The organism is Desulfatitalea alkaliphila (assembly GCF_022968795.1).
In the GTDB taxonomy this organism is placed as follows: Bacteria; Desulfobacterota; Desulfobacteria; order Desulfobacterales; family Desulfosarcinaceae; genus Desulfatitalea; species Desulfatitalea alkaliphila.
Genome location: NZ_JALJRB010000014.1, coordinates 1 through 57671 on the forward strand (window position 1 = coordinate 1; position 57671 = coordinate 57671).

Consider the following 57671-nt stretch of genomic DNA (forward strand, 5'->3'; position numbering starts at 1 on the left):
ACCCGGCCACCCCGACCCACCCGCCGGCGGTCGTTCAACGCACCAATCCCGCCTGTTCACTAACCGCACCACGCAATGGTTATCAGAATTACAAACGGAGAAGCGCCTCATCAAGATTCAGCTTATCTACCTTTCGTATATTCTTATATTCTACCATTCAACTGTTCACGAGTGAAGCACACATCTATATGCCGATATTGTCGAACCGGGTTTGTGATTCTTGACGGATGCGGGGATGACGTGGGATAGAAGAGAGACTTGCAGGATGTTGCCTTGTCGTTGCAACGTCTTGTCGTTCATGAAAAATGCAAACCATCGAGGGGGAACCATGGCCCACCCGCCTTCCGTTTCGACGCCGCCGGACGACGGCGTGACCATTGTCAATACCGGTTGCTGCCACGACTGCGGCGGTCGTTGCGTGCTCAAGGCCCATGTGAAAGACGGGCGCATTCTGCGAATCGAATCGGACACCGGGGCCGAGCCCCAGATTCGTGCCTGTGCCCGGGGGCGGGCCTACCGCCAGCGGCAGTATTCCCCCGAGCGACTGCGTTATCCGCTGCGGCGGGTGGGCGAGCGGGGGCAGGGGCGGTTCGAGCGCATCGGCTGGGACGAAGCCCTGGATACGGTGGCCGACCAGCTCAAACGGGTCAAGGCGACCTACGGCAATTCGGCCATTCTTTTTCTGCCGGGGGCCGGCAACCAGGGGATGCTCCACGGGCCCACGGCACCGGGAATGATGCTGCAAGCCTTCGGCGGGTTCACCCGTTACTGGGGCATCCCTTCCTATGAGGGGGCTTTGTTCGCCTCCATGGCCACCTACGGCACCATCCGCACCGGCCACTCGCGGGACGATCTGCTCAATTCCAAATTGATCCTCATGTGGGGTTGGAATCCGGCCAACACCGTCTGGGATCCGGAAACCAGCCTGGCGGTGGCCAAGGCCAGGGAGAACGGAGCGCGCATCGTGGCGGTGGACCCGCGTTTCACCGATTCGGTGGCCACCTTCGCCCACCAGTGGATCCCCATTCGTCCCGGCACGGACGCGGCCATGCTCATCGCCATGGCCCACGTGATCATCAGCGAGGGTTTGTTGGACAAGGCCTTCATCGAAAAATACACCGTGGGTTTCGATGCCTACCGGGACTATGTGTTGGGCAACAGCGACGGCGTTGCCAAGACGCCGGGCTGGGCCGCGCCCATCACCAAGGTGCCGGCCGACACCATCGCCGACCTGGCACGGGCCTATGCCGCCTGCAAGCCGGGGGCCCTCATCGCCGGCTGGGGACCGGCGCGCACGGCCATCGGCGAGCAGTACAGCCGGACGGCCAACGTGTTGTGCGCCATGACCGGCAACATCGGCATTCCCGGCGGTTATCCGGCCGGCTTCATGCGGGCCTACTCCAGCCGCGAGACCGGCCACCTGATGAAAAAGGATCCCGCGCAGCAGGTGGACAAATCCAAGGGCATTCCGTCGGCCAACCCGGTGGAAAACGGCGCCTTGCCCCGCCCCGACAGCCTTTACAGGCTCAGCGGCGGCACAAACGCCACCAGCGCCCGCATTCACCAGAGCCGGATCTGGGATGCCGTGCTGCGCGGGCGCGCCGGTGGTTATCCGGCCGATCTGAAAATGGCCTACATCGTGGCCAGCAACTGCCTCAACCAGTACCCCAACGCCAATCGCGGGGCCGAAGCCCTGCGCGCCCTGGAGTTCGTGGTGGTGCACGAACAATTTTTGACCCCCACGGCCCGCTTCGCCGACATCGTGCTGCCGGTCAACACCTTCATGGAGCGCAGTGATATCGCGCCCCCCTGGTTGGGATCACCCTACTTTCTTTACCTGAACAAGGCGGTGGACACCCTGCCGGAAACCAAGTCGGACCTGGAAATCTGCCGCGAACTGGCGCCCCGTCTGGGGGTGCCGGCCGATTTCTACACCCTGTCGGACGAGGAAATTCTGCGTTTGTTCACTTCCCGGCGCAAGGATGTCACCGATTTCGAGTCATTGCGGCGCGACGGAGTGCTCAAGATCCGGCTGCCCGAGCCCATTGTCGCCTTCCGGGAGCAGATCGCCGATCCGGCCAATCACCCCTTTCCCACCCTGTCCGGCAAGATCGAGATCGCCTGCGACCATCTGGCGGAGATGAACAACCCGCGCGTGCCCGCCGTGCCCCAATACCTGGGCCACCCGGAGCATTTTGATGCACCACTGGCGCAACAATATCCGCTGCAGCTGCTCACCACCCACAGCAAGGTGCGCACCCACTCCACCCTGGAACGTGTCCCCTGGCTGCAGGCATTGGAAGATCACGGCCTCTGGATCCATCCGCGGGACGCCCGCGAGCGGGGGATCGAAAATGGCGATCCCATCGAAATCTTTAACGACCGCGGCCGGGTACGCACCACCGCGCGGGTCACCGAGCGCATCATGCCGGGCGTGGTCAACCTGTGCCAGGGGGCCTGGTACACGCCGGATGAAACCGGGGTGGACACGGGCGCCTGCGCCAACACCCTGACCCGCGATGAACCCTCTCCCGGCGGCGCCTTTCCCATGAACAGCGCGTTGGTGCAAGTGGTGCGCGCCGACGGATCCCAGCGCAAGGAGGTGAAGTGATGGCGCAGATGGGCTTCTACTTCGACCAGAGCCGCTGCACCGGGTGCTACACCTGCGTGGTGGCCTGCAAAGACTGGTACGACATTGCCGCTGCCGAGGTGAACCTGATGCGGGTGCACTGCATCGAAAAGGGCGTCTTTCCGGACCTGTCCGCCGCTTACCTGGCTGCCCCCTGCTACCACTGCGCCCAGCCGCCCTGCATCCCGGCTTGCCCCGAGGGGGCCATCAGCAAGCGCGAAACGGACGGCATCGTGGTGGTGGACCCTGATCGTTGTGTAGGACAGGACCAATGCCCACGCAAGTGCCGCAAGGCGTGTCCCTGGGATGCCCCTCAATTCGGACCGGAACCCGACGCCAAAATGCAGAAGTGCCAATTGTGCCTGGAACGGTTGGAAGCGGGTCGGCAAACCATCTGCGTCGAGGCCTGCCCCATGTTCGCCCTGGATGCCGGCCCGCTGGAAGATTTGCACCGGAAGTACGGCGACATCCGCGAAGCCGAAGGGTTTCGCCAACGGGAGCGGATCGAGCCGTCCGTTACCTTCAAGCCGAAAGAATGAGAAGCGCAAGACGTAGAAAAGGGGCGGCGCCACCACGACATCGGCGAACACCGCTTGGTTATAAGTACTGGTTCAACTATTTTATGGTGAAACAAGTCGGAAGAGAAAAGGGAAAAGCATTGCAGTAACGCCGAAAGCGCTACGCCTACCGAGGATACTATTTAACAGATCTCAGAGACATCTGCAAAACCAATTTCCGGGAAGATTTGCATGGATTGCAGGGAGGCATTTCAATGCCCGACAGTGAAAAAATGATTCGGGATAACGAACCGGCGATTACCGTTTCAGGGAGGCATGACAATTTCGAATCCGCTCTCAAGGAGGCACACCGTCAATATCGCCAACTCATCGACGATTTGCCGGATGGATATGCGGAATACGACCTGGAAGGAAATCTCACCGCCTTTAATCAGGCCACCATCGATACGATTAAAGAGTCCAGAGAGGATTTGCTGAACCTTCCATTTAAAACCTTCATGGATGAGCAAACCGCGGCCCGCGTCTATCAGGTGTATAATGAAGTGTATCGAACAGGCATCCCTAAAAAAGGCGAGGTCTTTGATATCATACGCAAGGATGGAACGATAATGACCCTCGAGTGTTCCATCTCCCTGAAACGGGTCAATGGCAAGATTGTCGGATTCCGGGGGATTTGGCATGACATCACAGAGCGGAAAAAAGCGGAAACCGACCTTGCCAATCATCGCAAACGATTGCAAGCCATATTCGGAAGTGTGAAAGAAGGGATCATCGCGGTCAATGCCCGGGGCCATGTCACGGATGCCAATAGCGCCATTGAAACGATCTGTGGCGTGCCCATCGAAACCATCCTCACCACCCCTCATGCCGACGCCCAGACCCCATGTTGCAGATCATGTCACGCCGTCCTGCAAGAGACGCTGGCTCAAAAAACAGAAATCAAAGAGCGCCAAATCGGATGCCGGCGTAATGATCGGCCCCAGCAGGTCGTAGTGTTGAACAGCTCTCCTTTGGTAGGCGACAGCGGAGAAAATATGGGGGCCGTGCTTGTGATCAGGGACATCACGGAACTGCTCGGTTTGGAAAAAGAGCTAAGGGGAAGATACAAGTTCCAAAACCTGATTGGCAAGAGCAAGAAGATGCAGGAAATCTATGACCTTTTGGAAACGCTGGCCAGTCTTGAAACCACCATTTTAGTCACTGGCCAAAGCGGCACGGGAAAGGAACTGGTCGCCGGTGCCCTTCACTATGCCGGCGAGCGGGCCAATAAGCCCTTTGTGAAAGTCAATTGCTCCGCCCTGACCGAGAGTCTTTTGGAGAGCGAACTTTTTGGTCACGTCCAAGGCGCCTTTACCGGAGCCACAAAAGACCGGCAGGGGCGTTTCCAGATGGCCGAAGGCGGTACCATTTTGTTGGATGAGATCGGTGACATTTCGCCAACCTTACAACTCAAACTATTGCGAGTGTTGCAGGAGAAAGAGTTTGAACGGGTTGGTGAGTCCGTCACCCGAAAGGTGGATGTAAGAATCATTACATGCACCAACAAGGACCTGAAAGAGAAGGTGCGGCTGGGTGAGTTTCGCGAAGACCTTTATTACCGGCTCAAGGTAATGGAGATTGCCTTGCCCCCGTTAAGCGACCGGATGGAGGACCTGCCTTTGCTGGTCTCCCATTTCTGTTCATTGTTTAACGCGCGCTACAAAAAAAGTATCGATGGTGTCTCCAACGAGGCGCTCAACAGGTTCGCCAACTATGACTGGCCCGGAAATGTAAGGGAGTTGGAACACGTTTTGGAACATGCCTATGTGCTTTGCAGTGGGTCGGTCATCACGATGGAGGTCCTCCCGGCAGAAATGAGGAGCCCCGTCCCTATGGCCCGGTCTGCCAACCGTGGGCCTTCCAAAAAAACGAAATATTCCACCGCTGAGATTTTGGACGCCCTGGAAAAAACCCATTGGAACAAGACCAAGGCGGCCCGGCTGTTAGGGCTCCATCGGCACACCATCCATCGGAAAGTGAAAGCGTTGCAGTTGATCAATCCATAACGCGTGGATACCATCTCTTCGCTGAAAACAACCGAAATGGTGAATTATGGCTGTTTTCAAGATCATCATCATTGGCACGCTTCACTGATCGCCAGTGGAACATGTGCCAGTGTGGAATGTTCCAGACTGGCACATGTACCATCTTGTGGGCTACCCATCTCAACAGTTCACCCTATTCGAGCACGCCCCACTGTTGCAAAAGCCGGAGGGCGCCAGGGCAAGGCGTCCAAGGGTGAAGCCGTATTTGTCCTACTGTGTTTTTCGAGGTTCCCTTAGGGCAATCCGGTACTGGTATGGCCATTGCTACTGTAAATTGCAGGCACTACCAAACCAATTATGAGGGAGAGGAATTGATCATGAAAAAGAGGTTCACATCAAAGCTGGCCATATCATTAATCATCCTGTTGGCAATGTTGGCGTTCTATGTTGTCGCATGCGTGCCGCCTGATGCTGGCACTGGCCCTGCAAGAGGGAATCTGAAACTGAAAACGATCACCGTGGATCGTGGCACCTTCAGCTACCGGGAAGGTGGGAGCAGAAACGGATATCCTGTGGTCATGATTCATGGGTGGCCTGAAAACTCCTATTGCTGGGATGCCGTGGCAGGAGATTTGAATCCATCACTGCGCATCATTGCCCCTGACTTGCGCGGGCTTGGCGACAGTGAGCGCACCCTGGACCAATCGCTGTATCAGAAGGTCGAATTGGCAAAGGACATTGTTGCAATTGTGGATGCTTTGGGAATTTCGGATTTCTATCTGGTAGGACACGACTGGGGTGGTGTTGTCGCTCAAGAGGTTGCCCTTGCGCTTCCCGAGCGGGTAAAGAAACTGGCCATCTTGAATATTCACATTATCGTTAATCTGGTGAACAATCTTGCGGCACGCGATATCATCTACGATGCAGGTGCGGTTCCTTTCTGGTATCAATATTTTCAGCAACAACCCCATCTGCCCGAAGCCATGATCCCGGGCAATGAAGATGTTTGGGTCTCCCACTTTTTCGGGGACCGTCCCGTGCCCCAAAAATCCATCAACGAATATATCCGCGCCTACAGCATTGCCGACACCCCGACAACCGCCGCTTCGTTATACCGTACCATGGCCCAGGACGGGCAACGCTGGTACGAGTTGTTTCTTGCCGGTACCACGTTCAATATGCCTTTGTTGTATGTCTATGGCAATCTGGACACTGTCGTAATTCCGGAATACCTTGTCGGCATCGAAGCCTTTTTTCCATCCGCTCAGATTGTCGAGATCGAATCCGCCCACTTTGTACAAGAGGAAAAACCCGCCGAGGTTGCACAAGCGTTGAACGCGTTTTTTCAATAGTCGCGTATATCCGTGAAGTGTCAGCTTGCAAAACGCCACCGCCTGTTAACAGGCGGTGGCGTTGAAACATCCTGAAACCGTCGCTTGTACTTTGATTTTATCGAACTCTATCCACACGCTACCCCCTGGAATGCAACGCCCGGGTCGCATTCACCACCGCCGCCAGGGCCACCCCTACATCGGCGAACACCGCCTCCCACATGGAGGCCACTCCCATGGCGCCCAGCACCACGAACACGCCCTTGACCGCCAGGGCCATGACGATGTTCTGCCAGACGATGGTGCGGGTGCGGCGGGCGATGCGTACCGCCGTAACCATTTTCATGGGGCTGCCGGTCATCAGCACCACATCGGCGGTTTCGATGGCCGCTTCGGAACCCATGGCGCCCATGGCCACGCCCACGTCGGAGCGGGCGATCACCGGCGCGTCGTTGATGCCGTCGCCCACGAAGGCCACCTTGCCGCCGTCGCCCGCGCGGGCCATGATCTGCTCCAGCACGGCCACCTTTTCATCGGGTAGCAGTCCGGCATGAAAAGCGTCCAACTGCAACTGGTCGGCCACCGCCGCCGCGGCGCACTCGTTGTCGCCGGTGAGCATGACCAGTTGCTCGACCCCCTCTTTGCGCAGGCCGGCCAGGGCCTCGGCCGCTTCCGGTTTAACGGCGTCGCCCATGCGCAGATGGCCGGCATATTCACCGTCGATCACCACATGGACGGCTGTGCCGTCCACTTCACAGACATCGTGGGGGATGCCTTGCTCGTGCAGCAAGGCGTCGTTGCCCACCAGCACGGTGCGCCCGTGGACCGTGGCCCGGATGCCCCGGCCCGGCAGGGCGGTGTGGCCACTGACCGCATCGCCGTCCAGGGTGATGTCTTCCCGGCGCAGGGCGGCCAGAATGGATTGGGCGATGGGGTGGGTGGCGTGCATTTCCGCCAAGGCGGCATGGGTCAGCAACGCCTTGGGGTGGCGGCCGTTGCGGGGCACCACCTCCAGCAGCTCGAAGCGTCCGTGGGTGAGGGTGCCGGTTTTGTCGAAGACGACGGTCTTCAGGTGGGCCAGGGCGTCCAGGTAGTTGGACCCTTTGACCAGAATGCCGTTTTTGGAAGCCCGGCCGATACCGCCGAAGTAACCCAGCGGAATGCTGATCACCAGGGCGCAGGGGCAGGAGATCACCAGCAGCACCAGGGCGCGGTAGATCCAGGTGCGAAACAGGGCATCGGGCAGGACCAGGGGCGGGATCACGGCCACGGCGGCGGCGGCCGCCACCACCGCCGGAGTGTACCAGCGCGCGAAGGTGGTGATGAACTTTTCCGTGGGGGCTTTGCGGGCTGCGGCCGAAGTCACCAGCTCCAGCACCTTGGCGATGGCCGATTGGCCGAAGGGGCGGGTGACCCGCAGCGTAAGGGCCGCGTGCAGGTTGATCATTCCCGCCATGACCGCATCCCCCGGCCGCGCGTGCAAGGGCACCGGCTCACCGGTGAGGGCCGATGTGTCCAAGCGGGAGTCGCCGCTGAGCACCTTGCCGTCCAGGGGCACCTTCTCGCCGGGGCGCACCACCAGGGTGTCCCCCACCCGCACCTGTTCCGGCGCCACCGCTTCCAGGCCCGTGGTCGTTTGGCGGAATGCCTTGTCCGGTCGGGAGGCCAGTAGGGCCCGGATGGAGCGCCGGGAGCGTGAGACCGCCAGGTTTTGCAGCAGTTCTCCGGTTTTGAAGAAGAGCATCACCGTCACCGCTTCGGCCACGGCATCGATGGCCAAAGCGCCGATGGTGGCGATCACCATCAGCACGTTCTCGTCGAAGAGATCGCCCCGGCGCAGGGTGCGCCAGGCACCGCGGAACACATTGGCCCCCGCCAGCAGGTAGGCGGCCAGGGCCGGGAGCAGGTGCAGACCGGGCACCCCCAGCGATTGCAACCGTGCGCCAAAGAGCCAATGGGCGCCGAAAAGCAGCAGGGCGATGCCCAGCATCACCAATTCCCGGTTGAGACGGAAAACTTCGGTTTCGGGCTCGGCGGCACCACTGCCCTCAGGTAGTTCCTTGAGGGTCGCTTCCGGTTCGAGGCGGGCGATGGCGGCGCGCACCTGCTCCAGGTCCTCGGCCTCCAGGTGCAGCCGTTGATTGGTGAAATCCAACGCCGCGTAATGCACTCCGGGCAATCGATTGAGCGCCTCCTCGATCTTCAATGCGCACATGGCGCAATCGATATTCTCGATGGCATAACTGTTTTTCAAAGGTCTGCTCCTTGCTCCGCCAAAGCTTCCCGCAGGTGATCGTGCCCGAACTGCAGCACCGTGCGGATGTGGTCGTCATCCAGGCTGTAGAAAACCACTTTGCCCTCCCGCCGGCCGCGGATGATGCGCATCTGGCGCAGGGTTTTCAACTGTTGGGAGATGGCCGGTTGTTTCATTTGCAACAACATGCTCAAGTCGCAGACACACATCTCCGCAATGCTCAAGGCCCACAATATGCCCACCCGCGTCTTGTCGGCGAACAGCTTGTAGAAATCGGCCAGCTCCGAGAGTGCCTCTTCGGGCGGCATCCGGTTCGCAACACGGCGTACCGTCATCGGGTGCAGGACGTTGCAGGACCCGCTCTCCAGGCTTTTCCGGCCGGTGCCTTTAACAGCATTTTCCTTTTTGGTGGTCATGGGTTGCAACCTCCGGGTGAATAAACATATTAACAATTGCGCATATGATAAATTGAAGTGGGTCGGTTGTCAAGGCCGAAAACGTGGGCGCATAGGCTTGAATTTATCCTTGTTGCATCCATCGCTGTGCGGGTACAATGGACAGAATTCAATGCCCGGCAATGGCGCGGGTTTGCTGTCGCGGCAGGTCCGCGGTGGTGGCGTTGCCGGCTCATGGTAATCGGGCGCACAGAGCGGAGTAGTGATCAATATGAACGACAGCGTGGAAGTACAACGCCTGGCAGCCGAGAACGCCGAACTGCGGCGACGGTTGGAGGTGCTGGTGGCCAATTTGAACGGCATGGCCTATCGGTGCGATAATGACGCTGCCTGGACCATGCGCTATGTGAGCGCGGGGGCGGAAGCGTTGACCGGCTATCCGCCGGAGGCGTTGATCGCCAACCGGGAGCTGACCTACGGCGACCTGATCCATCCCGATGACCGGCAGCGGGTTTGGGAAGAGATCCAGGCGGCATTGCAGGAACAAAAACCCTTTCATTTGACCTACCGCATTCACCACGCATCCGGCAAACTGCGATGGGTATGGGAGCAAGGCAGCGGGCTGTTCGAAGAAGACGGTTCGGTGAACATCGTCGAGGGGGTGATCAGCGGGATCGACGCGCTGAAACAAACCGAGGCGAAGTTACAGGAAAGCGAGCAGAAATACCGCTTGTTGGCGGACAACACCTTGGATGCCATCTGGACCATGGACATGGATCTGATCTTCACCTACATCAATCCCGCCTGCCGACGCATCACCGGCCATTTGCCGGAAGCGTTCGTCGGCACCTGCCTGTCCGACCATTGCGATGCGGAAAATTTCGCCAGGATGGCCCAAGCCGTCGCGCGGGGAATCGAGGAGGGCCCGCAAGGTCACGGTGTCATTTTCGAGGCCGAAATGCTGCGCAAGAACGGCGAACCCTTTCCGGTGGAAATCCACGGCAAGGTGATCTTCGACGCGTCCGGCCGTCCTGTGGGTCTCCAGGGCATTACCCGCGATATCTCCGACCGCCTAAAAGCGCAAAGAGAGCACCGCAAATTGCAGGAGCAGCTCTATCAGGCCCAGAAGATGGAGTCCGTGGGCCGTCTGGCCGGCGGCGTGGCCCACGATTTCAACAACCTGCTGTCCGTGGTGCTGGGCTACGGCGAGATGTTGCTGGAGGATATCGGCACCGATCATCCCCACTATGAAGCCTTGCGGGCCATCGAGCACGCCGCTTCGCGGGCCAAGACCCTGACCCGGCAATTGCTGGCTTTCAGCCGCAAGCAGGTTCTGGATATGAAAACCGTGGACCTCAATGGCGTGCTGACCGGGTTCCAGAAGCTGCTGCGCCGCATCATCGGCGAGGACATCGCCCTGGACATGGTGTTGAGCGACGAACCGCTCCAGGTGCGGGCCGACACCGCGCAGTTGGAGCAGGTGCTGCTCAACCTGGCCGTCAACGCCCGGGACGCCATGCCCGATGGGGGTACAGTGACCATCGAGACCATCACAGTGGACTTGGATCGGGAATACGCCGAAAGCAAACCGGGGGTGCGTCCCGGCCGCTACGCCATGATCGCCTTCAGCGATACCGGGCCGGGCATGGACCGGGCCACCCTCGACCGTTTGTTTGAACCTTTTTTCACCACCAAGCCCAAGGATCAGGGCACCGGGCTGGGGCTGGCCACGTCCTACGGTATCGTCAAACAACATGACGGCAATATCTGGGTCTACAGCGAACCGGGCCATGGGACCACCTTCAAGATCTATCTGCCTTTGCACGCGGGTCGGCAAGCGGTTGCCCGGACCCCGGCCGAACCGCGGCCGGCGCCCGGAGCATCCGGGTCGGCAAGGATACTGGTAGTGGAGGACGACCCCGTTGTGCGCCGCCTGGCCTGCACCATGCTGATGCGCGGCGGGTTCGAGGTGATCGAGTCCCAAACCGCCGTCAACGCCGTGCAGCTCGCCCAAACCATGGAACAGCCCATCGATCTGGTGCTGACCGACGTGGTCATGCCGGTGATGAAAGGCACGGAAGTTTACGACCAGGTGCGCCACCACCATCCCGAGGCTCGCGTGCTGTACATTTCGGGCTACACCGACAGCATCATCGCCAAGCGGGGGGTCTTGGAAAAAGGGGTCGCTTTTTTGCAGAAGCCGTTCAGCATGGACACCTTGTTGGCCAAGATCAGGGAGGTGCTGAACCATGAACCGCCACCGTAGACTCAAGCCGCGGGTCAAAGCGGCCGATACATCGGGATAATGAAAAAAACCCAAGGAGCCATCGCACCGATGATCACCCAATCCCTCTATGAACGATACCTGGATCTCTTGTTGCAAGGGGATCGCGCCGGCTGCGGCCGGATCGTGCAGGCGTTGCTCGACCGGCAGATCGCCATCCGCGAGCTTTATACCGATCTGTTTCAGAAGAGTCTCTACGCCGTGGGCGAACTGTGGGAGAACAACCGTATTTCGGTGGCGCGGGAGCACCTGGCCACCGCCATCACCGAAGGCCTGCTGCACCTGGTCTATCCTCGCCTCTTCGGCGGAGAGCGGCGCTTGCGCAAGGCCGTCGTATCCTGCGCCGCCAACGAGTGGCACCAGGTGGGCGGCAAGATGGCGGCCGACATCTTCGAACTCAACGGTTGGGACGGTTACTTTCTGGGGGCCAACACACCGGTGGCCGATCTGGTGGCCTTGATCGACGAAATCCGGCCGGACCTGGTGGGTCTCTCCTTGAGCATCGCCGCCAACATGCCGTCCCTGGAGGCGGGTATCGATGCCGTGCGTGCCGATTTTCCCCGGCTGGATCTGCTGGTGGGCGGCCAGGCCTTTCGCATCACCGGCAGCGGCATGCTCAAACGGTTCGCCCAAGTGGCATATGTGCCGACCCTGGAAGCGCTGGAGATCACCATCGGGAGGCTTGACCCATGATCGACGACGGGGACTTTCCGCGGATGATAAGCCGCTACTGCGAGACGCGGGCACCCCTGATCGTGCTGGTGATGGCGCCGAACGGCACCATCGTCCGGGCCAATGCCTTTGCCCGCAGCCGCCTGGGGGAGGATGCGGTGGGCCGATCGTTCAGCGACCATTTGCTCGATTTCGCCGGCACCTTCGAGCTTTCCGCAGTCGTGGATGATCCCTCCATCGAACATCTTTTCAGCTTCGACCGACCCGGTGCAGCGCCCCGATCCTATCTTTTCACTTTTCAGCGCGTTGGTGAAAATCTTTTGGCCCTGGGCCGCCTGGACCCCGATGAACTGGAAACGGCCGGGGAACAGATTCATTTGCTCAACCAGGAGCTGAGCAATATGAGCCGACAACTGCACCAGCGCAATGCCCGGCTCGATCAACTCAACCGGGAGTTGCAGGCGGCCCTGATGCAGGTCAAGACCCTGCGCGGCCTGTTGCCCATCTGCTCCCATTGCAAGCAAATCCGGGATGACAAGGGATATTGGCAGCAGTTGGAAACATACTTGCAAAAACATTCGGACATTACCTTCAGCCACGGCATTTGCCGAACCTGCGCCGAGAAGTATTATCCGGATTACGACCTCTATGACGACGCGGACGACAGCCGGGAGTGATTCCGCAATGGGCGAGGCGACCACATCGGCGGGCACCGAGTTCCAGCGCTGGGCAGCCGCCGGCGCCCTGACGGCCGCCGCATTGGGCGTTGTCGCCTTGGCGGGCTGGTTGGCGGGGCAGCCGCGCCTGGCGGCCTTGGGCGAAGATCTGATACCCATGGCGCCGAGTACCGCGGTTTTCTTTCTGCTTTACGGTGGTGTTCTTTTCGCCCGCTCACGGTATCCGGAACAGGCCCGCCTGCGCGTTGTCGCCTTGCTCGTTTTCACTGGCGGCACCTTGGCGGCAATGGTTTTGGGTTTGCTGGCCTCGACCCGCACCTACTTGGCCGTCGAACGCCTGGGCCTCCCGATGGAGGGCACCGTGGCCGGCGCGCCGGTGGGCCACATGTCCCCCCTGACCGCCGGCTGTTTTCTGCTGGTGGGGGTGGTCTACTTCTTGTCCCGGGAGAAGCGCCAGGATCGTCCTCTCCTGAAAATGACGGCCTGGTGCCTGACGCTTTTGCTGGGACTGGTCAGCGGGGTTTTGCTGCTCGCCTATCTCTACGGCGCCCCACTGCTTTATCACAGCGGTTTCATTCCGCCGGCCGCCACCACCAGCTCCGCTTTCCTGGGGGTGACCATCGCATTGTCGGGTCGCGCGGCCCCTGCGTCCTGGCGCATCGTCCGCCTGAGCGCAACCTTTGCCCACACCCTCCATCTGCTCATCGGCGGCGTGATTGTTCTGGGAATGGTGATCGTTGTCGCCGGCTATCTCTATTTTCGCCAACATGCCGAGGCGCACCGCGCGGAAACGATCAATCATCTCACGGCGGTGGCCGAACTCAAGGCGGCCGAGTTGGCCCGCTGGCGTTCCGAGCGCCTGGGGGACGGATCGATTTTCTTCCACAATTCCGATTTCGCATCCCTCATGCGCCGTGCCCTGGACTCGGTTCCAGGTGCCGATCAGCAGGTGCTGTTTTGGCTGGACAGGGTGCGCACCGCCTACCATTACGACCGGGTCTTTTTTTTGGATTACGGTGAGCGAATTCGGTTTGCCGCTCCCGACGATCCCGAACCTCCCGGCCGCTACCTCCTTGATCGGTTCCAAACCCTGTTGGCCGCGGAGGGTCCGGTTTTGCTGGACCTGCATCAGCGCTATCCCGGCGGACCGGCGAACATGGCGGTGGCGGTGCCGGTGGCCGATCCCGATGAGGGACGCACACCCCTGGGGCTCATGGTCCTGCGCATCGACCCGGAAACCTATCTCTATCCCTTCCTGCAACAGTGGCCCATTTTCAGCAGGAGCGCCGAAACCCTGCTGGTGCGCCGGGAAAAGCAAGGCATCGTTTTTTTGAATCCCTTGCGGTTTCAGGATGCGCCTCCCTTGACCCTGAAGATCGATTTGGGCGGTGACATGGCCCGGCCGGCGGTTCTGGCCGCCGAAGGCCACCGAGGGGTTGTCCAGGGGCCGGACTATCGCGGCGTGCCGGTTGTCGCTGCAGTGGGCCAAGTGCCCGACGCCCCCTGGTTTCTGGTGGCGCGCATGGATCGGGCGGAGATCGAGGCCCCCTTGCGCGAATTGTTGTGGGTGTTGATCGTACTCGTGACGGCCCTGGTGTTGGTTTGCGGGGCCGGCGCCGGTCTGATCTGGCGGCGGCAGCGCACCCGCCATCTTCAGGAGCAATTGGATACGGCGCAACGCTTACGACAACTTTCCCTGCGCCAGGAGGCCATTCTCGCCGCCGTTCCCGATATCGTTCTGGAGACTGATCGCGACCGGGTGTGCACCTGGGTCAATGCACCCGGCCTCGCCTTCTTCGGGCAAGATATCGTGGGTGCCCGCGTGGATCTGCAGCATGCCGTTGCCGTCGGCCCGGAGGAAGTTTCCGACAATCACCGTGACGAAGTGGTGAGCGCCGAAGGGTGGCATCGGCGCCGGGATGGCGAGAAGCGGTTGCTGGCCTGGCGATCGCGCATGCTGGTCGACGACTCGGGGCGGCTCGGCGGCACGATTTCCAGCGCTCGCGACATCAGCGACCAGCGGCAGGTCGAGGAGCAGTTGCAGCAGAAGAACGACGAGCTGATGCGCTTCACCTACACCGTGTCCCATGACCTCAAAAGTCCTTTGGTCACCATCCGCACCTTTCTGGGCTATCTGGAAAGCGACATGCAGGCCGGCGACGCGGCGGCGGTGGCCGACGACCTCGCGTACATCCGGTCGGCCGCCGACAAAATGGCCCGCCTGCTGGACGAATTGCTGGCCCTGTCGCGGGTGGGCCGCATGGTCAATACATTTGAATCAGTGGCGCTTCGCAAGGTGGTCCAGGAGGCACTTTCCCTGACGGCCGGTCGCATCAAGGAGCGCGGCGTGCGGGTGACGGTGACCACCGATCCCGTTCTGCTTTACGGGGATCGCAGCCGTTTGGTGGAGCTGTTCCAGAACCTGGTAGACAACGCCGTCAAGTTCATGGGCGACCAATCCCGGCCGCACATCGAGATCGGGACGTTCCGTGACGGTGATGAAACCGTGTTGTATGTTAGGGACAACGGCGGCGGCATCGACCCGCGCCACCATGACAAGCTGTTCGGACTGTTCGAGAAGCTGGATCCCGACAGCGAGGGAACGGGCATCGGCCTGGCCCTGGTCAAACGGATCGTGGAGGTGCACCAGGGCCGTATCTGGGCCGAATCGGAGGGTAAGGGCCGGGGGGCGGCCTTCTATTTTACGTTGAACACGGAGGGAAGCGGTGACCCGAGGCAAGGCGGTTAAGATTCTGTTGGTGGAGGACGATGCGGCCCATGCCGAGATCGTGCGGCGCAATCTGCGCCAACATCGGGTGGCCAATCGCATCGATCATGTGGCCGACGGCCAGGCGGCCTTGGATTATCTGTTCGGCGCGGACGGTCAGACGGGTTGTATCGACGGATCGCCGCCCGACTTGATTTTGCTGGATCTGCGCTTGCCCAAGGTGGACGGCTTGGAGGTGTTGAATCGGATTAAAGCCGATCCGCGCGCCCGGCAGATCCCCACGGTGGTGCTCACCACCTCGGCGGCCGAATCGGACCTGGTGAGTGCCTACAGCAACGGTGCTTGCAGTTATCTGGTCAAACCCCTCGATTTCGAGAGTTTCGGCAGCCTGATGAAAACCTTCGGCTACTACTGGTTGGCTTGGAACGCTTTTCCGGATGGAGACGCTTCATGAGCATGGCATCGCCCGAAATGGGCCTGCCCGGCCGAACCGACCGGGCCGGATACATCCTGCTGGCCGAGGACGACCCGGCCCACGCCGCGGCCATCCGGCGGGCGCTGGTCGGCGCCGATCCCGACGTCGATGTGGCGGTCGCCGGCACCCTGGCCGATTTCCGTCGGCGGGTCGCCGCCGATCCGCCCCGACTGGCCATAGTCGATCTCAACCTGCCCGACGGCCGGGCCCTGGACATATTGACCGCACCACCGGAAGAGGGGGCGTTTCCGGTGTTGATCATGACCAGTTACGGCACAGAACAGATGGCGGTGGCCGCTTTGAAGGCCGGGGCCCTGGACTACATGGTCAAGACCCCCGAGGCCTTTGCCGATATGCCGCGCACGGTGGCGCGGGTGCTGCGCGAATGGGATTTGCGCCGGGAGCGCAAGGCCGCTGATATCCGCATACGGCACCTGAACGATGTGCTGCACACCTTGCGCGGCGTCGGGCAACTGATTTTGCAGGAGCACCATTCCGAACGGCTGATCCAACAGGCTTGCGAATTGATGGTGACGGGGCGCAGCTACGGCGGCGCCCTGATTGTGCTGATCGATGTCGATGGGCGGCCCGGGTTCATTGCCAAGGCGGGTTTCGATGCGGCCGGCGAGTTCCAGGCACAGGAGTTGGCGGCCGGACGATGGCCGGACCGATTTCGGCAGGTCCGCGATCAGGGAGATGTCCTGGTGGCGTTGATTCCCCAATCGGAGCGGACCCGGTGCACCATTGCCGGTGCCGTGCCTTGCACCCATCGGATGTATGTGCCGCTGGCGCACCAGGGGGACGTCCACGGCTTTCTGGCCGTGACAGCGGCCCATGCCGTCGCCGACGACCCGGAAGAACGCAGCCTTTTCGCCCAGATGGCCGGGGACCTGGGTTATGCCCTGCACAACCTCGGGGCCCGCGATACCATCGCGGCGGGCGAGGCGGCCCGCAAAGCCCTCGAAGCTCAGCTCCAGCAGGCCCAGAAAATGGAGGCCGTGGGGCGGGTGGTGGGCGGCGTGGCCCACGACTTCAACAATCTGCTGTCCATTATCCTGGGGTACACCGAAGTGGTGGTCGATGAGCTGACCGAGGAGCACCCTCACCGCGAGCCGCTGGAGGAGATCCGGGACGCGGCGGTGCGTGCCCGCAACCTGACCCGCCAGTTGCTGGCCTTCAGCCGCAAGCAAGTGCTGGAGATGGATGTGGTGGATCTGAATGACCTGGTGCGCGGTTTCGAGAAATTGTTGCGGCGGGTGATCGGCGAGGACATCGCACTGCTTTTGCACCTGTCCGAGACCCCCGTGATGGTCGAGGCCGATGCCTCCCAACTGGAGCAGGTGCTGATGAACCTGGCGGTCAACGCCCGGGACGCCATGCCCGACGGCGGCCGTCTGACCATCGAAACAGGACGGCAACGGTTGACGGAGCGCCATTCCGTGCTCAAGCCGGGGCTGCCCCCCGGCGAATACGCGCTCTTGCGGGTCGGCGACACCGGCAGCGGCATGGACCGCGAAACCCTGGAACGGCTGTTCGAGCCCTTTTTCACCACCAAGAGCCGGGACAAGGGCACCGGCCTGGGATTGGCCACCTGCTACGGTATCATCAAACAGCACGGCGGGCATATTCGGGTGTCCAGCGAACCCGGCAGGGGGGCCACCTTCACCGCACTGCTGCCCCTTGCCGGCAACGGTGCCCAACCGATCGCCACCGAGGCGAAGCAGGGAGCGCCGGCCGGGGGATCGGCCACCATCCTGGTGGTCGAGGACGATCCCAAAGTGCGCCAAATGGCCTGCACCCTGTTGGCCGAGCGGGGCGGCTACACGGTGCTGACGGCCGAAGATGCGGCCCGGGCCCTGGCCCTGGCCGCAAGCCATCCCCATCCCATCGACCTGCTGCTCACCGATGTGATCATGCCGGACCTGAAAGGCCCCGAGGTGTTCGAGGCCGTGCGCGCCCATCATCCCCGGATACGGGTGCTTTTCATGTCCGGTTACCCCGATGAGGTGATCACCCGCCAGGGGGTGCTGCAAGAAGGTGTGCGGTTCATCGCCAAACCCTTCGCCGTGGCCGATCTGTTGCACAAGGTGCAACAGGTGTTGCAATGAAAACGCCGGCCGGGAACGCCGTCCGCCGCCCTGACGGTCCGATCCACATCGGAGGCGCACGCATCCTGCTGGTGGACGACGATCCGGCCATCTGCCGTCTGGTCACCCGCATGCTGGCCGCCGCCGGTCATCACTGCAAAAGCGCCGCCGACGCCCGCGCCGCCGAAGCCTTGATGGCGCAAACCGCGTTTGATTTGATCCTTTGCGACATCACTTTGCCCGGCGACTCCGGACTTGACCTGCTGGATCGGATCAAGGCCGACGATCCGGACATGGCCATCGTCATGCTCACCGGTTTGGACAGCCTGCAAACCGCGCAACTGGCCTTCACCCTGGGCGCCGACGGCTACCTGCTCAAACCCTTCGACAAGAACGAGCTGCTGATCCAGGTGGCCGGGGCCCTCCAGCGGCGCGCCTTGACCACCGAGAACCGCCTCTACCGCGAGCAGTTGGAATCCCTTGTGGCGCAGCGCACCGCTCAACTGCAGGCGGCCAACGCCCGCTTGACCGAGAACGAGGCGGCCCTCAAGGCCAAAGCGGTGGAGCTGCAGGACATCAACACCGCCCTGGAAGTGCTGCTCAAGCGCAGCGAGGCGGTGAAAATCGAATTGGAGCAACATCTTTCGGCCAACACCCGCAAGGTGGTGCAGCCCTACCTGCGTAAGATCGCCGCCCTGGGGCTGACCCGTCAACAGCAGGCCTACATGGATTTGGTGCAGGATGCCCTGTCCCGCATGGTCTCGCCCCTGATCCGGCACTTGGATGGTCTGCAAGTTCCCCTGACGCCGGCCGAAATGGAAGTGGCCCACCTGATCCGCCAGGGACGCCGCACCAAGGAGATCGCCGAGCTGCTCCACCTTTCGGTCAACACCATCGTCACCCACCGCTATCGCATCCGCAAAAAATTGGGATTGCTCCGTAAAAAGACCAATCTCCACGTCGCCCTGCAAGGACTGGAAAAACAGTGATAAAATATCACTGATTATTCACTCTTTTATCAGCTATCGAAATCTACCCCCACCGCCGATGACGTCATTGGAAACCCGGACGCCGCCGGCGGCACACTGCATTTTGCCCGGCGAAGGCAGAACCCCGAATTCGAACCACCGCGACCCAGAGGCCCTATGCAGCAAAATATCGCCCAAGAGACCTTGATCACCACCGAAGCCCTGTACCAAGCCTTGGCGCAGGATGATTTCACGCTCCATTTTCAACCCAAGGTGGACCTGCGCACCGGCCGCATCGGCGGTGTCGAGGCGCTGATCCGCTGGCAGCATCCCCAACTGGGGTTCCTGGCGCCGGGGGTTTTCCTGCCGGTGGCCGAGCAGGCCGGCCTGATGCCGGAGATCGACCAGTGGGTGCTGCGGGCGGTGTGCGACCGGATTCGCCAGTGGCAGTCCGACGGCGTGCCCACGGTACCCGTGGCCGTCAATATCGGATCCGAGTATTTCGAGCAGGAGCGTTTCGTGCGCACCCTGGGCACCTTGTTGCAGCACAAGGACATTCCACCCCATCTGTTGGAGCTGGAGCTGACCGAAAGCACCCTGATGCAGGATCCCGAAGCCGCCGAGGCGATCTTCTTCAAGTTGCGCACCCTGGGGGTCAAGGTGGCCATGGACGATTTCGGTACCGGGTACTCGGGGTTGGCCTACCTGCGGCGGCTGCCCTTCGACACCCTCAAGATCGACCGCAGCTACGTGCAGAACGTGTCGGTCAGCCCGGCCAACGCCTCCATCGTTTCGGCCATCATCTCCCTGGCCCACACCCTGGGGTTGCAGGTGGTGGGGGAGGGGGCCGAAACATGGGATCAGGTGGCCTTCCTGGCCCGCTGCGGCTGCGACACCATCCAGGGGTTTCACTACAGTCGGCCCCGGCCGCCCGAGGAAATCGAAGCCATGTTGCGCGGGCGCAAACGCTTCGACGTGCCGCTATCCGGCAGCTGCACCGAGGAGCCGATCATCCTGGTGCTGGACGACGAAGTCAGCATCGTCAAAGCGCTGCAGCGGGTGCTCCAGTCCGGGGGCTTTCGGGTGGTGGGGGTCAACTCGGCCCACGAGGCCCTCAGCCTGATGGCCGCCGAACCGGCCCACGTGGTGATTTCCGATCACCGCATGCCGGAGATGCTGGGGGTCGATTTCCTGGATCGGATCAAAGGGCTCTATCCGGCGACCGTGCGGGTGCTGCTCTCCGGACAGGCGGATATGACCACGCTGTCCGATGCCATCAACCGGCGCTGTGTGGACCGTTTCATCCCCAAACCCTGGGATCGCAAGCAACTTCTGGACGAAGTGCGCCAGGCGGTGCAGACGGCGGTGGCCAAACGGTGCGCCGCCGAGGAGGCCGCCGAGGGGAGCGGTGCGACGGGTTGGGCCTTGCACACGGGACGGGTGTGATGCAGCAACAGGAAGGCGCGCACGGCGCGCCGCCATTTGAAGGAAGCGTCATGAACCATATTCTGATTGTGGATGACGAAACACCGATCCGTCGCCTGCTGGCAAAGATCCTGGAAGGGGACGGGCATGCCTGCGCCGTGGCCGCCGATGCGCGGCAGGCGCGGGAATTGTTGGCGCAAACGCCATTCGATCTATTGCTCACCGACATCAACATGCCGGGAGAGTCGGGGCTGGACCTGGCCCGATTCGTGAAGGAAACCCATCGCGACACCGCCATCGTCTTCGTGTCGGTCATGGACGATCCCGACGAGGCCCGCAGTGCTTTGAATATCGGGGCCTACGGCTACTTGATCAAGCCCTTCGATCGCAATCAGGCCCTGATCACCGTGGGCAACGCCCTGATCCGGCGGCAATTGGAAATCGAGGCGCGCGGCCATCGCCTGAACCTGGAGAACAAGGTGCGCGAGCGAACCGCCGAGCTGTCCGCGGCGGTGAACGCCCTGGAAAAAGCCAAGATTCGCGAGGCCGCCTTGGCCCGCTTTCACCAGGATCAGTCCCTCTTTCTACAGAGCCTGCTGGAGGCCATTCCCAGCCCCCTGTTCTACAAGGACGCGGCGGGTGTCTATCAAGGATGCAACCCCGCCTTCGAGCAGTATGTGGGCCGCGGCCGCGACCGGATCGTCGGCCGTCGACTGGACGATCTTTTCGACCCGGCAGTGGCGGACCACCATCACCGGGTGGACCAGGTGTTGCTCCAGGCGCCCGACAAAAAGCTCTATGAAGCGCCGGCGCCCTTTGCCGACGGCACTATGCGCGAGATGCTGGTCAGCAAGGCGAGCTATCAGGACATCGACGGCAAGGTCGCCGGCATGGTGGGGGTCCTGGTGGACATCACCGAACGCAAGCGGATGGAACAGGCCCTGCGCGTGTCGGAAGCCAAATACCGCACCATCCTGGAGAACATCGGCATCGGCGTGGCCCTGATCGACCCCGAAATGCGGATTCTGGAGTTGAACCACCGGATGCGTGAGTGGTTTCCCGAAATCGAAACGATGCAACAGCCGATCTGTTTTCAGTCACTGGTAACGCCTCCCGGCGAACACGTCTGTGGCGGTTGCCCGGTGGCCATGACCCTGGGCAACGGCGAAGTGCATGAAGCGGTTCTGCAAAGGAAAACCAAACGCGGCGAGCGCAGCTTGCGCATCGTCTCCTCGGCCATCCGGGATGATGCGGGGCGCATCGTGGCGGCCATCGAATTGGTGGATGACATCACGGAACATATGATCATGGAACGGGAGCTGCGGCAGGCGCAGAAACTCTCCTCCCTCGGGCAGTTGGCCGCCGGGGTGGCCCATGAAATCAACAACCCCACCGGCTTTGTCAGCAGCAATCTGAAGACGTTGGGCGACTACCAGCAGGACCTGGAGCGTCTGCTGGCCGATTATGCGGCCCTCAAGGGGGCGGTCCAGGTGGCGGGCGACGTGGCGGGTTTGAGCGATCTGATCGACCGGGTGTCCGCCACCGAAGAGGAGATCGATATCGATTACATCCGCCAGGATGCCCAAGCCCTGATTGCCGAGTGCCGGGAGGGCACCGACCGGATCCGGAAGATCGTCGACGATTTGAAACATTTCGCCCACCCAGGTCTGGATCAGGTGCAGGACACCGATATCAACCGGGAGCTGGAATCGACCCTCAGCGTGGTGCACAACGAGTTGAAATACAAGGCGGAGGTGGTCAAGGAGCTGGGAGACCTGCCCCTGATTCAGGCCAATCCGCAACAGCTCAACCAGGTGTTTGTCAACATCCTGGTCAACGCCGTGCAAGCCATCGAAAAGCAAGGTGAAATCCGGGTCGCCACCCGCCACCTGGACGACCGGGTGGAGATCCGCATCGCCGATACGGGCTGCGGTATCGCCGAGGAACATCTCAATCGCATCTTCGATCCCTTTTTTACGACCAAGGATGTGGGGCAAGGGACCGGTCTGGGTATGAACATCGTCTACAACATCATTCAGAAGCACCACGGCGACATTCGCGTGGAGAGCCGGGTGGGCCAAGGGACCACCTTCATCATCACCCTGCCCGTGGGGGCCGCCCCCGATGAGGAGACGGATCTTGATGCGACGGCAGCCCACGACGGCCCCCGCCTGGCGGCGGCCATGGCGCCCGGTGAGCCCATGGCGGCGGATGGGACGTCCGGTGATTGACCCATGGCAAGCACAAAACAAACGGCCCGCAATCGGACAAGGTTAAGGCGTCCAATGGGGAGTAAAAGATGAATCGTTCCGAAATGCTGCGCAAAATTCAGTCCATCGACAACCTGCCGACCTTGCCCCACATCGCCTTGACGGTCAACCGCATGCTGCAGGACGAAGAGTCCCCCATGGAACAGTTGGTGGCCGTGCTGGAAAAGGATCAGAGCCTTGTGGTCAAGCTGTTGCGTCTGGTCAACTCATCTTTCTTCGGTTTCAAGAGCAAGGTGCAGTCGGTGCGCCATGCGGTCACCCTGCTGGGCTTCAACACGGTTCAGAATGCGGTCATCACCATATCCGTGATGGACACCCTCAAACTCAAGCACGATCTCAAAGGGTTCGAGGTGGATCGGTTTTGGCAGCACGCCGTTCATGTGGCCGTGCTCAGCAAGCACCTGGCCGCCAAAACCCGGGCGGCCCCGGCCGAGGAGGTCTTCACCGCCGGTCTGCTGCACGACATCGGCAAGGTGGTGCTGGTCAACTTCTTTCCCGAGCAGCTGACAGCGGTATTGGAGAAGGTTCAAAAGGAAGGTGTGCGCTTCGCGGTGGCGGAACAGGGCCTGGAGATCGCTTCCCACAGCCAGGTGGGCAGCGTGTTGGCCCAGCGTTGGATGTTGCCCGAAGCGTTGGTCAACACCATCAAGTGGCACCACAGCGGCATCCAGCGGAGCGCACAATCGGTGCCGGCCGCCATCGTGGAGATCAGCGACACCATCGTGCAGATCATGGCCGGCGCGCCGGGTTATGCACTTAAGCTGGACGGCCTGGCCGATGCCATCAAGGCGCCTCTGGTGGCCTACTTCAAGTCCGATCCGCAATGGTATCAAACCGTCAAGGGCGAGATGAACCGCGCCTGCGATTTCTTCAAGCAAGCATGATGGTCGCCACCGGCGGCATGCAAAAATGGGTGCGGCCGTGGGTTTTTGCGGCTGGTTGCGGCAAGGCGTCATGCGGCGGCCGATCGGCAACCATGGCGGACCATACACGGAATCAGCAAGGATGGCATGATGAGCGATAAACAGTATACCGTGCTTTGCGTCGACGACGAACAGAACATCCTCAGCGCCCTCAAGCGGCTGCTGCGCAAGGAGCCCTACCGGCTGCTGACGGCCGGCAGCGGCTCGCAGGGGTTGACGATGATGGATGAGAACGAGGTGCACGTGGTGGTGTCGGACCAACGCATGCCGGGCATGAACGGCACCGAGTTTCTCAAGGAGGTCAAAACAAACCACCCTGATGTGCTGCGCATCATCCTGACCGGTTACACCGAAGTGGACTCCATCACCGCGGCCATCAATGAAGGCAGCGTTTACAAATTCTTTCTCAAACCGTGGAACGACCACAATTTGAAACTGGAGATCCGCCAGGCGGTGGAGCAATACGCCTTGATGGAAACCAACAAGCAACTGCACGAGACGGTGATTGCCCAAAACGATGAGTTGAAGCAAATCAACGAACGGTTGGAAGAGACCGTGGCCGAAAGGACCCAGTTTCTGGAGGTGCAAAATCAGGCGCTGCAAATTTCCCATGCCGTGCTCAACGATCTGCCCCTGCCCATCGTGGGCGTGAGTCGGGAAATGATCATCGCCCTGGTGAACAAGGCGGCCCGCGCCTTGGCGGTGGCCGACCAGCCCTTGAACGTCGGCGAACGGGTGAGCACCTATTTCGGCGACGGGATCGAAGCATCGCTGGAACGCGTTTGTAACAGCGTCGAAAGCGGTTGTATCGCCGCCCAAGGTGTTGGCGGCACACCGTTCCGTTTGGAAACAATACCCCTCAGCGGACGTTTCAAGGGCAAGGGGGTGATCGTGACGATTAAAGAAGGTGCCGCCGCCGAGGTTTGAGTGGACGGACCGGTATCGACCGTTATGGCGGATGTGTCAATCCGGCTGTTGCTTCTTCGTAAGCGGCGGCGAAATACCGGCGACCGGGGCGGCACGGGAAACGGCGGCATCATGGAGCACAGAGGGTTATGGCGGAGCTGATCGGTGAAGAGAACAAATTGGTGGTCAAGCTGGTCTATTATGGTCCCGCGCTCAGCGGCAAGACCACCAACCTGATGCGGCTGCACGACCTGTTGGACGAGGGACGCCGGGGGGAGCTGATGACCTTCGAAACCAAGGGGGATCGCACCCTCTTTTTCGACCTGCTGCCCTTGGTGGCCCGTTCCGAGAGCGGCTTCACCGTCAAGTTCAAGCTGTTCACCGTACCGGGCCAGGTGGCCCATGACGCCACGCGCAAGGCGGTGCTCTCGCGGGCCGACGGTATTGTGTTCGTGGCCGATTCCCGCAACGATCAGGCCATGCACAATTTCGAAAGCTTCGACAACCTGGAACGGAACGCCCGGCGGGTGGGGCTCGACCTGGATAAAACCCCCCTGGTGATCCAATTCAACAAAAGGGACCTGAACGATATTGTCAGCGAAACGGAAGTCTTGCAACGGTGGCAGCCCACGGGCCTGCCCATACACTTCGCATCGGCCCTGCGGGGCAACGGTGTGCGGGAGACCTTCGCCCAACTGCTGGTCCGCACCCACCGTGCGTTGGATGCGCCGTTTCAATTGGGGCGGCGGCACGGCATCGAGGTGGACCATTTTCTCCAAGTTTTGAACGCGGCGTGACGGAGGCGTCGGCCATGGCGGCCAACATGCATATTGAAAACGAGGATTTCGACCGGGAATACGGTTTGGAAGACCTGTTGCCCCGGCAACGCACCGCCGAGTGGCTGGACGCCTTGGGCGGCCGATGGACGGCGGGGGTGCTGCAGCGCGACGGCGCGCCCTATTGCGGGACGGTGCGCCGATCTGATGAATGGATGCCCGAAGCCCTTCGCGTGCTGGGCGCGACGGAGGCCTGTTTCCACACCCACAGCGGGCCGGCGGCGGAAACGGTGATCCACCCTCTGCGGCACGAGCTGGAAACCATCGGTTATCTGGTGCTGCAGGCCATCCAACCGGCGGATCAGGACGCAACGATCCGCTTGGGCGCCTTTGTGGCCCGGGCCGTCGAAGGTATGATGCAGTTGACCTACCGCACCCGCATGACAAGCGGGTTGCATGGGAGGGTGGTGGAGGACAGCTTCGCCCGGCTGACGGAGAAAACACGGCAGCTTCAATCTTCCGAAGAGAAATACCGCCATCTGGCCCAGCGCCTTGAGATGGAAGTGCAACGCCAGACCGAGGAGATCGAGGCGGCCCAACTGGTGATGTTCCAGCAAGAGAAGTTGGCCTCCATCGGCCGCCTCTCCGCGGGCGTGGCCCACGAAATCAACAACCCCATCGGTTTTGTGATCAGCAATCTGAACAGCTTGCACGGCATTTGTGAGGATCTGCTGCAACTGCTGGAACGACACGACCGGCTGGCGGCACTGGTGGCCTGTGACGGCGGCGCAGAGGAAGAAACGGGGCGGGGGGACATGGTTCGTTTGGCGGCCCTGGTGCGGGAAATCGCCGCGCTGCGGGAAGACCTGGATATCGACTACCTCAAGGCGGATCTGCAAGCCCTCATCGACGAGTCCCTTGAGGGCGCACAGCGGGTCCGGACCATCGTGCGCCAGTTGACCGATTTCGCCCACCCCTCCATCGAAACCGCCGAAAGCGCGGACATCCACCACTGCCTGGACACCACCCTGTCCATTCTGGCCGGCGAGGTGGGTCCCGAGGTGACCGTTCGCAAGGCGTACCAGCCCGTACCGGCCGTGCTGTGCCACCTGCGCGCCTTGAACCAGGTCTTTTTTCACCTGCTGCGCAACGCCCTGCAGGCCGTCGGGCGGCGGGGCACCATCACCCTGAGCACGCGCCTGACCGACGACAGCTGCGTGGAGGTGGACGTGGCGGACGACGGGCCCGGCATCCCGCCGGAGCAGTTGCCGCGCATTTTCGATCCCTTTTTCACCACCCGCGATGTGGGGCAGGGCGCCGGTCTGGGGCTCCACTTGGCCTACAACATCATGCAACAGCATGGCGGGGTGATCCACGCGGCCAACCGGCCCGAGGGCGGTTGCCGGTTCAGGGTCCACATTCCGGTGCATCGAGGAGCATAGCGTGTCCCGTCTGGCCTCTTTATTCCTGAACAAATCGCCGGCGCCGGCGTCGGACCTGCCGCAGGAAACGCCGCCTGCGGCCGCGGCCGAGCCGGGATACACCGTGCTTTTCGTGGATGACGAGCCCAACGTGCTCAAGGCCATGCTACGGGTCTTCCGCCAGGAAAACTATCGGCTGCTCACCGCCGGATCTGCGGACCAAGCCCTCGCCATGATGCAAACCCACTCACCGGTGCAGGTGGTGATCAGCGATCACCGCATGCCGGGCATGTCCGGCGCGGAGCTGCTCAAGCAAATCAAGGATGAATATCCGGCCACCATCCGCATCATGCTCACCGGCTATGCCGATGTGGATGCCGTGATGGGGGCGGTCAATGAAGGCGCGGTCTACAAATTCATCACCAAGCCGTGGAACGACCACGATTTGCGCCTGACCGTCGGCCTCGCCTTGGAGCAGTACGACCTGATCCACGAAAACAAACGCTTGAAAAAGAAGGCCGCCACCCAGCAAAAGGAGATCAAACGGCTGAGCCATTTCGTGGGCACCCACCGAAGCCAGTTGGGCCATCTGCTGGTGCGGCAGCAGTTGATCACCCCCGCGGTTCTGGAAAAGGCCCTGGCCATTCAAGCCCGCAGTCGGCAGGTGCTGCCCAAGACCCTGATTGAAATGGGCGTGGTGGACGAACCGACCCTGCTGGATATCATCACCCGCTTCACCGACGCCCAACGGGTGGACCTGAAGGATTACGAAGTCCACGAGGCCCTGGCACATCTGATTCCCCGGGAGATGTGCGAGAAGAATCTGCTGGTGCCCCTCAAGCCGGACGGGCAGCGGCTGATCGTGGCCATGGCCGACCCCACCGACCTGATGAAGATCGACGATCTCTCCTTCATCACCGGCATGCCCATTCATCCGGTGAGCGCCGGCCAGCAGGAGATCCTGGAGAAGATCGGCGAGCTGTACGGGGAGGTGGACCATCTGGAGGACACTCTCTCCGAGCTGGACCTGAGCGATCCCACCGAGCAGATCGAGATCGTGCTGGAGGAGGCGGACGAGGCCGAGGACGTCGAGGCGCTGATCCGCGCCAAGGATCAGCCGCCGGCCATCCGCATCGTCAATGCCATCATCTCCGACGCCCTGCGCCACGGCGCTTCGGACGTGCACATCGAGCCCAAGACCAAGTATGTGATGGTGCGCTACCGCATCGACGACCTGCTGACCGACAAACTGCACATTCCGCTGAACATGCACCCGGCCATCGTGTCGCGCATCAAGGTGATGAGCGAGCTGGACATCGCCGAGCGGCGGCGGCCCCAGGACGGGCGCATCACCGTAAAATCGGCCACCCGCATGGTGGACATGCGCATTTCCACCCTGCCCACCATCAACGGCGAAAAGATCGTGTTGCGCATCCTGGACAAGAACGCCGCCAGCAAGGATGTGGAGGAACTGGGTTTCGACCAACAGCAATTGGCGCTGGTGACCCAATTCGTCGAACTGCCACAGGGGATTATCCTGGCCACCGGCCCCACCGGCAGCGGCAAGACCACCTCCCTTTACGCCATGTTGCGCCGGGGCGCCCGGATCACCAAAAATTTTACCACCATCGAGGATCCGGTGGAGTATTACATGAACATGGCCGAGCAGGTGAACGTGCGGGACAAGATCGGCCTCACCTTCTCCAACGTGTTGCGTTCCATCCTGCGCCAGGACCCCAATGTGATCATGCTGGGGGAAATCCGTGACCACGAAACCGCCGAAGTGGCGTTCCACTCCGCCATGACCGGCCATCTGGTGCTCAGCACCTTGCACACCAACTCCAGCATCGGCGCCATCACCCGGCTGCGGGACATGGGCCTGGCTTCCTACGTGATCGCCGACGCCCTGGTGGGGGTGATCGCCCAGCGGTTGGTGCGTAAAATCTGTCCCCACTGCCGCGAGCCGGAGCGTCCCGCCCCCGGCATGTTGCGGTCCCTGAAGATCGCTGTCTCCGAGTTCCAGGCCTTCAAGGGTGCCGGCTGCCGGCACTGCCACAACAGCGGCTACCGGGGACGTATCGGCGTCTACGAGCTCTTTGTGGTGGACGGTGAGCTCAAGCGCATGATCCACCAGGACGCCACCGAACCCGAGCTGCTGCACGCCGCCCGGCTCACGGGGATGCGCACGTTGCTGGACGACGCCATCGGTAAAATCAGCGCCGGCGTGACCACTTGCGAGGAGGTGCTGCGGGTGCTGGGCCCCCAGAACGCTGCCGAGATTGCCTGCCCCTTCTGTCGATCCCCCATGGAGCAGCGCCACCCTTACTGCCCCTTTTGCGGGCGGGAACTGGTGCGCACCTGTCCACAATGCAATCAACTGCTGGCCAGGGACTGGCGGCACTGCGCCCGTTGCGGCGTTCCCCTGTCCCCCGTGTCGGAGACCCCCTGACGGAGCGACCCATGCAAAAACACAGCATACTGATCGTGGATGACGAAACCGCCGTGCTCAGGGCCTTTCAACGGGCTTTGCGCAAGGAACCCTACACCCTTTACACCTTGAACGACGCGGAAGAGGGGCTGACGCTACTGGAAGGGCGGGAGGTCAGTCTCGTGGTCAGCGATTACAACATGCCGGGAATGGACGGGCTGAATTTTCTCAAGGCGGTCAAGAACCGCCATCCCCACATCCTGACCATCATGCTCACCGGGCACACCGAGATTCAAATCGCCGTGCAGGCCATCAATGCGGCCGGGGTCTACAAGTTCATCCAGAAGCCCTGGGATGACGACGATCTGAAAATCACCCTGCGCCGTGCCCTGGAAGCCATCGACCTGGAGAGCGAGCGCGACCGACTGTTGCGCAAAGTGAAAAGCCGTGACGCCATCCTCAACGAATTGGAGCGCGAGTTCCCCGGCATCTCCAAGGTGCGCCGGGATCAAGACGGCTATATGGTATTGAAATAAGACCTGGAAACAATAAGCAGAACCCTGTGGCCCGGCGTCCTCCACCCTCCGGTCTGCCCGTGCGCCATCGCCGCCCTTTTCCCTTGGCACACCGCCATGTTATGGGTAAGATGGCATAATAATGGAGGGTTCGCGTGGCGACCATCGATATTTTCAACTGGATCGAGGGCCATACCCGATCGGTCAAACGCTGTATGGCGCCGCTGCTGTTGCTGATGGTGGCGGGTGTTTACACCCTGGTTTATGCGACCGGCGGGATCAAATATGTCTACTCCCACTCCATGTATCTTCCCATTCTATTGGCGGCCATCGTTTACGGCGCTTGGGGCGGCGTGGCGGCGGGACTGCTGGGCGGCTTCGCCCTGGGGCCCTACATGCCCATCGACGTGCAAACCGGTGAGATGCAGGAGACCCTCAACTGGCTCTACCGGACGGGCTTTTTCGTTCTGATCGGATTCCTGGGAGGGCTCTTCAGCGACCTGGTTTTCTCCCACCTGCGGCAGGTCAACTGGTCCCTGCGCCACGATACCCCCACCGGACGGCGCAACCGGTATGCCTTGCTGGAGTTTCTGGGCCGGGAGGATCGGCGCCGACATGGCGGTGACGGCCCTTACACACTGGTGCTCTTCTCCCTGGAAAACAGCCTGGAGCTGCACTCGGTCTACGGGCGCGCCGTGATCCATCAGGTGATGGCCCAACTGGCTGAGCGGATTGCGCCGCTGCTGGTGACGGGCAGTGGCGGCATCTATCGCACCAACCCCCATCAACTGGCGGTTGTGACCGATATCAGTGATCGTTTGGAGCGGGACGCCTTTATCGAGATGGCCAGCCTGCGGTCGCGCAAACCTTTTCAGCTCGGCGAAATCTCCCTGCATGGCGATGTGCGCGCCGCCCACACCACCTTTCAGCGGCCGTTGGCCGTTCCGGAAACCTTTTTGCAGGATGCCGAGGCGGCCTTTTTGGCAGCCGGCCACAAGGGACGAGCGGTGGTCGCCTTCACCGAAGAGATGGCCGCCACCGCCCGGGAGAATCTGCGCATCCTGGGGGAGCTCTATGAAGCACTGAACCGGGGGCAGCTCGATCTTCACTACCAGCCCAAGGTGGCCATTGCCGGTGGTGCCGTGCACGGGGTGGAAGGTTTGCTGCGCTGGCATCACCCGGAGCGCGGCCTGGTGCCTCTGGATAAGTTCATCTCCCGCGCCGAAACCAGCACCCTCATCGACCTGCTCACGGCCACTGCCTTGGAAAAGGCGCTTGTCCAATGGGTGCAATGGCAGCGGCAGGGCATCCATGTCACCGTGGCGGTCAATGTCTCCACGCGCAACCTCCTGCAACCCGGCTTCACCGAAATGGTGCTGGATCTGTTGGAACGCCACGGCGTGGACGGTGCGGCCCTGGAGCTGGAGATCACCGAGGGCGCGCTCATGGTGGATGCCCAACGCATTATCCAAAAGCTCGCCAATCTGGCCGCGGCAGGTATCGCCATCTCCGTGGACGACTTCGGCACCGGCTACTCCGCCCTGCAATATCTCAACGCCTTACCCATCACCGGCATAAAACTGGATCAGGCCTTCATACGCCACCTGCCCCAGGATACCCGCATGGCCGGTATCGTAAAGGCCATGGTGAACCTTGCCCACAACCTGGAGATCCAGGTGGTGGCCGAAGGGGTGGACAGCCAGGCGGCCTACGATTTTCTGGCCCGCGTCGGCTGCGACCTGGCCCAGGGGTACCACATCAGCCCGCCCTTGCCGGCGGACGATTTTACCGCCTGGTTCAACGACCCCCGGCGCCGCGCAGGTTCGATGCCTTCCATCGCGCAACCGGCCGAATAGCCTAATCCGCACATCGCGCTCTCGGAACCTTGAACACCCTGCGCTGCTCATCCGCCCCCGTCCGCCCGACCGTATTGTCGGCCGCGGCCCTATTGCAATTCCTGTGATCATGCCATAACGTTTGCATGGTGCAGCTGACGCATCGGCCAAAAGCGGCTCTTGCGATGATGATCACGCACTTCAGGCCGTCGGATGCAGGTCAAGTGGACGCTCAGCAGGCCTCCATGAAGCGGAACGTCTTCCCTCTCTGCTTCCTGCAGCAAATAACAATTTTTTGGACCGGAAACGGTTCGATACAGTGAAAGCGAGCGTAAGCAAATGGGTGTGAAGCGCATCAGCCTCATTTTGGTTTTTCTGCTATGCCTGGCGGTGGGCAACGCTGTGGCGGACGATTCGTTGACGGTGTTTGTCAGCATCCTGCCCCAGCAATACTTCGTGCACCAGATCGCCGGCGATCTGGTGCAGGTGCAGGTCATGGTGTCGCCGGGGGCCGGGCCCCACACCTATGAACCCAAGCCGGCGCAGATGGCCGCCTTGGCGGGCGCGCGCCTCTATTTCAGTGTGGGCGTGGCCTTCGAGCAGGCCTGGCTGCCGCGCTTCAAATCGGTGAATCCCAACATGCGGGTGGTGGCCATGGACCAGGGCATCGAAAAAATGGCGATGGACGCCCACGCCCATCACCACCACGACGACCACCCCCATCCCCATGCCCAGGTCCATGCGCACGCCCACGCCCATGACGACGCGGCAGCCCTCGATCCCCACATTTGGCTGGCCCCGCCCCTGGTCAAGATCATGGCGGGCCACACCCTGGCGGCGCTGCAAGAGGAACTACCGGAACACGCGGCCGTCTTCCAGGCCAACCACGAAGCCTTCGTCGATCGGCTGGACCGGTTGCACCGGCGCATCGCCGAGATGCTGACCGATCACCAGGGCATGCGATTCATGGTGTTTCATCCCTCCTGGGGGTACTTTGCGCATACTTATGGTCTGCTTCAGGTGCCCATCGAGGTGGAGGGCAAGGCGCCCAAACCGGCCCAGTTGCAACAATTGATTCTGGAAGCCCGGGCGGCGGATATCAAAGTCATTTTCGTCCAACCCCAGTTTTCGACCCGCAGCGCCCGCATGATCGCCGAGGCCATCGAAGGCGATGTGGTGGCCGCCGATCCCCTGGCCTATGAGTGGGAAGCGGGTTTGCTCGAGCAGGCAACTGCGTTGCAGCGGGCTTTGCGGTAAGCTGTGAACGCGAAGTTCGTATCCTATCGACCGATCTCTTAACGGTGCTGTTCCAATGCGGATGCTCCCGGGATTGTGCGGCTTATTTCGGTTGGTATCCCTCGGCGTGCATATGGGGCGAGTTTCAGGCGTATCTGCGGTGCTTCATTCAAACCGCCGGTATATGGATGCGAACACGGAACGGATCCGGGAAGCGGTTGCATCTGTTAGGACCGAATTGCAGAGACCTGTTTGTGGATCGACATAAAGATCCTGATTCATTTCGATCTGTATGGCGAACCCACCTTTCTTCAAAAGCTGCACGCCATAATGGCGGGTAATGAATCCACCCTTGTAGGGGGTGTTCAACGCCACGGAAAAGCCGAATTGCTCGAAGGCGGATTTGACGATTTGCATGATCACAGGCGGGCAGCTTGTTTGACCAAAGGAAGGTGTTTGTACTCCCATCGGGCCGCCGTTGTTGCTGAGGATCACATCTTGCCGTTTCTTGCCGGCATCCGGTGCATCCGCCGGGCCGATACCGTTCAAACTGTGGCAGTCGAACAATCCGATGATGTCCTTGCGCTGGACGGCCTTCGCCAGGGTTTCATGATACGGTCGGTAACCGATTTGAAGCCATCGCTGAAGCGTTTGCGCATCGGGATACATCCCCGGTTTGAATATCTCTCGCCCGTGGTAATCGGTTTTCGCGACGATGCCTTTGGGGCCTGTGTCGTCCGGATCGCGGTTCAAGTCGCAAAATAGACGGCTGTATTTTGCGCTCATTACGGTTGCGGCAGGCAATGCGCCAAAGAGTTCGGTGGTGCCATGATCGACGGCATCCATGATTTGGGTCGGCGAAAGGGCCATACGGGTTCGTACTTCTTCGGGAATTCGATGGGCACAGTGCGGCACGGAAACAACAAAAGGGTAGCTCATTTCTTGGCACTCTCCTTTCCAATATTTCTAAACGAAACGAACCGCGGCTGGGCGGCGATCAGGGCTTTGGTGTACGGCGCTTGCGGGTTGCCGATGATCTTCTCCGTGGCACCGGTCTCGATAATTTTGCCGCGGTGCATGACGGCAATGCGTTCACAAAAATGACGGGCTGCCGCTAAATCATGGGTGATGAAAAGAAATGTCACATTGTGGCGGCGCTTGATCGTGTGCAGCAGTTTAAAGACGGCGATTGATATGGACGCATCGAGCATTGACGTCGGTTCATCGGCAATGATGAATTGCGGCTCCAGTACCACGGCCCTTGCGATGGCCACGCGTTGCCGTTGCCCGCCGGACAGTTGGTGCGGATAGCGATCATAATAGTCCGCGGCCGGTGTCAGGCCCGACAAGACCATCGCATTTTCCACAATTCGTCTGCGCGCCTTGTCGTCTCCAATACGGTGAATGACAAGCGGCTCGGCAACGGTTTCGAAGATTGAAAAATAGGGATTCAGACTTTGGTAGGGGTCTTGTGGAATCATCTGGATTTTCCGGCGAAAAGACTTCAATGACGGACCCTTCAGTTTGCCCACATTCAAATCCTCAAAGTGGATAGCGCCGGCATCAAAACGCTCGAGCTTCAGAATCAATCGGGCCAGTGTGGTTTTACCGCTGCCGCTCCCTCCAACAAGGCCGAATGCTTCCCCTCTGTTGATTCGGATCGTTACATTGTCGACGGCCGGAGACGTTTTGTGCGACCCGCCGAACGAAAAATGCCGCATCTCGTATGCCTTAACGACATTCTCCACACGCAAGATGATATCTGCAGGTGATTGTATTCGGTCTTGGTCACTGATCATTTGTTACCACCTTCAGGCAGAGGACCCGATGTGTCGAAGAGAGATGGCGCCAGGCGGGTGTTTGGACGAAACATTGAACATCGGCATGGCGGCATTTTTCAGCGTATCCGCAGGCGCCCGGCAATACGGATGCCGCTGGGGCTTCCGTTATATTTTCAATATCCGCTTGGAAATCATAGGTGCTGTCGAGGGACAAATGCGAAGATAAAAGGGCCACCGTATAAGGATGGGCCGGCGACATAAATACTTCCTCGCACTTTCCATATTCGATCATCCGACCTTTGTACATCACCATGATATTGTCGCAAACTTCCGACACCACGCCGATGTCGTGTGAGATGACAATGGTGGCGATATTCATATCGTCTTGAAATGCTTTTATCTTCTTCAGAATCTGGTCCTGCACGATGACGTCCAGGGCCGTGGTCGGCTCGTCGGCGATGATTAGGTCGGGTTTGCACGAAAGCGCCATGGCGATTACGGCGCGCTGCTTCATGCCACCGGAATATTGGTGAGGGTAATCATCGATCCGGTTACGTGGAATGTCCACCAGATCAAAAAGCGCTGCCACCTCTTTGCGCGTTTTATCGGCTGAGTAATCCGGATAATGCGTTTGGATGGCTTCAGCGATTTGGTCGCCCACCCGGTGGACCGGGTTAAGCGCATTCATTGCCGCTTGGAATATCATGGCCATCTTCTTCCAGCGAAGCGCGCGCAGCGCCGGTTTCGTCAAGGAGAGAAGATCCGTGTCTTCTATTATGATCCGCCCTTGTTGTACAAAGCCGTTTTCCGGCAGCAAGCCCATGAGCGCCATGCCGATAGTGGTTTTGCCGCAACCGGACTCGCCGACGATACCCACTGCCCGGCCTCTTTCCAGGGTGAAGCATACATCCTCGGCGGCAATTACCGGTCCGGCGTTGGTGCGATAAACAATTGTCAGATTCTGTACGTCAAGCAGCGGCATGTTTGGCATTCCGAACCCTTCTCAACCTCGGGTCGAGGACTTCTTCCATTGCACGACCCATCATATAAAAGGAAAGCGTCATAAAGGAAATACACAACCCCGGTGGCAGCAGCCAGTATGGCGCTTGAAACATATGACCGGTTTTCCAGACCCATTGCAGCATCATCCCCCAGCTGACCGTGTTGGGGTCGCCGAAGCCGAGAAAGGAAAGTGCTGCTTCAACGATAATGGCGGAGGTGATGCGAAAGGTCATGTATAACAGGGCCATGGGAAGCACGTTGGGAAGTATGTGGCGAAAGATAATGCGCAGATGAGAAGCGCCGGCAACCCTTGCCATGTCAATAAATGGGCGTTGCTTCAAAGAAAGGGTCTGGGAACGGATCACGCGCGCCACGGCAGGCCAACGGAAAAGCGCGATCAAGATTACAATCGTCCAAATGCTCAACTGACCGAAGAGTACTGACAACAGTAGAATAACCAGCAAGGAAGGCATAACCATGACCATGTCGGCAAAACGCATGAGCAAGCCATCGAGCATCTTGCCCCAATAGGCCGCAACAATGCCGATAAGGGTTCCGATCACGATGCTGATGAATGCCGATGAGATGCCCACCAAAAAAGCGACTCTGGCGCCGGTCAACAGTTGGCTCAAAATATCCCGTCCAATGTTGTCCGTTCCCAGCCAATGACGTGTGCTCGGTGGTGATGCATAAGATATTTCAGGATCCACGCCGGTCATGGGATGATACATGGGATCCACATGGGGTGGGATATAGCTCAATAATGCCATGAGGCCGAACACAATCAGCAGGCAAACCCCGATTCGGCCGATCAGATTATCGTGAAACAAGCGCCATGCATCGATAAGCAGTTTGGCTCTGTAGGAATGCCTTTCATGCTTGCCGGTTTCGGTTTTGCTCTGCATATGTGCCCCGAAGATTCAGTTTGAGCGTTGAAGATCTTTTTGTGCACAACCAAAGATACTGCCACTAATACCTGATTCGGGGATCAAGATACGCATAAAGAATGTCCACAATCAGGTTGGCCACAAGCACGACCAGGGCAATGAACATAAAGGATGCCATGGCCAGGGGGTAATCGCTGTTGCTCACGGCGAAAATAAGTTCCCTGCCGATGCCCGGCCATGAAAACACTGTTTCCGTCAATGCCCCGCCATTCACGGAAAAAGCAAGGCTCAGACCCACCGATGTGATCACCGGTAGTGCGGCGTTCGGCGCTGCATGGTGGTTTCGAACCTGCTTTTCGGTGAGTCCCTTGGCCCTTGCGGTAATGATATAGTCTTCCTTGATTGTTTCGAGCATGCTGCTGCGCATGATCAATAGGTAGGCACCCGTATTGACTATGCAAAGTGTCAATAGAGGAAGCAATAGATGATGGAGGATATCCGTTGCTTTTGCCCAAAACCCCAAGTTGGGGAGCACCCAGATTTCGGGTGTTATCATGCCACTTAAAGGGAACCAGCCCACCCGGAACGCAAAGAACCAAATGGACAACAAGGCGATCCATGGAAGAAAGAGGGTGCTGCAAAGCAGGGAAAATATGGTCACCGTTGCATCCAAAGGCCCGCCTTTGTGCCAGGCAATGAGTTTGCCGCACCAGACGCCCGCCATGGCCGCGAGTATGGTGGCGGTTGTGAATAGTAGGATAGTGGCCGGCAAGCGTTCACTGATGATTTCGATCACAGGCCGTCCATAGTGAAAGGAGGTGCCGAAATTGCCCCTGAAAAAATTTTTCAAATAGAGCAGATACTGGGTCCAAAGCGGTCGATCCAAGCCTAGTTGTTGGACCAGTCGATCCACGTCCTCCGGTGTCATGGTCAGATCCACCATCATCGAAACAGGATCTCCCGGTGCGAGGTGAAACAATACAAACAATCCTGTCAAGATGATGAAGAACACTACCAGGATCTCGATACTGCGTTTGAATATCATTCGTTTTAGATTCATAATGTCGTTTCCGGCATCAATTGTCGATGTCCCTTGCCGCTTGCCGCGTTTGCGGTCTGACCCTGCAGATGGACCAGATGTTGCCGATGCCATCGATCATCTGCTCCCAGTGGGCGAATCGGTTCGTATTGACGGCTTCGATGGCCACTGGGTTGTACAGGGGTATGTAGGGCACGTCCGCCATAATGATCCGTTGCATATCGTTCACAAGATACCGACGTCGGCTTGGGTCCATGGCTTTGCCCGATTCGTCCGCGAGTCGGTCAAAAACCGGATTGCGATAGCCGCTCATGTTCCAGCCGCCTGGACGATCATTGGCCGAGTGAAAGAAATTGCGCAGGTAGTCCGGGTCGAGGGAGAGCTGGCCGTAGCCCAGGATAAAAGTCTCAAAATCATGCCGGTCCTTGATGCGCTGCAGCAGCGCGCCGAAGGACATGGGTCTGGCCGAAGCCGGGAGTCCGAGGTCCTTGAGCCATTCCTGTATGATGACACCGCAAGTGGCGCGTGCGGGGTCATAATCGGCCGGCGGTGTCAGTATGGCGAAATCCGCCATCGGCTGCCCATCGGGCAGGATGATGCGTGAAGGCGAAACGACGCTGCCGGCGTCGTTTACCGGTGGCCGATCCCAAGTGTAGCCGCCTTCGGAGAGCAAACGGTAGGCTGCCTTGATGCGATCGCTTCTGGTCATGCCGCGGCCGTAACGAGGCAAACCATCGGCATGCCAGAAGGTGTTTTCCGATGGAACAATGGAATCCATGGGCGCGGCAAATCCCTGGAGCACGCGCTCGATAATGAATTCCTTGTCAATAAGAAACGACACGGCCCGCCGGATCGCCGGATCGGAGAAGGGCGCATGCCTGACATTGAAACCCATGTAATAGAGAGCGCTTCTGTCACTCAAATATACTTTCGTGTTTTCATTTCCTCTCAGCCCATCGATGTAGCCGGGTTGTATGGGCCACCAAAAATAATCGACGGCATTCCTTTTTAGGGCCAAAATGGCTACATCGGCAGTGCTGTAAATTTTGAAGAGGATGCTATCGGCATACGGACCGAGTCGGCGGTTGCTGATGACGAGATTTTTACCGAAAAAATGGGGATTGTTTATTAAATGCAGGAAGGCACCTTGACGCCACTGCTCGATCACGTAAGGCCCGCTGCCCATGGGGCTTGAAATTTTTGCATTTAAAAGTGCCACAAGTGGTTTTTTCGTGTTTTCGGCTTGTTGCGCGATAGGCGCCCATTGGCTTTTGGGGACAATGTAATTGACCAGGGTTTTGGTCAAGAAGATGGCGCGCGGCTCGCTGAGGAAAAACCGGACGGTTGTGTCATCCACGGCAACCGTTTTTTCAACAAACTGCCATTGGGAAAAATACCTCGGCACCTTGAATCGTCGGATCAAGTCTACGGTGAAAACGACGTCGTCGGCCGTGACAGGAGTGCCATCGGACCATTTCGCATGGCGTAGCGCAACTGTGTAGGATATCGTTTCAGGGTCAAATTGGGGCATCGCGGCCGCCAGCCATGGCACCAACTCCAGCGTGTCCGGATCGTAAGTGTATAGTGGCTGGTAGATCAGGGATAAAACTTTTCTCGAATTGGTATCGCTGGCAAGCCATATATTGGTGGTCCGGGGTTCTTCCATCAGGCCGATACGCAGCATGTTTTCGTCGCTGTTGCCGGGACCGCAGCCAAGGATAAGGAAAAGCATGTATACGAAAATGAGATGGTTGAAAGTCTCTTTGCGGCGTTTTGCAAGCAAGATCATCATCCTTCATTTCATTGGCCGGCTGCCTGGATGCAGCCCGAAACCATTCTTAAAGCGCTTTTGTATGGCATGTTCTGCTTTGTTGCAATCACTCTTGGCGTCGCGCAGATTGCTCTTCGACAAAGTCGATCACCTGTTGCTCAATGCGACAGTTGTTGAGCCTGTTGATCCTGGGGATACCGCCAGGGCTGACACAATTGATCTCGATGAGCATTTCATCAATCACATCGATACCGACAAAGTAAAGCCCATCCTTTACAAGTTTTGGTTTGATGCGTTCACATAACGCCCTTTCCTTAGGTGAAACATCATGGGCATAAGCACTGCCGCCCACTTTGATATTGGTCCTGAAACTTCCCTCGGGAGGCATTCTTTTCATGGCGCCCACAATCTCTCCGTTGAGAAGTAAAATGCGGACATCCCCTTGTTCCTTGACCGCTTTGAGGTATTCCTGAACCATGATTTGTTCTCGTTCGGCATAGGGTCTATGGGAGCCCACATAAAAGTTGATCAGCGAGTTCAGATTTTCCGGGTCCCTGGTGGATACCTTGATAATCCCTTCGCCGCCGAACCGCCCCAGCGGCTTGATCACCATGTCGCCGCCGAAGTTGTCGATAATTCTGCGAAGTCTTACCGGGTCCCTTGAGATATGGGTTTCCGGTGTAAGGTCGGGAAAATTGAGCGTGTAGAGCTTGCTGTTGCCGAACACCATGCCGATAGGGGCATTGACCATGAACACTTTATCGGAAATGGGCGCCAGCATTTCTATTGAACCGTAGTTGAGCGGCGGGTCTTTGCGCAAGAACAGGACATCGAGATCGACCAGGGATTCAAAAACAAGCGCTTCTTCTCTTTCCTGGCCAATGATCGCCTGCCAATAGTCATCAAGCGGCATACCCGGCGGGACCGTAATGTCTTTCATGCGGGCAACGATCTGCTGTTTACGTATATAAATATCATGGGGTTCCAGAAAAAAGACGCTGTGGCCGCGTTGGTTGGTTTCGTACATCAAGGCGGCCGTGGTTTCGTATGCCGGGTCGATGGATTCGAGGCGGTCCATGAGAAAGGCAATTTTCATCAGGGCGTTTCCTCCTTTAAGGGTCCAACCCAAAGGATCAAACAGTCTTCGCCAGTCGTGATTGCAGGTTTCGCAGCCGATGGCTCAAAGCCGTGCAAATTCCAAGCGCGATCCGCGGATATTCCCGAACCAGTTCGTTGAAAGCTTGTTTGTGCAGAATGAGGAAGCGCGACGGTTCACTGGTTCCGATGGTGGCCGAACGTGTCATTTTCTCAAAAAGCGCCATTTCGCCGAAACAGTCCCCTTCACTCATGGTGTCGAGTTGTATTTCCTTCCCCCCATCTCCGTGCTTAGTGACCGAAACCGCGCCGGAAATGATTAGAAAGACCTCTTCGCCCGATTCCCCTTCCTTGATCACGGTTTCATTTTCCTGGTATTCACGAGTCTCGGTGACAGACGCGATCGCTCCGAGTTCACTGACGCTTAGTTCCGAGAAGATAGCAATGTTCCTCAACAATAGAATTTTTTCGGCGATGGTCAATGCGCGATCCATGACACTTTTCTCCATTGCGGTCTCCTTGTTGGCCAGTGCACACAGAAGATTGTCAGCGGCCTCCTGAACTGGTGTGACGGTAGACGTACAATGCTCTGTGATGGTGTTCGTATGACGCAAAATCGCTTCAAACTGCCCCGCATCCGCCAGGGTATGCAAAATGGAAAGGGCCAAAACCTGCTCAATCCAATCGCGACTGTTCAATAATAAGGGAAACAAGTCCTCTTCAACCCTGTGGAAGGTCGGTAACCGGAAAAATTGTTTGCCGGTGGCCAGTGTTCGCTTCAATGAAAAGCCTTCGAGCAGAGGTTGGAACATCCTGAAAAGCCGTTTGTCTACGCTGTCGCCCAACAGCTCGATGGCATTTCCCCGGATCCGGTTGTTTTTTGAGAAAAGGCCTCTGCGCAGGGTTTTCATACGGTCGTCGCCGCTATGGATGGCCAGCACGCGAAATATATTTTCCATGGTGAGATCGATTTTTTCCATCAGATGATCTACCAGCAACTGTCGGCTTTGGCTCTCTGTAAATCTGCCAAGGGCTTCGGCCTTGGCCGTAAAAAAGTAGCATTGTTCAAGCGCCCCCTCCATGAAACGGTACAGGTCCAAATTCTTGATTTGAAGTGTCTCCAGAAGGTTGAAAATGTTTTCCCGCAGATGTCGATTGGGCTTGCTTAAAGAAGCGATGAGCTGTTGGCCGTTTATGTAGCGGCCTTCCCGGATCTGTGTTTTTGCCTGTTCGCGGACCCTTTTGTCGGCGTCCCCCAGAAGGTCGATCGCTGTCTCGAATGTCTCGGCATCTTCGATGGTCAATACGGACAGAGCGGCATGGCGGACATCCGCTATGGGATGATCGAGCAGGCTCTTGGCCAATGTGCCGACGTGTTCGCTCTCCAGTTTATGCAGCGCCAGCAGGATGTCACCCGCCAGGGATGGATGCCTGTCGCTGCGGATCATGCTTTCCAGTTGCGGGGCGAAATTGCTCTGTTGCGCTGTTTCTCCGGCGGCGATGATACCGCTTCTGAGCAAGTGGTCATTATCGGATGCCAGCCATTGACTGATCTTTTTCAGTGCGGTGGTCGGATCGTACGGGTAGAGGCAGGCGGCAGCATAGCCCCTGACTTCTGGATCCGTGTCCGCCATCAAGGAGCGGAACGCTTCGAGATCCATTTGTAATTTCAGTTCGCCCGCCTGGATGTGTCTCATGGCCTTGACGATCGACACCCGCAAATTTGGTGGACTTGCCGGGAGCATCGCCCGCAGGTTTTTGAATGTTTGGTAATCGATATTTTCCGAGAGCATCTCCACAAGCTTCACTTGTGTCGCCTCGTCCTGATTTGGAATGGTTTTCAGAATCAACGCATCGATTTCATCCACATTAAGGCTTTTCAGCAGTTTGGCATACCAGATGGCATCGGTCCCGGTGGAGTTCAAGAAAACTTGCACCAGCGCCTCGCCCGCAATGTCTTTTTTGAAAAGCTTGCCCGGATTTTTTTCTTCCAGGCTTCTTATGTCCAGCATGTTACTGGAAACGAGACTCGTCAAAATGGATGTGTACTTCTTTTTCAGCACCATCGGAGCGGCGAACCAGGCCAATACAAACGGCAGGGCCACCAGAGACAAAAATTTGGGATGATAGCTATTGACGGATGTCAAGATGAGGGCCGAACCCAACAGCAACCCGGCCCTGACCACCGTACCCCTCAGAAACGGCCGCACCATGGCCCTGTAGGATTCAGGAAACAAGCCGATGAGGATCGAGTTGGCCGGCATGTTGATGGTCGTGCGCAGTACGTTGGTGGACATTCTGGCATAAACGGCAGAAAAAACCCCGAAGCTCAAAAAAAACGCCATAAAGGCGACCGCATAATTCAGCGGGTGTAGCATCAGGGCAATGGGTAGACCGAAAGAACCGTACAATCGTCCCACAAAAAGAAGCAGGACAAGACTGACAATATTAAGAAAACCCCTAAAATAGCTGAAAAAAACGAGCATGCCCGACTCGGTGGGGAAATGTATGTCCACCGCGAAATTAAATTGGTAATTCATTATGGGAATCACCACATTGGGCATAAAGGTCAAGACCAAAACGATTTTGAACAGGGTGGATTGCTTCAGCAAGGGCCAGACCCGTTTGATTTCTTCCGAAATAGAATTGCGTTTGCGTTGCCCCTTTTCCCTGCTGTCACCAAGCATGATGGACGGAAATTGTCTTCCCATCCCTTTAACCAGAGCTGCACCCGCAAGGGTCGTTGCCAGGTAAACGTAGAGCAAGTTGTCAAAATGCAACAGGTTTGCCAGCAGAGGGGTGCCAAAACTACTGATAATCAGCCCGATCACGCCACCGGCGGTCAGCAGCGGGAAAAGCCGTTTTGCCTGGCGGGTGTTGAACAAATCGTTGGCCAGGTTCCAGAAAAGCAGTGCCTGGAGCAACTCGAACTGGCTTTTGAGCATGAACAGAAGCGGATAGATGATTTCCAAACCCATGGGAATGCTCATGCGGATCGCGGCCACGACAAGGCCGCAAACGACAAACAGGTAAAAAAGAATCTTCGCGCCGGACATCCTGGACATGAACGCCGCCATGATCCCGGTGATAAAAAAGGTCACAACCGTGTTGATCATATTGACGACGGGCATGTATTCGATACCGTAACGCTTGAGGAATACGGTTTCGGCGTAATTGTTCAAAATCATGCCGGAGCTGCGCACGAAAAACAAGAGGGCGGCGGTCCACAAGAAGACGGCCACCTCATCTTCATATAGTTTCAACCAGTGGAGCACGGACTCGCGCATCAGCATATCTCCGGCATAGGCTGTTGCATCAGGGGAGATCCATTACGAGGCGGAAACCAGTGGTTCGCATTTTCGCAGCCGGGTGCGCATGGGCGCGATTGGCGGATCTTACCTGGTAGCCATGACCGAACCAACTGCCTCCCCTGCGCACGCGTCGGGTGCAGTCGGAAGGGGCCGGTTGTTCGGGTTCAAGATAGCTTCGGAAACAGTCCGCCGTCCATTCCCACACGTTACCGTGCATATCGTATAAGCTCCATGGGTTGGGCGCATAGGTTTTGACGGGTGCCGGCTTGTTGGGTTTGAGCCCTATGCTTTTTACATGGGCCACGCAATCTTTCACGCGCACCTGACTGTTCGCGTAAAGCGCTTTGTTGCAGTCGATGCTGTCGCCCCAGGGATAGGCGGTACGGGTGCCGGCCCGGGCGGCGTATTCCCATTCGGCCTCGGTGGGCAGCCGATACTTTCGATTATCCCTTTTAGCGAGCGCCGTTATAAATTTCTGGGTGTCATGCCAGGAAACCCGGGTCACCGGTAAACGGGGATTCTTGTGGCGCGCAAAGAACCACGGACGCCCCATCACCTCCTGCCATTGCCCCACAGTGACCGGGGTGTTTTGCATGTAGAAAGGGTTTTCAATGACAGCCCTGTGTAATATTTCGCTTTCGCTGCGATTCAATTCATCTTCAGGGCTTCCCATTAGAAAAGTGCCCGGCGCGATGTGAACAAATTCCATTCCTATCTGGTTGCTAATGCTTTTACGGTCTTCAGCTTGTTCGTTGCTGCCGGGGGCAACGGCTGCCAACAGAACCAAAAAGGCGATCAACGCAACTGGATATCGCCATTTTGTAGTCGATGGGGTCATCGCTCCTCCTCGACCGGATGCACCTTTTCGCATGTTGCAAGATGCGCGGGGCGCACCTCAATTTCCGTGCCATTGGTGTTTTCCATGGATCAAAACTGACAAAAATGATTATAATCCTGATCATAGCATGCAAAAACCACAGAAACTGGTGGCTTTGAACAGCCCCGATCGCCCTTGATGATTCAAAAATATGGAAAGGAAACAAGGAGGCTTCGATGTGAACACCGTGGGTAGCGAACATGCGCTTGACTATTTTTATTCCCCTCCCGACCGCCTTGCACCCGGCATCCTGGATGCCATATGCGATCTTGTAGCAGCGGGCGGCTCTGTGTCAATGACATTTGTACGCGCCAACCTGGAAAGGGCTTTTCTGATCGGCTATGTCAAAGACGGCGATGAGATCGTCGGCTGTTCGAGTCTCAAGCACCCGCGGCCGGAGTTTCTCGCAACGGTTCGGGAGCAGACAGGTATCGACCTTGCGAACTATTTGGAACGCGGCTACACTTCGGTCAAGCCCGAATATCGAAAAAGGGGTATCGGTTCCACTTTGTTGGCCGGCTTGACATCACGCATCGGGGAGCGGAAACTGTTTTCGGTGATCGGTGAAGACAACATCGGCGGCAGGAAAATCGCCTTGAACAATCGCACCAAGCGGGTTGCGGTGTATCAGAGCAGGAAAACAGGCAAAAAGCTGGGCATCTGGATACCCGAGTGGATGCTGGAAGACGGGGTTGACCGTTGATGGACATCGGCGTGCTGACTGTAAAGGACGAGGGGTATCACCCGAACCGTCGGCTCAAGGAAGCCGCCATGGCCAGGGGGTTCTCATTGGCCCTGATCGATCCGCGCAAGGTTACAGCCGGCATCGACAAAGGAAGGTTACGCATCGGCGGTCTGCCCGGTGGCCAGCTGCCCGGGGTGATCCTGCCGCGTCAGGGCTCCCAGATCAGCAACGCGAGCATTGTCGTGCTGGCTCATCTGCAGGTGGCGGGAATTCCAATGGTCAACGCCCTTGCATCGGTTTTGACGGCCAAGAACAAGTTTGCCACGCTGCAGGTGCTGGCCGCAAATGGTGTTCGCGTGCCCGATTCGATTTTTGTCAATTCAGATGAGGCGTTTTTTCGCGCCGTGGAAACCCTCGGGGGGTACCCCATGGTTTGCAAGAAGACGTCCGGTCGAAAAGGTCGGGAAGTGTTTTTGGCGGAGAATCCGATATCGGCCCAAGAGATCATCAATGCGCATCTTGATTCGGGTGGTGATGGTCTGATTCTGCAGCGGTTCATCCCCCCCGGGAATGGGCGCAGGGACTTTCGCGTAATGGTCATTGGCGGCACAGTGGCCGCGGCAATGCAGATGACCGTGCCCGAAGGTGATTTTCGGTCCAATTTCGGCCTGTCCGGCAGCAGCCGGCCCGCCGTGCTTGCCGAAGCGGCCAAAGAGACGGCCATTCAATGCGCCCGGGCAACAGGGCTTGGCATTGCCGGGGTCGATCTCATCGAAACCGACACCAATGGTATATTCGCCATCGAGGCGAATTACGCGCCGGGCTTCAAGGGGTTGGAAATGGCCACCGGTTTGGATATCGCGACCATGATCATTGATTTTGCGGCCACTTTCCTGAGCCGAAACAAGTCGAGGACCGGTTGATATAACGGGCCTACAAGTGCAGGGGTAATATGCGTATCTCGAACTTCAACCTGACTGAGGCGGACCATCGCTTTCGAACCAGCGCAACGGTTGTCTGGGAGGACAGTGATCGGCCGGAAAAAGAGATCTTTATCGAAACCACCGCGCCCAATGCCGGCGCCCTTTCCGTCAATCCCCACGCATTTCTGGTGGGTTGCCTGATTCCCGCGATCCATCTGGGAGAAAAACGAATCGCCATTAGCGGCAGCATCTGCCCCGGGTTGATGGAGGGGTTGACATCGGCCATGGCCCTGATGCGGGTGTGGTCCAACGGCGCCATGCAGCCGCTTGTCATCGAGCCTCAAAAGGTAACTGAAAAACCAGGTATAGACAATCGGGGCCGTGCCGGAATGGTTTATTCCGGCGGCATCGATTCCATTGCCACACTTCGTGCCAATATGCTGCGCTACCCTGCCGAGCACCCCGGCGCCATCAAAGACTGTTTTTTCATTCACGGTTTCGACATCGGCGGGGTGGTGGCCCGGGGCATGAAGTACCACGTGTTCGACCGGGGACTCGCGGCAATGGAGCGCGTTACCACCGCGGCCGGTGTTGAAGCCATTCCCGTTTACACCAATATCAGGCATTTGTGCGATGACCGGGACCTGTGGCTGAACCGTTTTTTCGGGGCGGTGCTGGCGGCGGTGGGGCACGCTTTTTCCAAACGGGTCGACCTGTTTTGCATCGCCGCCTCTTATGATCTTGAAAACCTGGCACCTTGCGGCTCCCATCCCCTGCTCGATCCCCTCTATTCCAGTTTCGACCTGGCCATTGCCCACAAGGACGCCCATTTAAAGAGAATCGACAAACTTCGGCTCGTTGCGGACTGGGAGCCGGCCTTCCAGAATTTCAGGGTGTGTCTGGCCAACGTCGAGGACCGGTTAAACTGCGGCAAGTGCGAAAAATGCGTCAGGACCATGACCGGTCTGGTGGCCATAGAGGCATTGCACAAAACCAGTGCATTTGCGGCGGACGATGTCACGCCGGAAATGTTCGCGCCTTTCAGGATCGACATCCGGCACCGGGAACCATTTTATTTGGAACTCCTGCCGGCGCTCGAGAAGCAGGGCCGAATGGATTTGGTGAGCACCATTCGTTCAAAACTAAAGGGTCCGGCAACGAGCGCTTCTTAACGGGTGCCGCCTTTTTCTTGTAAGTTTTTTCCACTCAACGAGACCAAAGGTCACGGCGATATTGTTCCCTCTTCAAAAGGGCCGGGTATCTGAAACCGGCTTTACGGCTTTGGTGTGCCGGCAGACGGTTTGCCTTCTTGCGAGGTCATTATCCTGGATCGTTTGTTGACAATGTGCGCCAAGCTCACAATCATTAAACCTTAACCGCAACGCTCATTGGAATAGTGCGCATGGAAAACGAAAGTTCAGACCCGCCAGGAAAGCCTTCGGCCGGTATTCCCGGTATTCGCTACATCTTGGTAGCCGGCGTCTTCTGGCGTATTCTCATCATAGAGGCGGTCCTACTGGTGGGTTCGGTGTTGTATCGGATGGTTTCCGAGAATGCCGGCCCCGTGGAGTTGTTCTGGTACGCGGTGCGCATTGTTTTGCTGGTGATCATCATCCTGCTGTTCATGATGATCACCTTGCGACGGTTTCTGGAGAAAAAAATCATTCAACCCCTGGAGGCCGTTTCGGCCGCCAACTTGCGATTGGATGTGGCCAATCCCCAAGTGGACAACATTCCCCTGGATGCCGATGCCGCCCTTGAGATACGGGATATCGTCAAAACGCGCTCGAAGATGCTCGATGCCCTCATCAAGGTCTCCCAGCAACGATTGAACCTGGTCAATTTTATCAGGGACACCTTTGGCCGCTATCTGTCCCGGAGCATTGTAAACGAGATTCTGGAATCCCCAAACGGCCGCAACATCGGTGGCCGGCGCCAGACAGTGACCGTATTGATGTCCGATTTAAGAGGCTTTTCAGACCTTTCCGACGATCGGGACCCGGAGGAAATGGTACGGATCCTCAACCGCTACCTTGAAACGATGACAAAGGTGATTCACGATTATGAGGGTGTAATCGACGAGTTTATCGGGGATGCCATTCTCACTGTATTCGGTATTCCCGAACCCAGACCGGACGACTCGCTGCGTGCCGTGGCATGTGCGCTGGACATGCAGCGGGCACTTGCCCATTTGAATCGTCAGATGGTGCAGGAGGGGCTGCCCACGCTGGAAATGGGGATCGGTATCAACACGGGCGCGGTGGTGGTGGGGAACTTGGGGTCCGAAGCCAGAACCAAGTACGGCCTGGTCGGCTCTGTGGTGAATGTCGCTTCACGGATCGAATCCAATACGGTCGGCGGGCAGGTGCTGGTGGGCGAGGCCACCTACGATCAAGTGCGGGGCAAGGTGACCGCCCAGTCGCCCATGACGGTTATGATGAAGGGTTTCAAAAAACCGTTGGTCTGTTACCCGGTAACGGCCGTTGGAGCGCCCTACGATATCGCTTTGCCCGAAATTGATGAGCACCGCGAGGCGCGCCAGGAGATTCGGTTGCCCTTGGCGCTTTGGCGCCTGGAGGGCAAGAAAGTGGCTTCTGAAACCATTTCAGGAGAGACACGTTATCTCGGGGAATCGAGCTTGGAAATCGATATTCCGGTCCGCCTGGAACCCCTGACCGATGTGAAGCTGCAATTGGTCTTTTGTCAAGATGTGCACTGCTTTTCAGACATCTATGGCAAGGTGCTGGCGGTGGAAACGCAAAACGGACGGTTGCGCCACCGATTACGGGTAACTTACATGGTGCAGGACGACAGGGAGTTGCTGCGAAAATGGATTGCGGATGCCTCGCCCTCCTGACGCGCGACCGCGGCGCACCTATACGTCAGGATACCACCACCGGCCTTTGCTCCGGCAATGCGACCGCAGACACAGGCTGAATATTACTGGACCGCTTGCTGCCGCTGCAGACCAGAACGCCCCTTTTACTGCCCACTGAATTTCTGAAAAAGCCCCGTCACCATGACCAGGGCAATGGCGGCCGGGGCAATATACTTGATCATGACGCCGAACCAGCGGCCAATCCTTATGTTGCCGGCGGGCCGGTTGGCCTCCCGGCACAATTCGCGGGCTGACCAGACATGACCTGCAAAAAATGCTGTCAGCAGCCCCCCCAAGGGTAGGAGAAGGTTGCTGGCCAAAAAATCGTAGGTGTCCAGGATGTCCATGCCGAAAAACCGCACATGGCTCAGAAGGCTGTAGCCGAGGGTGCAGGGGATCCCGATGACAAAGATGGCCGCGCCCATGAGAAGGGACGCCTTGGGCCTGGACCACTGCTTTTCATCCACCAGCCAGGCGACGACCACTTCCAGCAGGGAGATGGCGGAAGTCAAGGCGGCCACGCCCAGCAGCAAGAAGAAGAGAACACCGAAAAGGCTGCCGCCGGGCATGGCCGCGAAGACGGCGGGCAGGGTGATGAAGGCCAGGCCGGGACCGGCCGCGGGGTCGAAGCCCAAAGCGAACACCGCCGGGAAAATGGCGAAGCCGGCGATGACGGCGATGAGGGTGTCCAGGCCGACGACCCAGCCGGCGTTGTCGGGTATCGTGTGCTTTTCGCTGAGATAACTGCCGTAGGTGATCATGGCGCCCATGCCCAGGCTCAGGGTGAAGAAGGCTTGGCCGATGGCCGCCAGAAAGGTTTGGGCGGTCACCTCGTCGAAGCGCGGTGATAAATAGAAGGCGACACCCGCCCCGGCGCCGTCCAGTGTCAGGGAGCGGAGTACCAGGATGAGCAGGATGCCGAACAGGGCCGGCATGAGGATCCGCACCCAGCGCTGAATGCCCTTGATCACCCCGGCCACGATGATCCCCAGGGTCAACAGCATGAACAACGCGTGCCAGAAGATCGGAGGCCAGACGCTGCCGATGTGGCCCATGAAGGTGCCGGCAAAGTCCATGTCCGGTGCAAAGCCCGCCACTGCTTTGAAAATATAGGCCAAGGCCCAGCCGGCCACAATGGAGTAAAAAGAGAGGATGACAAATCCGGCGCTGACCCCCATGGCCCCTATCAGCCACCAGGGTGTTCCCGGCGCCAGGGACAGAAACGCGCCCACGGGGTTGCGTTGGGTTTTGCGGCCGATGGTGATCTCGGTGACGACCAAGGGGTAACCGATCATCACGATGGCCACCAGGTATATGAGCACGAAAGCCGCGCCGCCGTTGGTCCCGGTCACATAGGAAAACCGCCAGATGTTGCCCAGGCCAACGGCGGAACCCGCGGCCGCCAAAACAAAGGCCAAGCGGCTGGACCATTGTTCTCTGTGTCCGATCATATAAGACCTCGCAAGTATCCGTTCAATTTTCGTGGCAGGACAGCCGATGCAATTGTCGCCGCTGATCCATCGCTGGTCGCAGCGCGTGTGCCGGCATCAAGTGCACTATAAAACATCACATGCCGATGTCATTTACTGGACCGGACCGCTGACGATCATCGACAATCACCGTTGCCCGCCGGAATTGCTGTGGCCGGGGCGGCCGTGTCAAGTTGTTTGACATAATGATGAATAGCAATGTACAACAATGATTAACAATTTTATCACCGCTCTGATGTTCGGCGGGAAATCACCTTGCGAGGGAACATCGTACCATGAAGCAATTGCTCAACATCCATCAAGCAGCTCGTTTTTTGAACGTTTCGGAAATGACCGTGCGACGGTGGACCAACGCGGGCGATTTGCGTTGCTATCGCATCGGCGCGAGGCGTGCCAGGCGTTTCAAAATCGAGGATCTCGTCGCCTACCTCGAGGTGCGGGACCAGCCGGTGTCGCCGCCCGTCGGCGTGCCGTTGGGTTACAACGGCCTGCAAGCGCCGGAAGGCACTCACCTTGCACACTTTCCCATGGATGCTTTCGAGGCGCTGGATCTTGCCGTGGGGTATATTTGCAATGGCCTGTCCAGTCATGAGACGGTTTGTGTCGTGGCACCTGATAATCGCATGGGACAGATTGTGCAGCGCATGCGGTCGAGCGGTGTGGACCCCGCGGCCTGCCGGCATTCCGGAGACTGTTTTTTTTCCGAGGGGATGGACACGCCAACGGGTCAGGCGCGCTTCTTGGCGGAGGTTGCCGAACGAACCGGGCAGCGCCTCAGGGTCTTCGGCGACATGGCCTGGGCCAAGGAAAAGGGTTGGGGTGCGCAAGAGTTGCGCGAGCTGGAGGATTTGGTCAATGCCGCGTCGTCGCGGGCAGCAGGGAATCTTTATTTGTGCCAATATGCCCTGGATTGCTTCTCCGGGCAAGAGGCCCTGATGGCCATGGAAACCCACAGTCATTGTATTTACCGTGGTTTGCTCAATCATAGCCCATATCATTTTCCGTTAGGGATTCATGGATTCTCCGACCATGGGTCATAAACTGTCCGCCATGCCTGTTCTGTTGATGACCATTCAGGACAGCTGCCTCCGGGGCGCGACTTTTTTACGGGTGGCAACGGCTGAGCAAAGGTTGAGAAGCCATGACACTGCAAAAAAACAATAGATGGGTTGGCAAGGCGGCCTTGGCCGCACTCATCATTGCCGTCCTTTTCGCATTACGATATTTCGAGTTGGGGCAATATCTCTCCCTGGACTATCTGAAGGCGTCCCAAGAGAAATTCCACCAGCTATACCAGTCCCATTGGTTCGCCGTGATCGCCGCCTACATGGGCGTCTATATCGTTGTCACGGCCCTCTCTTTGCCCGGTGCGGCGGTAATGACCTTGGCCGGCGGCGCGATGTTCGGACTGCTCGTGGGCAGCGTGGTGGTATCCTTTGCCAGCACCATCGGCGCCACGCTGGCTTGTGCCGTTTCCCGTTTTCTGCTGCGGGATTGGGTACAGGCCAAATTCGGCGGGAAACTGGCGGCCGTCAATGCCGGCATCGAAAAAGAGGGCGCCTTCTACCTTTTCTCCCTTCGACTGGTGCCGATTTTCCCATTTTTTGTCATCAACCTGGTGATGGGGCTCACGCCCATCCGGCTGTTCACCTTTTTCTGGGTGTCGCAGATCGGTATGCTGGCCGGTACCGTGGTCTATGTCAATGCCGGCCGGCAGTTGGCCCGGATCGATTCGGTGTCCGGCATCCTGTCTCCCGGCGTGCTGATCTCCTTTGCTGTTCTGGGATTATTTCCGATCACCGTGAAAAAGTTGCTGATGTTATACAATCGCAAGTCCGGGAAGGCGGAGAAAAGCGTGTCGTCAACACCATAGGCCGACAAGAAAGGGTTTTGACAAATGAAAAGTAACTTCGCACCTCGCTTGGAAGAAATTCTGCTCAAAGCTGAAGAGATGACGCCCCTGACGCGCGATGAGGCACTGGCGTTGATGCGTGTGGAACTGCACTCGACGGCCTGCTATGCCCTGATGGCGACTGCCAATCGAATGTCGCGGTCGCGGTTCGGCGGCAAGGGGGAAAACCATTTTCACATCGGGCTCAATGTCGAGCCCTGCCCCTTGGATTGCCGGTTTTGCAGCCTGACGCGCAAGGCCGGCATCTTCAAGGAGAAAATCGAATTTCCATTGGACCAGGTGGTGGCTTGGGCCCGCCAGGCGGAAGCCCACGGCGCCGATGCGCTGAACCTGATGACCACCGGCACCTATCCCTTCGAGCGGCTGCTCGAGGTCGGCCGGACGTTGGGCAAGACGGTTGCCGTGCCCCTGGTGGCCAACACCCGGGACATCTCCCATCGCGAAGGGGAGGCGCTGCTGGCGGCGGGATTCGTTGGCGCATACCACGCGGTGCGCCTCGGCGAGGGGCGGGACACCCCCTTGGACCGGGAAAAGCGGATCAAAACCATTCGTGTTTTCAAGGATGTCGGCTTGCAGTGGATGAATTGCGTGGAGCCGGTGGGGCCGGAGCATTCGGCCGAAGAGATCGTGGATCTGATGTTTTTGGCCCGTGACAATGGGGCCACCTACAGCGGCGTCATGCGGCGCATCAATTTCCCGGGCTCCCCCATGGCGGGCTTCGGCATGATCAGCGAACTGGAAATGGCCCGCCTGGTGGCCGTCAGCCGCCTGGTCATGGGGGATGTGCCCAAGGCGCACTGCACCCACGAACCCCATGCCGCATCCTTGATGGCCGGCGCCAACCTCTTTTTCCCCGAAGTGGGGTCCAGCCCGAGAGATGGTGCCGCCGATACCGCCAAGGGCCGCGGCACCGGTATCGAGGCTTGCCGGCGCCTGCAATTGGAGATGGAGTGGGATCCGGGGCTGCCGACCAACTGTTTTTCTTCCCTTGCTGAACGGGATGGGCGCTTGGCGAAGTGATTGTGATGGGGCCGAAAACCTTTGCAACCGCAGCAGGCGTGCCGGCGGGGTGTTCGACCAAGCGCTTGTAGCGGCGAAGTTGAAAGGGGGGCGCACATGCACGGTTTTGGTAGCGCGCTTCGAATCGCAGCGTTTATTATCTTCATCCTAGTCTTGTGGCCGTTGTACGCCATGGCCGCCGAACCGGTTCCCATCGGCACCTGGAAAACGGCCCAGACCATCCAGCCTTTTTTCTACGACCGTTTCCTGCCCGCCGGCATGACCAGCCGGGTGTTCACCTTCACCAATCCGGCTGACCAGAAGGCGGCGCTATTGGCCGGCAGCCTGGAGATGTGTGGTACCACGCTGGCCCATGCCATCCATTCCGCCGTTATGGGACAACCCGTGGTGGTGGTGGCGGCCCTGTGCAACAAGAGTTCCGCCCTTGTGGTTGCCAAGGATGGGCCGATCCAATCGGCATCGGACCTGAAAGGCAAGAAGATCGGTTACGTGCCCGGCACCATGCACGAGATCCTGCTGCGCGAAACACTGACCCGCAACGGTATCTCTCCGCAAAGGGATGTCCGACTGGTGCGGGTCGATTTCTTCGACATGGGGACGGCCCTGGCCCGAGGGAGCATCGATGCTTTTCTTTCCGGCGAACCTTTCCCCGCCTTGGCCGTCACTCAAGGTTACGGCCGGATTCTGACCTATCCCTATTACGGCGATGCGGTGGGCACCATCAATGCGGGGATGATGGTTCGCCGTGACAGCATCGAAAAGCACCCGGAGCGGGTGGCCGCTCTGGTGCTGGCCCACGCACGGGCCACCCGGTACCTCAACGCCCATCCGGACGAGTGGCTGCAGCGGGCGGCCTCGTTCGGAACCCCCGTCGCCGTCCTGGCGGCCGCCGCTGCAAACATGGAGCTGGCCTGGGATATGGATGAACGCTATCTGGCGCAGGCCGAAGCGTTGGGCAATCGCATGCAGGCCCTGGGTCTCATCGACCGGCAGCCGGATTATGATAAGTTGTTCGATCTTTCTTTTGTGCGTCGGGCGAGGGCGCACCTGCAATGAAAAGGTCTCATGATTCAGACGCTTGGGCGCATCGTGCCCTTGGCGGAGGGTTGCCGGTCCTGCTCCTGGTCCTATGGTTGGCGGCCTCCGAAACCGGCATGGTGGCGCCGTACCTGCTGCCGCATCCCAAGGATGTCTTGGCCACTGCCGCATCCTATGTCTTCGGTCACGGCGGACAAGCCGGCTTTGCCGGGCGCTTTGTGGATGATTTCAGCGCCAGCATCGCCCGTGTGATGCTGGGCTTCGGATTGGCCGTGCTGGTGGGCCTTCCGCTGGGAATCCTCTCCGGCCGCCTGGCCCTGGTCAACCGCTTGCTGGGCACCACCATTAACGCCCTGCGGGCCGTGCCGGGCATCAGTTGGCTGCCCCTGGCCCTGGTCTGGTTCGGCATCGGGCTCAAGACCACCGTGTTCCTGGTGGCCCTGGCCGCGTTTTTCCCGATCTACCTCAATGCCGAAGCCGGCGCACGCCAGGTGAACCCGACCCTGCTGCGGGCGGGCGCCATGATGGGGGTGCGGCGCCTGCGCGGCACCTTCGCCATTTTATTGCCGGCGGCCATGCCCAACATCATCACCGGGCTGCGTCTCGGCCTGGGCATCTCCTGGGCCTACCTGGTGCTCGGGGAGTTGACCGGTGTGCCCAACGGGCTGGGCGCCATGATCATGGATGCCCGCATGCTCGGTCGCATTGATGTCATCGTGGTGGGTATTATTTTCATCGCCGTTATCGGCCGTTTATGCGACGTGGGGCTTCACCAGGCGTTGCGGCTCGCATTCAAAAGCGCGCGGAGGCTACCGTGAAACCAAAACTGAAGATCGTTTCCTCTCGGCAGCGTCCTGCCGACGCCCGGGCCATCCTCGAGGTGGAGGGCCTGAGTAAAGGGTTCGCCACCAATGGCGCAGGAGAGATCCTGGTGCTGAACAAGGTCGAGTTTACCGTTCGCAAGGGAGAAATGGTTTGCATCGTGGGTCGCAGCGGGTGCGGTAAATCGACGCTGTTGAATATACTTGCCGGTTTCACATTCCCGGATAGAGGAAGGGTGCGGCTCCGGGGCCGTCCGGTCGACCGACCCGCGCCGGATCGCTGTGTGGTCTTCCAGGAGGATGCCCTGTTTCCCTGGTTGACGGTCAGGGAAAACATCGCCTTCGGTCTCAAAACCCATTCAATGAGCCGCCGGGACAAGGAGCGGGAGGTCGATCGTTTTCTGGCGCTGGTCGGTTTGACCGATTTCGGTGGCTACCTGCCTTCGGAAATATCCGGCGGCATGAAGCAGCGGGTGGCCCTGGCAAGAGTGCTGATACTGCAACCCGAAGTGCTGCTCATGGATGAGCCTTTTGCTGCGCTGGATGCCCAAACCCGCGAGGAGATGCAAGATCTGTTGCTCCATCTGTGGGCGAAACTGACCCACTCCATTGTCTTTGTGACCCATGACGTGGGTGAGGCCGTGCTGCTGGCCGACCGGGTGCTGCTTTTCGAAAATGCGCCGGGCCGTGTCAAGGAAGAGATCGCCATTGACCTGCCCCGTCCCCGGGAAAAGGATACGGGACGCTATTACGCGCTGTGCCGCGCCATCACATCGAAAATGAAGCGTGTTTGAAGGCGTTGTGCGCCACGAACCAATAAGGCACTCGGTGTTTGACATCACATCGAAAATGAAGCGTGTTTGAAGGCGTTGTGCCCTTTACAGGCGCTTCTTATCCGACATGTAAGTTTCCCTCCCCTTTGGCGACTGAAATACCAGTGAGTCGCATGAGGGTGACAAGCGATCCGTGAACGAAAGGCGGAAACCGACGGTTACAAGGAGTATGCCGATGTCTGAACACAGCCAGGAGGGTCAAATCATCGCACCGTGGGACCAACACAACCACGCCTTGGCTGCGCAGGTGCATCCCGCGGATTGGAAAAATCCGGAACCCGCGTCGCGCTACAACCTGGTGGTAATCGGCGCCGGTACGGCCGGGTTGGTGAGCGCGGCCGGCGCGGCCGGCCTGGGCGCCAAGGTGGCGCTGGTCGAGCGGCATATGTTGGGTGGTGACTGCCTCAATGTGGGCTGTGTGCCTTCCAAGGCCCTGATCCGTGCCGCCCGTGCCGCTGCAGCCGTGCGGGATGCCGACGGCTTCGGTGTGCAGGTGCCTGAAGGGGTGCGTGTCGATTTCGGCCGTGTCATGGAACGCATGCGCCGGTTGCGGGCATCCATCGCCCCCAACGATTCGGTGCAACGGTTCAGTGCATTGGGTGTGGATGTGTTTCTGGGCCCTGGCCGTTTCCTCGACGACACCACCGTGGCGGTGGGCGATGATCGGCTGCGCTTTAAAAAGGCGGTCATCGCCACCGGCGCCCGCGCCGCGGCGCCGCCCATCGAGGGCCTGGACCAGGTGCCCTACCTGACCAATGAAACCCTTTTTTCGCTGACCGAGCGGCCCCGGCGGCTGGCGGTCATCGGCGCCGGTCCCATCGGATGCGAGATGGCCCAGGCGTTTGCCCGCTTCGGGTCCGAAGTCCTGCTGGTGGAAACCGCCCATGGCATCCTGCCCCGGGAGGACAGCGATGCCGCCGCGCATGTCTTGGCATCCATTCACAAAGACGGTGTCCGACTGCTGTGTTGCGGCAAGGCGTTGAAGCTTTCAAAAGCCGGGGACGACCAGGTGCGGCTTTCTGTGGAATCCCACGGCCGAACGTATGATGAGGTGGTCGATCAACTGCTGGTGGCGGTGGGGCGCGCGCCCAATGTGGAGGGTTTGGATCTGGCGGCGGCCGGCGTGGCTTACGACAAGAAGGGCGTACAGGTGAATGATTACCTGCAGACCAGCCGGCCGAATATTTACGCGGCGGGGGATATCTGCTCACCCTATCAGTTCACCCACGCCGCCGATTTCATGGCGCGCATCGTCATCCGGAACGCCCTGTTTTTCGGTCGTGCCAAGGCGAGCGCACTAACGATCCCATGGTGCACCTATACCGAGCCGGAGATCGCCCATGTAGGGTTGTACGAAAAAAAGGCCCGGGAGCAGGGGATCGAAGTCGACACCTTTACCCGGGAACTGGGCGAGGTGGACCGCTCGATTCTCGAGGGCAGTACCGACGGCCTGGTGCGGGTGCACGTGCGCAAAGGCAGTGACAAAATTGTCGGCGCCACCATCGTGGCCGCCAATGCCGGCGACCTGATC

Annotated in this window: 44 protein-coding genes (1 of these 44 running past the window's edge); 32 read left to right on the forward strand and 12 right to left on the reverse strand. The window is 59.1% G+C overall.

Features of this window, described 5'->3' with window-relative positions; genetic code table 11:
- The first annotated feature begins 328 nt into the window (after window positions 1-328).
- The 4 genes from MRX98_RS12855 (at window position 329) to MRX98_RS12870 (ending at window position 6523) form a co-directional block, all read left to right on the forward strand.
- Window positions 329-2611, forward strand: a complete 2283-nt coding sequence (locus tag MRX98_RS12855; protein WP_246909174.1) for a molybdopterin-dependent oxidoreductase — start codon at window positions 329-331, stop codon at window positions 2609-2611.
- A complete protein-coding gene (locus tag MRX98_RS12860) occupies window positions 2611-3168 on the forward strand; it encodes a 4Fe-4S dicluster domain-containing protein (RefSeq protein ID WP_246909176.1) in 558 nt (185 codons plus the stop codon). The genes MRX98_RS12855 and MRX98_RS12860 overlap by 1 nt, the downstream gene beginning before the upstream one ends.
- A gap of 233 nt (window positions 3169-3401) precedes the next feature.
- A complete protein-coding gene (locus MRX98_RS12865; protein WP_246909178.1) occupies window positions 3402-5192 on the forward strand; it encodes a sigma 54-interacting transcriptional regulator in 1791 nt (596 codons plus the stop codon).
- 356 nt (window positions 5193-5548) lie between these two features.
- Entirely contained in the window at window positions 5549-6523 is a 975-nt protein-coding gene (locus MRX98_RS12870; protein ID WP_246909180.1) for an alpha/beta fold hydrolase, read from the forward strand.
- 118 nt (window positions 6524-6641) lie between these two features.
- On the opposite strand, the gene MRX98_RS12875 is transcribed toward MRX98_RS12870, so the two are convergent.
- Window positions 6642-8756 carry a heavy metal translocating P-type ATPase gene (locus tag MRX98_RS12875; RefSeq protein ID WP_246909181.1) on the reverse strand — a complete coding sequence of 705 codons (2115 nt, stop codon included), beginning with the start codon at window positions 8754-8756 and terminating at the stop codon, window positions 6642-6644.
- Window positions 8753-9172 carry an ArsR/SmtB family transcription factor gene (locus MRX98_RS12880; protein ID WP_246909189.1) on the reverse strand — a complete coding sequence of 140 codons (420 nt, stop codon included), beginning with the start codon at window positions 9170-9172 and terminating at the stop codon, window positions 8753-8755. Before MRX98_RS12880 ends, MRX98_RS12875 begins: the two co-directional genes overlap by 4 nt.
- Window positions 9173-9422: 250 nt before the next feature.
- Here MRX98_RS12880 and MRX98_RS12885 point away from each other — a divergent pair, with 250 nt between their 5' ends.
- From MRX98_RS12885 to MRX98_RS12965, 17 genes are all read left to right on the forward strand, one after another.
- Window positions 9423-11417 carry a hybrid sensor histidine kinase/response regulator gene (locus MRX98_RS12885; protein ID WP_246909197.1) on the forward strand — a complete coding sequence of 665 codons (1995 nt, stop codon included), beginning with the start codon at window positions 9423-9425 and terminating at the stop codon, window positions 11415-11417.
- A 69-nt stretch (window positions 11418-11486) separates the two neighbouring features.
- Entirely contained in the window at window positions 11487-12128 is a 642-nt protein-coding gene (locus MRX98_RS12890) for a cobalamin B12-binding domain-containing protein (RefSeq protein WP_246909199.1), read from the forward strand.
- Entirely contained in the window at window positions 12125-12784 is a 660-nt protein-coding gene (locus MRX98_RS12895) for a hypothetical protein (RefSeq protein ID WP_246909213.1), read from the forward strand. Before MRX98_RS12890 ends, MRX98_RS12895 begins: the two co-directional genes overlap by 4 nt.
- A 7-nt stretch (window positions 12785-12791) precedes the next feature.
- Window positions 12792-15533: a sensor histidine kinase gene (locus MRX98_RS12900; RefSeq protein ID WP_246909215.1), complete on the forward strand. Its 2742-nt coding sequence runs from the start codon at window positions 12792-12794 to the stop codon at window positions 15531-15533.
- Window positions 15511-15966, forward strand: coding sequence for a response regulator (locus MRX98_RS12905; protein ID WP_246909234.1), 456 nt, complete (start codon window positions 15511-15513; stop codon window positions 15964-15966). Before MRX98_RS12900 ends, MRX98_RS12905 begins: the two co-directional genes overlap by 23 nt.
- Entirely contained in the window at window positions 15963-18095 is a 2133-nt protein-coding gene (locus MRX98_RS12910; protein ID WP_246909241.1) for a response regulator, read from the forward strand. Before MRX98_RS12905 ends, MRX98_RS12910 begins: the two co-directional genes overlap by 4 nt.
- On the forward strand, window positions 18092-19063 hold the full coding sequence (locus MRX98_RS12915) for a response regulator (RefSeq protein WP_246909243.1): 972 nt from the start codon (window positions 18092-18094) through the stop codon (window positions 19061-19063). The genes MRX98_RS12910 and MRX98_RS12915 overlap by 4 nt, the downstream gene beginning before the upstream one ends.
- A gap of 156 nt (window positions 19064-19219) precedes the next feature.
- Complete coding sequence (locus MRX98_RS12920) at window positions 19220-20488, forward strand: EAL domain-containing protein (RefSeq protein ID WP_246909256.1); 1269 nt, start codon at window positions 19220-19222, stop codon at window positions 20486-20488.
- 50 nt (window positions 20489-20538) lie between these two features.
- Window positions 20539-22698, forward strand: a complete 2160-nt coding sequence (locus MRX98_RS12925; protein ID WP_246909270.1) for an ATP-binding protein — start codon at window positions 20539-20541, stop codon at window positions 22696-22698.
- A 68-nt stretch (window positions 22699-22766) separates the two neighbouring features.
- Complete coding sequence (locus tag MRX98_RS12930; protein ID WP_246909272.1) at window positions 22767-23621, forward strand: HDOD domain-containing protein; 855 nt, start codon at window positions 22767-22769, stop codon at window positions 23619-23621.
- Window positions 23622-23750: 129 nt separating this feature from the next.
- Window positions 23751-24587 (forward strand): response regulator, encoded by an 837-nt coding sequence (locus tag MRX98_RS12935; RefSeq protein ID WP_246909274.1) that lies wholly within the window; start codon window positions 23751-23753, stop codon window positions 24585-24587.
- Window positions 24588-24715: 128 nt separating this feature from the next.
- Window positions 24716-25363 carry a GTP-binding protein gene (locus MRX98_RS12940; protein ID WP_246909276.1) on the forward strand — a complete coding sequence of 216 codons (648 nt, stop codon included), beginning with the start codon at window positions 24716-24718 and terminating at the stop codon, window positions 25361-25363.
- 14 nt (window positions 25364-25377) lie between these two features.
- Window positions 25378-26784 carry an ATP-binding protein gene (locus tag MRX98_RS12945; protein ID WP_246909278.1) on the forward strand — a complete coding sequence of 469 codons (1407 nt, stop codon included), beginning with the start codon at window positions 25378-25380 and terminating at the stop codon, window positions 26782-26784.
- Window position 26785: 1 nt separating this feature from the next.
- On the forward strand, window positions 26786-29212 hold the full coding sequence (locus MRX98_RS12950; RefSeq protein WP_246909292.1) for an ATPase, T2SS/T4P/T4SS family: 2427 nt from the start codon (window positions 26786-26788) through the stop codon (window positions 29210-29212).
- Between the two features lie 11 nt (window positions 29213-29223).
- Window positions 29224-29727 carry a response regulator gene (locus MRX98_RS12955; RefSeq protein WP_246909300.1) on the forward strand — a complete coding sequence of 168 codons (504 nt, stop codon included), beginning with the start codon at window positions 29224-29226 and terminating at the stop codon, window positions 29725-29727.
- Window positions 29728-29861: 134 nt separating this feature from the next.
- Window positions 29862-31562, forward strand: coding sequence for a putative bifunctional diguanylate cyclase/phosphodiesterase (locus MRX98_RS22190; RefSeq protein ID WP_246909302.1), 1701 nt, complete (start codon window positions 29862-29864; stop codon window positions 31560-31562).
- Window positions 31563-31880: 318 nt separating this feature from the next.
- Window positions 31881-32798, forward strand: a complete 918-nt coding sequence (locus MRX98_RS12965) for a metal ABC transporter solute-binding protein, Zn/Mn family (protein WP_246909310.1) — start codon at window positions 31881-31883, stop codon at window positions 32796-32798.
- A 144-nt stretch (window positions 32799-32942) separates the two neighbouring features.
- On the opposite strand, the gene MRX98_RS12970 is transcribed toward MRX98_RS12965, so the two are convergent.
- From MRX98_RS12970 to MRX98_RS13010, 9 genes are all read right to left on the reverse strand, one after another.
- Window positions 32943-33716 (reverse strand): N-formylglutamate amidohydrolase, encoded by a 774-nt coding sequence (locus tag MRX98_RS12970; protein ID WP_246909312.1) that lies wholly within the window; start codon window positions 33714-33716, stop codon window positions 32943-32945.
- Window positions 33713-34576 (reverse strand): ABC transporter ATP-binding protein, encoded by an 864-nt coding sequence (locus MRX98_RS12975; RefSeq protein WP_246909330.1) that lies wholly within the window; start codon window positions 34574-34576, stop codon window positions 33713-33715. The genes MRX98_RS12970 and MRX98_RS12975 overlap by 4 nt, the downstream gene beginning before the upstream one ends.
- Entirely contained in the window at window positions 34566-35540 is a 975-nt protein-coding gene (locus MRX98_RS12980; protein WP_246909332.1) for an ABC transporter ATP-binding protein, read from the reverse strand. The genes MRX98_RS12975 and MRX98_RS12980 overlap by 11 nt, the downstream gene beginning before the upstream one ends.
- A complete protein-coding gene (locus MRX98_RS12985) occupies window positions 35527-36465 on the reverse strand; it encodes an ABC transporter permease (RefSeq protein WP_246909333.1) in 939 nt (312 codons plus the stop codon). Before MRX98_RS12985 ends, MRX98_RS12980 begins: the two co-directional genes overlap by 14 nt.
- 64 nt (window positions 36466-36529) lie before the next feature.
- A complete protein-coding gene (locus tag MRX98_RS12990; RefSeq protein WP_246909341.1) occupies window positions 36530-37600 on the reverse strand; it encodes an ABC transporter permease in 1071 nt (356 codons plus the stop codon).
- Window positions 37524-39278 carry an ABC transporter substrate-binding protein gene (locus MRX98_RS12995; protein WP_246909343.1) on the reverse strand — a complete coding sequence of 585 codons (1755 nt, stop codon included), beginning with the start codon at window positions 39276-39278 and terminating at the stop codon, window positions 37524-37526. The genes MRX98_RS12990 and MRX98_RS12995 overlap by 77 nt, the downstream gene beginning before the upstream one ends.
- A gap of 85 nt (window positions 39279-39363) precedes the next feature.
- Window positions 39364-40353, reverse strand: coding sequence for a glutathione synthase (gene gshB, locus MRX98_RS13000; RefSeq protein WP_246909346.1), 990 nt, complete (start codon window positions 40351-40353; stop codon window positions 39364-39366).
- Between the two features lie 37 nt (window positions 40354-40390).
- Window positions 40391-43639 (reverse strand): Npt1/Npt2 family nucleotide transporter, encoded by a 3249-nt coding sequence (locus MRX98_RS13005; protein ID WP_246909347.1) that lies wholly within the window; start codon window positions 43637-43639, stop codon window positions 40391-40393.
- Window positions 43640-43667: 28 nt separating this feature from the next.
- Entirely contained in the window at window positions 43668-44501 is an 834-nt protein-coding gene (locus tag MRX98_RS13010) for a formylglycine-generating enzyme family protein (protein ID WP_246909349.1), read from the reverse strand.
- Between the two features lie 334 nt (window positions 44502-44835).
- Here MRX98_RS13010 and MRX98_RS13015 point away from each other — a divergent pair, with 334 nt between their 5' ends.
- The 4 genes from MRX98_RS13015 to MRX98_RS13030 all read left to right on the forward strand — a co-directional run bounded on the left by MRX98_RS13015 (window position 44836) and on the right by MRX98_RS13030 (window position 49005).
- Entirely contained in the window at window positions 44836-45243 is a 408-nt protein-coding gene (locus tag MRX98_RS13015) for a GNAT family N-acetyltransferase (RefSeq protein ID WP_246909351.1), read from the forward strand.
- 11 nt (window positions 45244-45254) lie between these two features.
- Window positions 45255-46148: an ATP-grasp domain-containing protein gene (locus MRX98_RS13020; protein WP_246909363.1), complete on the forward strand. Its 894-nt coding sequence runs from the start codon at window positions 45255-45257 to the stop codon at window positions 46146-46148.
- 29 nt (window positions 46149-46177) lie between these two features.
- Complete coding sequence (locus tag MRX98_RS13025) at window positions 46178-47320, forward strand: hypothetical protein (protein ID WP_246909365.1); 1143 nt, start codon at window positions 46178-46180, stop codon at window positions 47318-47320.
- A 230-nt stretch (window positions 47321-47550) separates the two neighbouring features.
- Entirely contained in the window at window positions 47551-49005 is a 1455-nt protein-coding gene (locus tag MRX98_RS13030) for an adenylate/guanylate cyclase domain-containing protein (RefSeq protein ID WP_246909368.1), read from the forward strand.
- Window positions 49006-49130: 125 nt separating this feature from the next.
- Here MRX98_RS13030 and MRX98_RS13035 read toward each other — a convergent pair whose 3' ends face one another.
- Window positions 49131-50477, reverse strand: a complete 1347-nt coding sequence (locus MRX98_RS13035) for a sodium-dependent transporter (RefSeq protein WP_246909370.1) — start codon at window positions 50475-50477, stop codon at window positions 49131-49133.
- A gap of 314 nt (window positions 50478-50791) precedes the next feature.
- Here MRX98_RS13035 and MRX98_RS13040 point away from each other — a divergent pair, with 314 nt between their 5' ends.
- The 7 genes from MRX98_RS13040 to MRX98_RS13070 form a co-directional block, all read left to right on the forward strand.
- Entirely contained in the window at window positions 50792-51556 is a 765-nt protein-coding gene (locus tag MRX98_RS13040; protein WP_246909378.1) for an MEDS domain-containing protein, read from the forward strand.
- 101 nt (window positions 51557-51657) lie between these two features.
- On the forward strand, window positions 51658-52389 hold the full coding sequence (locus MRX98_RS13045) for a TVP38/TMEM64 family protein (RefSeq protein WP_246909386.1): 732 nt from the start codon (window positions 51658-51660) through the stop codon (window positions 52387-52389).
- 24 nt (window positions 52390-52413) lie between these two features.
- The gene (locus MRX98_RS13050; protein WP_246909388.1) at window positions 52414-53448 is read left to right on the forward strand and encodes a biotin synthase BioB; all 1035 of its coding nucleotides are present in this window, start codon (window positions 52414-52416) and stop codon (window positions 53446-53448) included.
- Between the two features lie 96 nt (window positions 53449-53544).
- Window positions 53545-54504, forward strand: a complete 960-nt coding sequence (locus tag MRX98_RS13055) for an ABC transporter substrate-binding protein (RefSeq protein WP_246909390.1) — start codon at window positions 53545-53547, stop codon at window positions 54502-54504.
- Window positions 54501-55304 carry an ABC transporter permease gene (locus tag MRX98_RS13060; protein ID WP_246909391.1) on the forward strand — a complete coding sequence of 268 codons (804 nt, stop codon included), beginning with the start codon at window positions 54501-54503 and terminating at the stop codon, window positions 55302-55304. The genes MRX98_RS13055 and MRX98_RS13060 overlap by 4 nt, the downstream gene beginning before the upstream one ends.
- Entirely contained in the window at window positions 55301-56101 is an 801-nt protein-coding gene (locus MRX98_RS13065; protein ID WP_246909393.1) for an ABC transporter ATP-binding protein, read from the forward strand. The genes MRX98_RS13060 and MRX98_RS13065 overlap by 4 nt, the downstream gene beginning before the upstream one ends.
- A gap of 214 nt (window positions 56102-56315) precedes the next feature.
- Window positions 56316-57671, forward strand: the 5' portion of a protein-coding gene (locus MRX98_RS13070; protein ID WP_246909401.1) for a mercuric reductase. The gene runs 177 nt beyond the window's last position; 1356 of the gene's 1533 nt are visible here — the first part of the coding sequence; the start codon lies at window positions 56316-56318; its stop codon lies beyond the right edge, outside the window.

What these genes read in the sequence shown, in the direction of transcription:
- MRX98_RS13060 (WP_246909391.1), top strand. Translation starts at nt 54,501, where the DNA reads ATGAAAAGGTCTCATGATTCAGACGCTTGGGCGCATCGTGCCCTTGGC.
- MRX98_RS13005 (WP_246909347.1), bottom strand. Translation starts at nt 43,639, where the DNA reads ATGCGCGAGTCCGTGCTCCACTGGTTGAAACTATATGAAGATGAGGTG.
- MRX98_RS13030 (WP_246909368.1), top strand. Translation starts at nt 47,551, where the DNA reads ATGGAAAACGAAAGTTCAGACCCGCCAGGAAAGCCTTCGGCCGGTATT.
- MRX98_RS12915 (WP_246909243.1), top strand. Translation starts at nt 18,092, where the DNA reads ATGAAAACGCCGGCCGGGAACGCCGTCCGCCGCCCTGACGGTCCGATC.
- MRX98_RS12865 (WP_246909178.1), top strand. Translation starts at nt 3,402, where the DNA reads ATGCCCGACAGTGAAAAAATGATTCGGGATAACGAACCGGCGATTACC.
- MRX98_RS12945 (WP_246909278.1), top strand. Translation starts at nt 25,378, where the DNA reads ATGGCGGCCAACATGCATATTGAAAACGAGGATTTCGACCGGGAATAC.
- MRX98_RS13045 (WP_246909386.1), top strand. Translation starts at nt 51,658, where the DNA reads ATGACACTGCAAAAAAACAATAGATGGGTTGGCAAGGCGGCCTTGGCC.
- MRX98_RS12935 (WP_246909274.1), top strand. Translation starts at nt 23,751, where the DNA reads ATGAGCGATAAACAGTATACCGTGCTTTGCGTCGACGACGAACAGAAC.
- MRX98_RS12955 (WP_246909300.1), top strand. Translation starts at nt 29,224, where the DNA reads ATGCAAAAACACAGCATACTGATCGTGGATGACGAAACCGCCGTGCTC.
- MRX98_RS12910 (WP_246909241.1), top strand. Translation starts at nt 15,963, where the DNA reads ATGAGCATGGCATCGCCCGAAATGGGCCTGCCCGGCCGAACCGACCGG.
- MRX98_RS12885 (WP_246909197.1), top strand. Translation starts at nt 9,423, where the DNA reads ATGAACGACAGCGTGGAAGTACAACGCCTGGCAGCCGAGAACGCCGAA.
- MRX98_RS12985 (WP_246909333.1), bottom strand. Translation starts at nt 36,465, where the DNA reads ATGCAGAGCAAAACCGAAACCGGCAAGCATGAAAGGCATTCCTACAGA.
- MRX98_RS12940 (WP_246909276.1), top strand. Translation starts at nt 24,716, where the DNA reads ATGGCGGAGCTGATCGGTGAAGAGAACAAATTGGTGGTCAAGCTGGTC.
- MRX98_RS13055 (WP_246909390.1), top strand. Translation starts at nt 53,545, where the DNA reads ATGCACGGTTTTGGTAGCGCGCTTCGAATCGCAGCGTTTATTATCTTC.
- gshB (WP_246909346.1), bottom strand. Translation starts at nt 40,353, where the DNA reads ATGAAAATTGCCTTTCTCATGGACCGCCTCGAATCCATCGACCCGGCA.
- MRX98_RS12970 (WP_246909312.1), bottom strand. Translation starts at nt 33,716, where the DNA reads ATGAGCTACCCTTTTGTTGTTTCCGTGCCGCACTGTGCCCATCGAATT.
- MRX98_RS12890 (WP_246909199.1), top strand. Translation starts at nt 11,487, where the DNA reads ATGATCACCCAATCCCTCTATGAACGATACCTGGATCTCTTGTTGCAA.
- MRX98_RS12995 (WP_246909343.1), bottom strand. Translation starts at nt 39,278, where the DNA reads ATGATGATCTTGCTTGCAAAACGCCGCAAAGAGACTTTCAACCATCTC.
- MRX98_RS12860 (WP_246909176.1), top strand. Translation starts at nt 2,611, where the DNA reads ATGGCGCAGATGGGCTTCTACTTCGACCAGAGCCGCTGCACCGGGTGC.
- MRX98_RS12925 (WP_246909270.1), top strand. Translation starts at nt 20,539, where the DNA reads ATGAACCATATTCTGATTGTGGATGACGAAACACCGATCCGTCGCCTG.
- MRX98_RS13015 (WP_246909351.1), top strand. Translation starts at nt 44,836, where the DNA reads ATGACATTTGTACGCGCCAACCTGGAAAGGGCTTTTCTGATCGGCTAT.
- MRX98_RS13025 (WP_246909365.1), top strand. Translation starts at nt 46,178, where the DNA reads ATGCGTATCTCGAACTTCAACCTGACTGAGGCGGACCATCGCTTTCGA.
- MRX98_RS12855 (WP_246909174.1), top strand. Translation starts at nt 329, where the DNA reads ATGGCCCACCCGCCTTCCGTTTCGACGCCGCCGGACGACGGCGTGACC.
- MRX98_RS12920 (WP_246909256.1), top strand. Translation starts at nt 19,220, where the DNA reads ATGCAGCAAAATATCGCCCAAGAGACCTTGATCACCACCGAAGCCCTG.
- MRX98_RS12900 (WP_246909215.1), top strand. Translation starts at nt 12,792, where the DNA reads ATGGGCGAGGCGACCACATCGGCGGGCACCGAGTTCCAGCGCTGGGCA.
- MRX98_RS12870 (WP_246909180.1), top strand. Translation starts at nt 5,549, where the DNA reads ATGAAAAAGAGGTTCACATCAAAGCTGGCCATATCATTAATCATCCTG.
- MRX98_RS12930 (WP_246909272.1), top strand. Translation starts at nt 22,767, where the DNA reads ATGAATCGTTCCGAAATGCTGCGCAAAATTCAGTCCATCGACAACCTG.
- MRX98_RS12965 (WP_246909310.1), top strand. Translation starts at nt 31,881, where the DNA reads ATGGGTGTGAAGCGCATCAGCCTCATTTTGGTTTTTCTGCTATGCCTG.
- MRX98_RS12975 (WP_246909330.1), bottom strand. Translation starts at nt 34,576, where the DNA reads ATGATCAGTGACCAAGACCGAATACAATCACCTGCAGATATCATCTTG.
- MRX98_RS12990 (WP_246909341.1), bottom strand. Translation starts at nt 37,600, where the DNA reads ATGGCATCGGCAACATCTGGTCCATCTGCAGGGTCAGACCGCAAACGC.
- MRX98_RS12880 (WP_246909189.1), bottom strand. Translation starts at nt 9,172, where the DNA reads ATGACCACCAAAAAGGAAAATGCTGTTAAAGGCACCGGCCGGAAAAGC.
- MRX98_RS13040 (WP_246909378.1), top strand. Translation starts at nt 50,792, where the DNA reads ATGAAGCAATTGCTCAACATCCATCAAGCAGCTCGTTTTTTGAACGTT.
- MRX98_RS12980 (WP_246909332.1), bottom strand. Translation starts at nt 35,540, where the DNA reads ATGCCGCTGCTTGACGTACAGAATCTGACAATTGTTTATCGCACCAAC.
- MRX98_RS13035 (WP_246909370.1), bottom strand. Translation starts at nt 50,477, where the DNA reads ATGATCGGACACAGAGAACAATGGTCCAGCCGCTTGGCCTTTGTTTTG.
- MRX98_RS12895 (WP_246909213.1), top strand. Translation starts at nt 12,125, where the DNA reads ATGATCGACGACGGGGACTTTCCGCGGATGATAAGCCGCTACTGCGAG.
- MRX98_RS13050 (WP_246909388.1), top strand. Translation starts at nt 52,414, where the DNA reads ATGAAAAGTAACTTCGCACCTCGCTTGGAAGAAATTCTGCTCAAAGCT.
- MRX98_RS13010 (WP_246909349.1), bottom strand. Translation starts at nt 44,501, where the DNA reads ATGACCCCATCGACTACAAAATGGCGATATCCAGTTGCGTTGATCGCC.